Source organism: Agrobacterium sp. 5Ca39, from assembly GCF_055382365.1.
The window spans coordinates 2235172-2292842 of the sequence record NZ_AP026436.1; the positions used below are offsets into that span (position 1 = coordinate 2235172).

The 57671-nt window shown below is 59.1% G+C and carries 52 protein-coding genes (2 of these 52 only partly in view); 15 read left to right on the forward strand and 37 right to left on the reverse strand.

Translation table 11 applies throughout. From position 1 onward, the window contains the following. Positions 1-92 carry the final stretch of a hypothetical protein gene (locus ACZ47E_RS11070; protein ID WP_107340331.1) on the forward strand. The gene continues 394 nt to the left of window position 1, outside the view, so the window shows 92 of its 486 coding nt (coding positions 395-486); its start codon lies beyond the left edge, outside the window; the stop codon is at positions 90-92. A 149-nt stretch (positions 93-241) separates the two neighbouring features. On the opposite strand, the gene ACZ47E_RS11075 is transcribed toward ACZ47E_RS11070, so the two are convergent. The 5 genes from ACZ47E_RS11075 to ACZ47E_RS11095 form a co-directional block, all read right to left on the reverse strand. Continuing rightward, positions 242-1354 carry an ABC transporter ATP-binding protein gene (locus tag ACZ47E_RS11075; RefSeq protein ID WP_107340330.1) on the reverse strand — a complete coding sequence of 371 codons (1113 nt, stop codon included), beginning with the start codon at positions 1352-1354 and terminating at the stop codon, positions 242-244. Positions 1355-1541: 187 nt separating this feature from the next. Beyond that, entirely contained in the window at positions 1542-2774 is a 1233-nt protein-coding gene (locus ACZ47E_RS11080; protein ID WP_004443722.1) for an ABC transporter substrate-binding protein, read from the reverse strand. A 38-nt stretch (positions 2775-2812) separates the two neighbouring features. Next, a complete protein-coding gene (locus tag ACZ47E_RS11085; protein ID WP_004443724.1) occupies positions 2813-3670 on the reverse strand; it encodes a carbohydrate ABC transporter permease in 858 nt (285 codons plus the stop codon). Continuing rightward, the gene (locus ACZ47E_RS11090) at positions 3667-4551 is read right to left on the reverse strand and encodes a carbohydrate ABC transporter permease (protein ID WP_004443728.1); all 885 of its coding nucleotides are present in this window, start codon (positions 4549-4551) and stop codon (positions 3667-3669) included. The genes ACZ47E_RS11085 and ACZ47E_RS11090 overlap by 4 nt, the downstream gene beginning before the upstream one ends. Positions 4552-4562: 11 nt before the next feature. Continuing rightward, positions 4563-5744, reverse strand: a complete 1182-nt coding sequence (locus tag ACZ47E_RS11095) for a Gfo/Idh/MocA family protein (protein WP_004443731.1) — start codon at positions 5742-5744, stop codon at positions 4563-4565. Between the two features lie 439 nt (positions 5745-6183). Between ACZ47E_RS11095 and ACZ47E_RS11100 the strand changes: the two genes are divergently transcribed. Genes ACZ47E_RS11100 through ACZ47E_RS11115 form a run of 4 tightly spaced genes read left to right on the forward strand, consistent with a single transcriptional unit; the run spans position 6184 to position 10080 of the window. Next, the gene (locus ACZ47E_RS11100) at positions 6184-6936 is read left to right on the forward strand and encodes a GntR family transcriptional regulator (RefSeq protein ID WP_004443733.1); all 753 of its coding nucleotides are present in this window, start codon (positions 6184-6186) and stop codon (positions 6934-6936) included. 25 nt (positions 6937-6961) lie between these two features. Then, positions 6962-7984 (forward strand): SIS domain-containing protein, encoded by a 1023-nt coding sequence (locus tag ACZ47E_RS11105; RefSeq protein WP_004443735.1) that lies wholly within the window; start codon positions 6962-6964, stop codon positions 7982-7984. Then, positions 7981-9153, forward strand: a complete 1173-nt coding sequence (nagA, locus tag ACZ47E_RS11110) for an N-acetylglucosamine-6-phosphate deacetylase (protein WP_113382057.1) — start codon at positions 7981-7983, stop codon at positions 9151-9153. Before ACZ47E_RS11105 ends, nagA begins: the two co-directional genes overlap by 4 nt. A 3-nt stretch (positions 9154-9156) precedes the next feature. Then, the gene (locus ACZ47E_RS11115) at positions 9157-10080 is read left to right on the forward strand and encodes an ROK family protein (RefSeq protein ID WP_278067041.1); all 924 of its coding nucleotides are present in this window, start codon (positions 9157-9159) and stop codon (positions 10078-10080) included. A gap of 26 nt (positions 10081-10106) precedes the next feature. On the opposite strand, the gene ACZ47E_RS11120 is transcribed toward ACZ47E_RS11115, so the two are convergent. Further along, positions 10107-11351: an FAD-dependent oxidoreductase gene (locus tag ACZ47E_RS11120; protein ID WP_416359132.1), complete on the reverse strand. Its 1245-nt coding sequence runs from the start codon at positions 11349-11351 to the stop codon at positions 10107-10109. 17 nt (positions 11352-11368) lie between these two features. Next, complete coding sequence (locus ACZ47E_RS11125) at positions 11369-12067, reverse strand: phosphatase PAP2 family protein (RefSeq protein ID WP_113382054.1); 699 nt, start codon at positions 12065-12067, stop codon at positions 11369-11371. A gap of 187 nt (positions 12068-12254) precedes the next feature. On the opposite strand from ACZ47E_RS11125, the gene dxr reads away from it, so the two are divergent. Continuing rightward, a complete protein-coding gene (gene dxr / locus ACZ47E_RS11130) occupies positions 12255-13448 on the forward strand; it encodes a 1-deoxy-D-xylulose-5-phosphate reductoisomerase (protein ID WP_278067042.1) in 1194 nt (397 codons plus the stop codon). 33 nt (positions 13449-13481) lie between these two features. Here dxr and hemA read toward each other — a convergent pair whose 3' ends face one another. Continuing rightward, positions 13482-14699 (reverse strand): 5-aminolevulinate synthase, encoded by a 1218-nt coding sequence (gene hemA / locus ACZ47E_RS11135; RefSeq protein WP_278067043.1) that lies wholly within the window; start codon positions 14697-14699, stop codon positions 13482-13484. 369 nt (positions 14700-15068) lie between these two features. Between hemA and ACZ47E_RS11140 the strand changes: the two genes are divergently transcribed. The 5 genes from ACZ47E_RS11140 to ACZ47E_RS11160 all read left to right on the forward strand — a co-directional run bounded on the left by ACZ47E_RS11140 (position 15069) and on the right by ACZ47E_RS11160 (position 24361). Next, positions 15069-15320 carry a YMGG-like glycine zipper-containing protein gene (locus ACZ47E_RS11140; protein WP_004443753.1) on the forward strand — a complete coding sequence of 84 codons (252 nt, stop codon included), beginning with the start codon at positions 15069-15071 and terminating at the stop codon, positions 15318-15320. Positions 15321-15494: 174 nt separating this feature from the next. Continuing rightward, complete coding sequence (locus tag ACZ47E_RS11145) at positions 15495-17420, forward strand: autotransporter assembly complex protein TamA (RefSeq protein WP_278067044.1); 1926 nt, start codon at positions 15495-15497, stop codon at positions 17418-17420. A gap of 45 nt (positions 17421-17465) precedes the next feature. Continuing rightward, positions 17466-21626: a translocation/assembly module TamB domain-containing protein gene (locus tag ACZ47E_RS11150; protein ID WP_278067045.1), complete on the forward strand. Its 4161-nt coding sequence runs from the start codon at positions 17466-17468 to the stop codon at positions 21624-21626. Positions 21627-21792: 166 nt separating this feature from the next. Beyond that, a complete protein-coding gene (locus ACZ47E_RS11155) occupies positions 21793-22269 on the forward strand; it encodes a chemotaxis protein CheW (protein WP_003504949.1) in 477 nt (158 codons plus the stop codon). 322 nt (positions 22270-22591) lie between these two features. After that, positions 22592-24361, forward strand: a complete 1770-nt coding sequence (locus ACZ47E_RS11160) for a methyl-accepting chemotaxis protein (RefSeq protein WP_278067046.1) — start codon at positions 22592-22594, stop codon at positions 24359-24361. Positions 24362-24407: 46 nt separating this feature from the next. Here ACZ47E_RS11160 and fdhD read toward each other — a convergent pair whose 3' ends face one another. The 8 genes from fdhD to ACZ47E_RS11200 form a co-directional block, all read right to left on the reverse strand. Continuing rightward, positions 24408-25223: a formate dehydrogenase accessory sulfurtransferase FdhD gene (gene fdhD / locus ACZ47E_RS11165; protein ID WP_081950524.1), complete on the reverse strand. Its 816-nt coding sequence runs from the start codon at positions 25221-25223 to the stop codon at positions 24408-24410. 344 nt (positions 25224-25567) lie between these two features. Further along, positions 25568-25978, reverse strand: a complete 411-nt coding sequence (locus ACZ47E_RS11170) for a F0F1 ATP synthase subunit epsilon (protein ID WP_004443766.1) — start codon at positions 25976-25978, stop codon at positions 25568-25570. 129 nt (positions 25979-26107) lie between these two features. After that, on the reverse strand, positions 26108-27562 hold the full coding sequence (gene atpD / locus ACZ47E_RS11175; RefSeq protein ID WP_004443768.1) for a F0F1 ATP synthase subunit beta: 1455 nt from the start codon (positions 27560-27562) through the stop codon (positions 26108-26110). Between the two features lie 23 nt (positions 27563-27585). After that, entirely contained in the window at positions 27586-28464 is an 879-nt protein-coding gene (locus tag ACZ47E_RS11180; RefSeq protein ID WP_037090230.1) for a F0F1 ATP synthase subunit gamma, read from the reverse strand. Between the two features lie 31 nt (positions 28465-28495). Beyond that, positions 28496-30025 carry a F0F1 ATP synthase subunit alpha gene (gene atpA, locus ACZ47E_RS11185; protein ID WP_004443771.1) on the reverse strand — a complete coding sequence of 510 codons (1530 nt, stop codon included), beginning with the start codon at positions 30023-30025 and terminating at the stop codon, positions 28496-28498. Next, the gene (locus ACZ47E_RS11190) at positions 30025-30591 is read right to left on the reverse strand and encodes a F0F1 ATP synthase subunit delta (RefSeq protein WP_004443773.1); all 567 of its coding nucleotides are present in this window, start codon (positions 30589-30591) and stop codon (positions 30025-30027) included. Before ACZ47E_RS11190 ends, atpA begins: the two co-directional genes overlap by 1 nt. 260 nt (positions 30592-30851) lie before the next feature. Then, positions 30852-31238, reverse strand: coding sequence for an AGROH133_08824 family phage infection protein (locus tag ACZ47E_RS11195; RefSeq protein ID WP_035210277.1), 387 nt, complete (start codon positions 31236-31238; stop codon positions 30852-30854). 81 nt (positions 31239-31319) lie between these two features. Continuing rightward, positions 31320-33536, reverse strand: coding sequence for a primosomal protein N' (locus ACZ47E_RS11200; protein ID WP_022556933.1), 2217 nt, complete (start codon positions 33534-33536; stop codon positions 31320-31322). 121 nt (positions 33537-33657) lie between these two features. Between ACZ47E_RS11200 and ACZ47E_RS11205 the strand changes: the two genes are divergently transcribed. Continuing rightward, positions 33658-34605, forward strand: a complete 948-nt coding sequence (locus tag ACZ47E_RS11205; protein WP_278067047.1) for a tyrosine recombinase XerC — start codon at positions 33658-33660, stop codon at positions 34603-34605. 80 nt (positions 34606-34685) lie between these two features. Then, positions 34686-35780: a TraB/GumN family protein gene (locus tag ACZ47E_RS11210; protein WP_278067048.1), complete on the forward strand. Its 1095-nt coding sequence runs from the start codon at positions 34686-34688 to the stop codon at positions 35778-35780. Here the strand turns inward: ACZ47E_RS11210 and ACZ47E_RS11215 are convergent. The 16 genes from ACZ47E_RS11215 to sdhC form a co-directional block, all read right to left on the reverse strand. Beyond that, positions 35758-36252, reverse strand: a complete 495-nt coding sequence (locus ACZ47E_RS11215; RefSeq protein ID WP_006698225.1) for a DUF2867 domain-containing protein — start codon at positions 36250-36252, stop codon at positions 35758-35760. The genes ACZ47E_RS11210 and ACZ47E_RS11215 overlap by 23 nt on opposite strands. Before the next feature lie 79 nt (positions 36253-36331). Further along, the gene (locus ACZ47E_RS11220; RefSeq protein WP_006698226.1) at positions 36332-36832 is read right to left on the reverse strand and encodes a cytochrome b; all 501 of its coding nucleotides are present in this window, start codon (positions 36830-36832) and stop codon (positions 36332-36334) included. A gap of 127 nt (positions 36833-36959) precedes the next feature. Then, positions 36960-38366 (reverse strand): dihydrolipoyl dehydrogenase, encoded by a 1407-nt coding sequence (gene lpdA / locus ACZ47E_RS11225; RefSeq protein WP_107340320.1) that lies wholly within the window; start codon positions 38364-38366, stop codon positions 36960-36962. A gap of 66 nt (positions 38367-38432) precedes the next feature. Further along, on the reverse strand, positions 38433-39074 hold the full coding sequence (locus tag ACZ47E_RS11230; protein ID WP_006698228.1) for a LysE family translocator: 642 nt from the start codon (positions 39072-39074) through the stop codon (positions 38433-38435). A gap of 13 nt (positions 39075-39087) precedes the next feature. Then, positions 39088-39501, reverse strand: coding sequence for an MAPEG family protein (locus tag ACZ47E_RS11235; protein WP_107340319.1), 414 nt, complete (start codon positions 39499-39501; stop codon positions 39088-39090). 70 nt (positions 39502-39571) lie between these two features. Continuing rightward, entirely contained in the window at positions 39572-40798 is a 1227-nt protein-coding gene (gene odhB, locus ACZ47E_RS11240) for a 2-oxoglutarate dehydrogenase complex dihydrolipoyllysine-residue succinyltransferase (RefSeq protein WP_022556940.1), read from the reverse strand. A gap of 53 nt (positions 40799-40851) precedes the next feature. Continuing rightward, the gene (locus ACZ47E_RS11245; protein WP_004443801.1) at positions 40852-43848 is read right to left on the reverse strand and encodes a 2-oxoglutarate dehydrogenase E1 component; all 2997 of its coding nucleotides are present in this window, start codon (positions 43846-43848) and stop codon (positions 40852-40854) included. 176 nt (positions 43849-44024) lie between these two features. Beyond that, positions 44025-44927, reverse strand: a complete 903-nt coding sequence (sucD, locus tag ACZ47E_RS11250) for a succinate--CoA ligase subunit alpha (RefSeq protein ID WP_278067049.1) — start codon at positions 44925-44927, stop codon at positions 44025-44027. Between the two features lie 17 nt (positions 44928-44944). Then, a complete protein-coding gene (sucC, locus tag ACZ47E_RS11255) occupies positions 44945-46138 on the reverse strand; it encodes an ADP-forming succinate--CoA ligase subunit beta (RefSeq protein WP_004443803.1) in 1194 nt (397 codons plus the stop codon). Positions 46139-46171: 33 nt separating this feature from the next. Continuing rightward, positions 46172-47134: a malate dehydrogenase gene (gene mdh / locus ACZ47E_RS11260; protein WP_004443804.1), complete on the reverse strand. Its 963-nt coding sequence runs from the start codon at positions 47132-47134 to the stop codon at positions 46172-46174. 178 nt (positions 47135-47312) lie between these two features. After that, on the reverse strand, positions 47313-48476 hold the full coding sequence (zapE, locus tag ACZ47E_RS11265) for a cell division protein ZapE (RefSeq protein ID WP_004443806.1): 1164 nt from the start codon (positions 48474-48476) through the stop codon (positions 47313-47315). 92 nt (positions 48477-48568) lie between these two features. Continuing rightward, positions 48569-49111, reverse strand: a complete 543-nt coding sequence (locus ACZ47E_RS11270; protein WP_004443808.1) for a protease inhibitor Inh/omp19 family protein — start codon at positions 49109-49111, stop codon at positions 48569-48571. 204 nt (positions 49112-49315) lie between these two features. After that, positions 49316-50095 (reverse strand): succinate dehydrogenase iron-sulfur subunit, encoded by a 780-nt coding sequence (locus tag ACZ47E_RS11275; protein ID WP_004443810.1) that lies wholly within the window; start codon positions 50093-50095, stop codon positions 49316-49318. 15 nt (positions 50096-50110) lie between these two features. Beyond that, positions 50111-51952 carry a succinate dehydrogenase flavoprotein subunit gene (gene sdhA, locus ACZ47E_RS11280; protein WP_113382041.1) on the reverse strand — a complete coding sequence of 614 codons (1842 nt, stop codon included), beginning with the start codon at positions 51950-51952 and terminating at the stop codon, positions 50111-50113. A gap of 7 nt (positions 51953-51959) precedes the next feature. Next, positions 51960-52340: a succinate dehydrogenase, hydrophobic membrane anchor protein gene (gene sdhD, locus ACZ47E_RS11285; RefSeq protein ID WP_006698234.1), complete on the reverse strand. Its 381-nt coding sequence runs from the start codon at positions 52338-52340 to the stop codon at positions 51960-51962. A gap of 12 nt (positions 52341-52352) precedes the next feature. After that, positions 52353-52745, reverse strand: a complete 393-nt coding sequence (gene sdhC / locus ACZ47E_RS11290) for a succinate dehydrogenase, cytochrome b556 subunit (RefSeq protein WP_004443817.1) — start codon at positions 52743-52745, stop codon at positions 52353-52355. A gap of 305 nt (positions 52746-53050) precedes the next feature. On the opposite strand from sdhC, the gene ACZ47E_RS11295 reads away from it, so the two are divergent. Beyond that, complete coding sequence (locus ACZ47E_RS11295; RefSeq protein ID WP_184288545.1) at positions 53051-53419, forward strand: hypothetical protein; 369 nt, start codon at positions 53051-53053, stop codon at positions 53417-53419. Here ACZ47E_RS11295 and ACZ47E_RS11300 read toward each other — a convergent pair whose 3' ends face one another. The 5 genes from ACZ47E_RS11300 to tsaD are packed head-to-tail and all read right to left on the reverse strand — an operon-like array spanning position 53420 to position 56913. Beyond that, a complete protein-coding gene (locus ACZ47E_RS11300) occupies positions 53420-54064 on the reverse strand; it encodes a class I SAM-dependent methyltransferase (RefSeq protein ID WP_278067050.1) in 645 nt (214 codons plus the stop codon). A 7-nt stretch (positions 54065-54071) separates the two neighbouring features. Then, entirely contained in the window at positions 54072-54515 is a 444-nt protein-coding gene (locus ACZ47E_RS11305; RefSeq protein WP_004443825.1) for an EVE domain-containing protein, read from the reverse strand. A gap of 6 nt (positions 54516-54521) precedes the next feature. Next, positions 54522-54815, reverse strand: coding sequence for a YciI-like protein (locus ACZ47E_RS11310; RefSeq protein WP_153776808.1), 294 nt, complete (start codon positions 54813-54815; stop codon positions 54522-54524). Positions 54816-54832: 17 nt separating this feature from the next. After that, positions 54833-55816 carry an NAD(P)H-dependent glycerol-3-phosphate dehydrogenase gene (locus tag ACZ47E_RS11315; RefSeq protein ID WP_022556945.1) on the reverse strand — a complete coding sequence of 328 codons (984 nt, stop codon included), beginning with the start codon at positions 55814-55816 and terminating at the stop codon, positions 54833-54835. Continuing rightward, positions 55816-56913: a tRNA (adenosine(37)-N6)-threonylcarbamoyltransferase complex transferase subunit TsaD gene (gene tsaD, locus ACZ47E_RS11320; RefSeq protein WP_037090213.1), complete on the reverse strand. Its 1098-nt coding sequence runs from the start codon at positions 56911-56913 to the stop codon at positions 55816-55818. Before tsaD ends, ACZ47E_RS11315 begins: the two co-directional genes overlap by 1 nt. Positions 56914-56986: 73 nt before the next feature. Between tsaD and hemC the strand changes: the two genes are divergently transcribed. Next, positions 56987-57671: the 5' portion of a hydroxymethylbilane synthase gene (gene hemC / locus ACZ47E_RS11325; RefSeq protein ID WP_278067051.1), read on the forward strand. The gene runs 245 nt beyond the window's last position; the window shows 685 of its 930 coding nt (coding positions 1-685); its start codon is at positions 56987-56989; its stop codon lies off the right edge, out of view.

The window sequence follows — 57671 nt, forward strand, 5'->3', positions numbered from 1 at the left end:
TGAAGTGGCAGACGCTTTATTACTGCCGGCTGCATGAAGGACGCTGGAAGATCTGCGGCTTTACCGGCTACATGCCCAACCCCATGCCGTGATCCAACGGAGATGCTGGAGTTCAGTGAACGCCGGGCTAAAAGCCCGGCGTTATTTTTTCGCCCGGTGACGGGCAAAAATCGCCGGACACCGATCGCATCAGGAAAAGCCGGGCGCGTTAGGACAGAGTGCATGGCCCGACTCCCAGCCGTTATTGTATCAGCTTGAGGACGGAAAGATCGACGCGCCGCTCGAGAGCAATGCCGCTTTCGTCGAACAGGTGACAATCCGATGCCTTGATGCCGGTGACGATGGGCTCGTCCACAACCACGGGTGCGGAACCGGAAAGCAGCGCGCAATAATTTTCACCTGTCGGCGCGACGCCATAGGCAATCGTGTTCACACCGAGCCGCTCGATGACACTGGGAGCCACCTTGATGTTGAGGTCCGTCGGCTCGAGGCCGGTATGTTCGGGTCGAATGCCAAGCGTTAGCTGCGCGCCTTCCAGAGCAGCGCGAGGTTCCACCGGCACGGTGATCGTCTGGCCCTCATAAGCCACCGTTACACCCTCGGGACCGACGGATTTGCAGGTGACCTTCAGGAAGTTCATTTTCGGATTACCGATGAACCCCGCGACGAACAGATTCGCCGGCTTGTGATAAAGTTCGAGCGGCGCGCCCACTTGGGCGATTTCGCCGGCATTCAGCACCACGATGCGGTCCGCCATGGTCATGGCCTCCACCTGATCGTGTGTGACATAGATCATCGTTGCCTTGAGCGTCTTGTGAAGATTGGTGAGCTCGATGCGCATATCGGCGCGAAGGGCGGCATCAAGATTGGAAAGCGGTTCGTCGAACAGGAATATCTTCGGTTCACGAACGATGGCGCGACCGATGGCAACGCGCTGGCGCTGTCCGCCGGACAACATGCCGGGGCGCTGCTGCAGGCGCTGGTCGAGCTGAAGAATCTTCGCAACGCTCTCCACCTTGTCCTTGATCTTGCCCTCTTCCATCTTTTCGACGCGCAAAGGAAAAGCGATGTTTTCGAAAACAGTCATATGCGGATAGAGCGCATAGGACTGGAAGACCATGGCGATACCACGCTTGACCGGCGGCAGTTCATTGACCTTCACGCCGTTGATGACGACGTCGCCGCCGGAAATATCCTCAAGGCCGGCGATCATGCGCAGCAAAGTGGATTTGCCGCATCCCGAGGGGCCGACAAAAACGACGAACTCGCCATCCCTGATGTCGAGCTGAACGCCCTTGATGACTTCGAAATGTCCATAGTTCTTGCGGACGTTGTTGAGATAAAGCTGACCCAAGACTTGCCTCTCCCGTCAGCGGCCGAAATCTGGCCGCATTCAGAGACGTTCCGGACAATGATGCGGAAACCGCGTCAGACCGGAACCGTTGAAAAACACGAGAAAGAGCAGCCACAGGGGGCGGCGACCAATCTCACGGCGAAACGGACCGGTTGCGGGCATTACGCCCGCAACCGTCGCAATCGGATTATTTATATTGCTCGAGAGCGCCAGAAGCCTTCTTTGCCGCATCTTCCGGCGTTGCCTTGCCGGTAACGACAGACTGAACCATCTCGATCATCACGTCCTGGAAACCCTTGTAGTCCGTGAAGAGCGGCTCCGGCCCACCATAGGCGATACCGTCGATCAGCGGCTTCCAGAAGGGATCCTTCGCAACGAATTCGTCTACCTTGGCAGACGGACGCAGCGGGGTGAGGCCCGCGCCGCCCTGCAGCTCATATTCGCCCTGGGGGCCGGGCGACGTGATGAACTTCGCAAATTCGGTCGCCTTTTCTTCAACTCCGGTTCCCTTGAAGATCGCCAGGCTGTCTGTGATGAGCAGCGTGCCGGGACCCTTGGCTTCCGGGCCGAGCGGCAGGGTCGCGATACCCCAGTTGATCTTGGTTTCCTGCAGGCGTGTTGCGGCGCCCGAGCCGGCCTGGATCATGCCGACCTTACCATCGAGGAAGATGGCGCGGATTTCATTTTGCTCATAGGCCGTTGGGCCTTCCACGGAATAGGGCGTGATGTCCTTGTAGGCCTTCAGCGCCGCGACAACCTGCGGGCTGTCGACCGTGACCTTGTCGCCGTCGATCACCTTGCCGTTGTTGGTATAAACCCAATGCATGAACTGGTGCATGGTATTGTCGAAGGTCTTGGCGGGGAGGCCATAACCGGCAATACCCGTCTTTTCCTTGATCTGCTTGGCGAAGGCTATTTCTTCAGCCCATGTCTTCGGCGGCACTTCGGGATCGAGACCAGCCTGCTTGAACAGGTCCTTGTTCCAGTAGAGCGCCTTGGTCGAGAATGCGACGGGAACGCCCCACTGCGTGTCCTCGAACGTCACCGTGTCGACGATGTTGGGGTAATAGCTCTTCTTTTCGTCTTCGGTCATCGGCACCGGAACGATCAGATCGTTCTGCGCGAACTGCTTCAGCGTGCGCGAACCGACATAAGCCATGGCGACGGGCGTGCCGGCGGCGGCAAGCGTTGTCGCCTTGTCCTGGCACTGCGCCCAGCCGACGACCTCGGGCACAACCTTCCAGCCCTCGTTCTTGCCTTCCCATTCCTTGATGTATTTTTCGTGGATCGGGTCCATCTTGTCGCCGCAATAGATCCAGCTGATCTCCTTGTCGGCCGCGTGCGCCGTCACCGTGGTAAGGGCAGTGGAACCGGCAAATGCGAAAGCGCAGAGCGCCAATCCATAATGTTTCAGTGCCATAGGTAGTCTCCCGTTTTGGTGGTCGTTCCGGTTGTTGTTTATTTCACCGCGCCGGCGGTCAGCCCGCTGACGAGATATCGTTGCATGAAGAAGATCACGACCATGGCCGGCGCAATGCCGACGAAGCTGGCCGCCATCAACTCATTCCAGATGACTTCCTGACGACCGAAATAGGCGAAGAGGCCGATGGGCAGCGGCATATATTCGGTCTTGGAATTGAAGGTGAGCGCGAAGATAAACTGCTGCGCATAAGCGCCGATGAAGGTTGTGATGGAGACCACGGCGATACCCGGCATCGCAAGCGGCAGGATCACCCGACGGAAGGTGTAGAAGTAGCTTGCGCCATCCACATAGGCCGCCTCTTCCAGTTCCCGCGGGATACGCAGCATATAGGTGCGCAAAAGCCAGATCGCGGTCGGGATCAGGAAAGCGGCTCCGGGAATGATCATCGCCAGATAGGTGTTCAGCACACCCATATTGCGCATCAGCCGGTAAAGCGGGATCAGGAGCACGGCGCCGGAGAACATGTTGATCGCCAGAAATGCACCGAGCAATTGCCCGCGGCCGCGAAACTGGAACCGGGCGAAGGCATATGACGCCGGAACCACCAGAAGCAGAACGATGATCGTGGAGATCGTCGAAATGAAGAACGAGTTGAAGACGTAGCGGGCAAAGCCCGGAACGCTGACCCACATAGTGCGGTAGGCCTCGAAGGAACCGTTTGTCGGCCAGAACTTGTAAGGCGAGGAAAACAGCAGGCTGAGCGGTTTCAGCGAAACCAGGAATCCTTCGACGAAGGGCGCCAGCACGAAGGTCAGGAACACGGCGATACCGCAATAAATCCCGACAATTTCATACCACCTGTAGCGGTTGATCATCGCATTCTTGTCGGTCATCGGCTGGCCTCCTGCGAGATGCGGCTGGTAATGCGGAAGTAGAAATAGGTGAAGATCGACAGGAAGATGCAGATCAGCACGGCGCGCGCAGCACCCTCACCATATTTGTAAGAGCCGATCGCCGTCTTGTACGTGTCGATGATCATGGTCGTGGTCTGGCCGGTCGGTCCGCCCTGCGTCAGGATCCAGATGATATCGAAGGAATTAAAGGTCGAAATCAGCGAGATCATCGACATGGTAATCATCGCGGGCAGCATCAGCGGCAGCGTGATGCGGCGGAAGCGGTAGAGGCGGCTTGCCCCGTCTGTCCAAGCGGCCTCGTAGAGATCCTGCGGAATGGCCTGGATAGCCGCCAGCAGATAGAGCGTCACCATCGGCACGCCGATCCAGACGTCAGTGACGATCGTTGCCCAAAATGCCGTTCTGCCATAGGCGAGGAATGCGACCGGACCATCCACCAGACCGAGGTTCTGCAGCACGCCGGAAATCATGCCGAACTGGCCGTTATACATCCAGCCCCACATGAAGATGCCGATAGCCATCGGCACGATCCACGGCGGCATTGTCAGGATGCGAAACAGCGCCCGGCCGGGAACGGCGGAGTTCAGCAGCACTGCACCAAAGGTGCCGATGATCATCTTTATCGAGACGGAAAAGAACGTCCAGATAAAGGTCCGCGTGATGACATCGGCAAAAGTCGCGTTGAAGATCTTCTCGTAATTGATGAAGCCGACCCAATTTGTCGTTTTTCTGAGCGACGCATCGGTAAAGGACAGGATGAAGGTATCGACAAGCGGATAAGCAACGATAACCGTGATGTATAAAAGCGCCGGCAGAAGAAGGAGCCAGGCAAAGACGACAGCGCTGCGTTTCGCTTCCATCGCGCCGCCCCTCAAGCCGTTTTCACGGCGGGGGATTTCGGCTGCCCATGCAGGGCCAGATCGTATGCCTCCCAAACCGGCTTCAGATCGACCACCTTGCGGCCATGACGCGCTTCATCCATCGCAAGCGCCAGAATACCGGCCTCGATTGCGTCGAGCGCGGAAACCGGAAGCGGCGCGCCCTCGACGACATGGGCGATGACATCCTCCGCCATCTGCTCGTCCGCACCATAATGCTGCGAGAGCGTGGTTGCCGCCGAATAGGTCTTGGCCAGGGTCTTTTCATTGGTGCGGGCATTATGCACGTTGAGAAAACCGCGCACGAAATCGCCCTCCGCCATGCCCTTGGCGCCGATGACGCAGAAACGGCGGAAATCATCGGGAACGTTGAGATTGGTATGGAAAGCAAGCGAAGCGCCGTTTTCATATTCGACGATCGCCGTCTGGTAATCGATGATGTCGCCGTCGCTGTCGAAAACCTTGTCGGATCCCATCCAGCCGCTCGGCTTGCGATGGTAAACCTCCATGTCGTTGATGCCATCATTCTGCGGCGCATTGGCCGGCGTGAAGCTTTTGCGCCCGCCAAAGCTCGATACGAAACGGGGTCGCGCGCCGACAACACCATTGTAGAGATCGAGATCGTGGCAGCATTTTTCGAGCATGAAGGAGCCGGAATAGTGCTCATAACGCCGCCAGTCGCGCATGAAGAATGCGCCGTGATAGGGCGGAATATGCTCGGAAGCCTCGATGGAAACGACATCGCCAAGCTTACCTTCAGCCTGTGCGGCGCGCAGATCGCGGTAAAGCGGCGAATATCGCAGAACGAGTCCCACCAGCAACCGCTCGTGACCATGCTTGTTGAGGAGCCGGGCAAGTTCGAGGCTTTCCTCGATGCTGACGACGATCGGCTTTTCGGAGAAGATGGTGCAACCCGCCTCAAGACCGATGCGGATATGGTCGAGATGCATGTGGTTCGGCGAACCGATCATCAGGAGATCGAATTTTTCATTGGCGATCAAGGCCTCGGGGCTGTCGTAAGCCTTGCCGGCCGAGATCCCCTTTTCCTTGAGACCCGGCAAGCCCGCCGGCGCCGGATCGACATAACCGACGATCTCGAAATCCTTGTCGATCTCATGAAAAACGTAGCCCAGATAACCGAGACGGAATCCGAGTCCGATAATTCCCACCTTCATGAACTTTGTTCCCTGCTCATTAGTAAATAATTTTCGCAGATTCAGCCAATTCTCCGCTGGCTATTCAGTTATCTGCGATAATTTCCGACCATGATGAAATTAGTTTTCAAAACGGTCAAGCAAAATTCGATTTACTCTGGCAAGTCGCGGATATGAAACCGATTCTTCCAGGCCGGCAGGACGCGCAACAGCTATTCACCGACAACCGATGCCAAAACAATACCAAAAAAATGCCAATCGTCTAGAGCAATTACAATGATCAGAAAATTTTTTTGGTTAATGCGGAAATTTCGATCATAAGGCCTTAAATTGAGGCATTAGAACAAAAAAGCTCCGATTAATAATACGAGTTCGCCAATGGTTCTATTTTGGTATTGCTGATCGCGACTTGTGTGGTATAGCCAGAAGCAGCCATATCGGATTGTAACAGAGGTTATGGATGAACGGGGCAGCGCTTAATCTGGAGGATCTGCAATCGGGTGGCGGCCCGCTTTACCTAAAGCTGCGCCAGACGATTGAAGACGCCATCAATGGTGGCCGCCTGAAACATGGCGATGCCTTGCCGCCAGAGCGCGACATTGCGGAAAGTGCCTGCGTCAGCCGCGTCACGGTGCGCAAGGCTGTGGATGACCTCGTGCGCGACGGCCTCCTCGTCCGGCGGCACGGTTCCGGTACCTTTGTCGTCAAGCCGATCACCCGCATGCAACAGCCTCTGACCAAGCTCACTTCGTTTACGGAGGACATGCGCCGGCGTGGCATGACGGCGAGCACCCGCTGGCTGGACAGAGGCCTCTTTCACCCCACCGGCGACGAAATGATGGCGCTTGGCCTTTCACAATCGGCCATGGTGGCGCGGCTCACCCGTCTGCGCCTTGCCAATGACCAGCCGATCGCGCTTGAAGTCACGAGCCTGCCAGGCGATATTCTGCCCGACCCGCAAATGGTCGAAAATTCGCTCTATCTTGAGCTTGAGAAAAGTGGCATTCGCCCGGTGCGCGCCATCCAGCGCATCTCTGCCCGTAACCTTACCGATGAAGAAACCCTGCTGCTTGGCGTTCCGCCGGGCTCGGCAGCGCTTTCCGTTCAGCGAATGGCCTATCTGGAAAGCGGGCGCCTCATGGAAATATCCCGTGCGCTGTACCGCAGCGACGCCTATGACCTCGTCGCCGAACTGACGATGGGCCCCGAGTGACCACCAGTGATCAAGGACAGAAACAATGACAACCCTGATGCGCCAGGAAATCGATGAGATTCCCGATGCAGTCGCCCGCCTGCTCGACAATGCCAATTCGGACTTCCAGGAAGCCGGCGCCAAGCTGAAGGCCCGTGATCCGGCCGTTATCGTCACCATCGCCCGTGGATCTTCCGATCACGCCGCCCATTTCCTGAAATATGCCATCGAGCTGCAGACCGGGCTTCCGGTCGCCTCGCTCGGCCCGTCGCTCGCCTCGATCTACCAGACGAAGCTGCGGCTGGAACGGGCGGCGGCCATTGCCGTTTCGCAATCGGGCAAGAGCCCGGATATCGTCGCCTTGGCGCAAAGTGCGCGCGATGGCGGCGCGCTCACTTTCTCGCTCGTCAACACCCTGCCATCTGCGCTTGGCGATGCCGCCGATCACGCGATCGATATACAGGCTGGCCCGGAAAAAGCCGTGGCTGCCACCAAATCCTTCGTCAACTCCATCGTTGCCGGTCTCGCGATCCTTGCCGAATGGACGGAAGACAACCTGCTTGCCAAGGCGATCAGCGCCCTGCCGCAGAATTTCGCCCGGGCCGTCGCCCTTGACTGGAGCCACATCGGCGAGGCGGTCAAGGGTGAGGAATCGCTTTATATGCTTGGCCGTGGTCCTGCTCTCGCCATCGCCGCGGAAGCCGCGCTGAAATGCAAGGAAACCTGCGAACTGCACGCGGAAGCCTATTCGTCGGCGGAAGTCATGCATGGCCCGGTTTCGCTGGTCGCTCCGAGATTTCCGGTGATCGCCTTTGCCGCCCGTGACCGCGCCGAGACCTCCGTGACGGAAATTGCCGCAAATCTCTCCCGCAAGGGCGCCAATGTTTTCGTTACATCCTCAAAAGGCAGCCCCGCCAAGTCCCTGCCCTTCGTGGAAACAAACCATCCGCTGACCGATGCATTGTTGTTGATCGCGCCGTTTTACGGCTTCATCGAACAATTGTCGCGCCTGCGCGGCTTCAACCCGGATGCGCCGGTGGCGTTGAAGAAGGTGACGGAAACTCAATGAGCGGCATCAAGGCATTTGTCGGCGCCCGCATTTTCGATGGCGCCGCATGGCACGACGACAGGGTGCTCGTGACCGTGGATGGCCGTGTCGGCGACATCAGTGGCCGCATGTCCGCACCGGCAGAAGCCGAGATCATCGACGCGTCAGGATTGCTGATCACGCCTGGCTTCATTGACCTTCAGGTCAACGGCGGCGGTGGGGTGATGTTCAATAACCAGCCGGATGCGAAAGGAATAGCCCGGATCTGCTCCGCCCATGCGAAATTCGGCACCACGGCGCTGATGGTCACGCTCATCACCGACCGGCCGGATATCACATTGCGAGCCGCCGAAGCGGGCATTGACGCCCAAAGAGAAAGGGTGCCCGGTTTTCTCGGCCTGCATTTTGAGGGCCCGCATCTTTCGGTTGCCCGCAAGGGCACACATGATCCGGCACTGATCCGCAAAATGGAAGCGCCTGATCTGGCGGTGCTGACCGGATGCAAGGCAAAACTCCCCTTCGTGATGACGACCGTTGCTCCAGAGAATGTAACCTTGGAACAGGTCAAGGCGCTGGCAGAAGCCGGCATCGTCGTCAGTCTCGGCCACACGGACACAGGACTCGACATGGCGACTGCCTATGCCGAAGCAGGTGCTTCGATGGTCACACATCTTTTCAATGCCATGAGCCCGCTCGGTCATCGCGAGCCGGGGCTCGTGGGGGCGGCACTTTCAAACGGCAAGCTCGATTGTGGATTGATCGCCGACGGTTTCCATGTCGATCCGGCCGCGATGGGCATTGCGCTGCGCGCAAAGAATGGCCCGGCCCACATCTTCCTCGTCACGGATGCCATGTCGACTATCGGCACCGACGATGATGGTTTTGAACTGAATGGCAGGCGTGTCTATCGCAACGGCGGCCGGCTGACGCTTGAAGACGGTACGCTGGCGGGGGCGGATATCGATATGCTCTCCTGCATTCGCTTCATGCACGAAAAGCTGGACACGCCGCTGGAAGAGGCCTTGAGAATGGCTTCAGCCTATCCTGCCGAGGCAATCGGCGCTTCTGGCAAAGGCAGACTTCTGCCTGGTTTCGATGCGGATTTTGTCATGCTTACACCTGACCTTCAGATGCATTCGACATGGATCGGCGGAGATAAGATCCACGATGCCGCACGCTCCGGAGGCTGAATCATGATCGTTTGTTTCGATATAGGCGGAACGACCATCAAGGGCGCGATTGCTTACGCTCCTGACGATATTCGCCCCGTGCCGCGCATCCCGACTCCAAAGACCAGCTTTGAAGACTTTGCCGCTGGCCTGAAATCCGTCATCGACAACAGTGGCGGCACACCCGCCTGCGTGTCGCTGTCGATTGCCGGCGTCATCGATGCCGACACCGGCAGGGCCACTGTCGCCAATATTCCAAGTATTCATGGCTGCGCGCTGAAGGACGAACTGGAACAGGCGCTGGGCCTTCCTGTCATCGTCTCCAACGACGCCGACTGTTTCGTGATGGCCGAATCGGAGATCGGTTCCGGGCGGGGCCATCGCGTGGTTTTTGGCGTCATCCTCGGAACCGGTGTCGGCGGAGGTCTGGTGATCGACGGCCGGCTCATCAACAGCGAGGGTGGCTTCGCCGGCGAATGGGGCCACGGACCCGTGGCTGCAACGCGGGCCGGCAACCCGCCGGTCGAGTTGCCTCGGTTCGAATGCGGCTGTGGCCTCACGGGTTGTGTCGATGCCATTGGCAGCGCCCGCGGCATGGAAAAGCTTCATATGCATCTCCACCGGCAGGACATGACCAGCGAGGAGATCATCGCAGCCTGGTTGGGCGGCAACCCGGACGCCGCAAGAACCATCGATATCCTTGTCGATATTCTCGCTTCGCCGCTGGCGATGGTGATAAACGTCACCGGCGCAACCATCGTGCCGGTCGGCGGCGGCCTGTCAAACTCCAGGGAACTGCTTGCCACACTGGATGAAGCGGTCAGAGCCCGAATTCTCCGTCGCTTCGCCCGGCCGCTGGTCGTGCCTGCCATCTGCAGGATTGAACCGGGACTGATCGGCTCGGCCGTTCTCGGGCTGAAACATGCACGGGTGATCGAAGAGGCCTGAACGGACGCCTACACGCCACCGAAGGATCAACGGGTCAACTTCTCCCGTCGGAAACCGAGGCCGATCAAACGGCCGGCGAGATGGGCGAGAAGCGGAACGCGGGCAATGATGCGCACAAAAGCGGGGGGCCCTTTCGCCTTGCGGCTATCGCCCTGATCCTTCTTCCGGCTGCTGCGCATCATCAATTGCAGCTTTTGTGTCGCCTTTGTCGGAAATGAGCGCCGCGCTTCGATGGCCATCAATTCCCGCTCGCCTGGCTTTTCGCCCCGCGCAAGAACGGGAATGAGAATATTTGCGGCGGCAACGGCATCCTGAATAGCAAGATTGACACCGACGCCGCCAATGGGCGACATGGCGTGAGCCGCGTCACCGATGCAGATGAGGCCAGGCTTCCACCACCGCTTCAGCCGGTCGATCCTGACCGTCAGCAGATGCACATCCTCAAAGGTCTGAAGTTCGAGAAGCCGTTCCTGCGGCAGCGGGCACACTTTCGCCACCGCATCGCGGAACGCTGCGATACCCTGAACCTTCATCTCGGCGAAGGTTCCGCGGCGGACCACAAAACCGCACTGCCAATAATCGCCGCGATCTATCAGGACGAAACCCTGCTGTGGGCCGGCATGCCCCATGGTTTCCGCCGGATCGCCCGGCTGCCTGGATAGTTTCATCCAGAGAACCTCCGTCGGCTGCCCGAAGCTTTCCACCACCAGACCTGCCTTGTCCCGCACGATTGAATTGCGGCCATCCGCCCCGATCACGAGCTCGGCATCGATCTCCAGCGGCCCGTCGGACGTATCCACCACGAGACCCGCAACAACGCCATCGCGCTCGCGCAGACCGGAGACACCTGCATTCATGAGCAGCGTGAAATTCTCATATTGCCCTGCCTTGCCGGCAAGAAAGCTTAGGAAATCCCATTGCGGCATGAAGGCGATGAAACGGTTTCTCGCAGGCAGCCGGGAAAAATCGGCGATGGTGACCATCTGACCCGCAATCTCGGCATGAAGTTTCTGCGCTCTCGTATGCGGCAGCGCCAGAAACTCCCGAATGAAGCCTAGCTGCTCGACAATATCGAGAGTGGAAGGATGAATGGTATCGCCCCGAAAATCGCGCAGGAAATCGCCATGCTTTTCAACGATGGTGACATCGATACCTGCTCTCGCAAGGAGGAGCCCGAGCATGAGCCCGGCAGGGCCAGCTCCGGCAATGGCAACCCTTGTGATGATCCGCTTCCGCTCTGGCATTTCGGCGTCAAGGCCCCCGGCAACCATACGATCCCCCACCACCATCAAGTCTTTTGCGCAGGTAAGGCCACGTTTTTCGGTTGCGGCCACCCCTGTGCGTCGAACCGGAACAACATGTCGGACCTGGCGAAGATAAAGGCGAAGGCCATGGCCGTCCACATGCCGAGCAGCAGCCCGGCCGCCACATCGCTCGGATAATGCGCGCCGACAATGACACGTGAGACGCCGATCACAAGGGCAAGCAGAAGAAACGCCCAGCGAAAGCGCGGCATAAGCATGGCAAAGACACCGAAAAACGCTCCGGCAGCCGTGGAATGGCCGGAAGGAAAGCTTTCATAAAGATTGTTGCCGGTGAAGGGTGTGAGGCTATACGCCCCCATTTCCAGAAGGAGCTCCGGCCGCGCCCGGCCGATCAGGAACTTTAGCGTATGAACGAGAATGCTTGCGGTCCCGATTGTCAGAAAGAAATAGGAGAGAAGCCGCCACGCTGTCCGCAACCGGCCATGATAGGTCTGCGCGCTGAGAACCCGCGCCGCGACATAGGCGAGAATGGCCAGCGCGCCGGTGGAATAAAGCATCCAGCGGAAAGTTCCGAAATCGGTAATCGCACGATTAAAGGACACCACTGCACCGGGCAACGCCTGCGCGCTTTCCGAGAGGCGCGGATCAAAAGGGACAAAGGCCGCAACCAGCACAAGGCTCGCCGCAAAAATCCATCCGCTGGAAACGAGAAAACGCCGCATCAATATCCTCTCATCGTTTTTCTTGCATATGGCTTTGCCATCCGCAAAAACAATAGGCCGGCTTTGTCCTTGTTATGGCTTGTTTTCGCGGGTAGAGGCTAAAGCATATCACCCGAAAACGTGCAGTACCTTCGGGAGAACGGCACGCCCGAAGAATTGCGACCAGCAACGGACCGACGGACTGAAAATGACGAATGCCAGTGAAATGCCCCGCAAGCTGACGATCTTGGGTTCGACGGGTTCGATCGGCTCCAATACGCTGGATGTGGTCCGTCAACTGGGCGGCAGGGGCCAATTCGAGATCGTGGCTTTGACCGGCGCCGGGAATATCGCTCTTCTGGCGGAGCAGGCGCGACAATTCGGCGCGGAGCTCGCCGTCACCGCCGAGGACGACAAATACGAAGACCTCAAGTCCGCTCTCGCAGGAACGGGCATAAAGACCGCGGCAGGCAAATCCGGTCTTGAAGAGGCGGCTTCGATGGATGCCGGCTGGGTGATGGCGGCCATTGCCGGAACCCCCGGTCTGGCCCCCACGGTGACTGCGGCCAGGCGTGGCGCAGATATCGCCCTCGCCAACAAGGAGTGCCTCGTTTCGGCGGGCGATGTTTTTATACGCACGGTCAAGCAGGGTGGCGGCAGGCTGATCCCGGTCGACAGCGAGCACAGCGCAATCTTCCAGTGCCTCACGGGCGATCACAGAGAGGCTGTGGAACGCATCATCCTGACGGCTTCCGGCGGCCCGTTCCGCACATGGTCGCGCGAAGAAATGGCCAATGTCACGGCGGACGTCGCCCGCGCCCATCCCAACTGGTCAATGGGGTTGAAGGTTTCCATCGGCAGCGCCTCCATGTTCAACAAGGGACTGGAGATGATCGAGGCGAAATATCTCTTCGATCTCAGGCCCGATCAGGTTGAGGTAATAGTCCATCCGCAGTCGATCGTGCATTCGATGGTTGGCTACAGCGACGGCTCTTATATCGCGCAGCTCGGATCTCCCGATATGCGCACCGCCATTTCTTACGCCCTTACCTATCCTGAGCGCGGACAGCTGAACGTCGAACGGCTGGATTTCGCAAAACTGGCGAGGCTCGATTTCGAGGCGCCGGATGAAGCACGGTTCCCGGCACTTCGGCTGGCGCGAACCGCGCTGGAGCGCGGCGGCTTACAGGGTGCCGCCCTGAACGCCGCCGATGAGACCGCCTTTCACGCCTTCGTCGACGGCGCCATCGGTTTCCTCGATATGGCGGACATCGTGGAAACGGTCATGGACCGGATGGATGACGGCCGCAGCGCTGGCACGATCGAAGATGTATTCGCGGCAGATGAGGAAGCTCGCCGCCATGCCGGCGAACTCATCTCCACCAAAGAAAAGGCCGCGTAAACGCGGCCCGATTTCCCTATCCGAAGAGTTTCCTTACGCCACCGCACGCGCCAGCGCACAATGCGACCAGAGTTGATGCAGCGCGCCGACCAGATGCTCGATGTCCGCGTCGCTATGCAGCGGGGTCGGGGTGATGCGCAGACGCTCGGTCTTACGCGGCACCGTCGGATAATTGATCGGCTGTACATAGACGCCGTGACTGTCGAGCAGGATATCAGATATCCATTTGCACTTGGCAGCATCGCCCACCATCACCGGCACGATGTGGCTTGGATTGTCCATATGCGGAATGCCGCGCGCATCGAGAAGTCCACGCAGCTTCCGCACGCGGTCCTGATGACGGGCCCGCTCGAAAGGGCTTGCCTTCAGATGCTGGATCGAAGCAATAGCTCCGGCGGCGAGCGACGGCGGCAATGCCGTGGTGAAGATGAAACCGGAAGCGAAGGAGCGGATGAAATCGCAGACCACGGTGGAGCCGGTAATGTAACCGCCCATGACGCCGAAGGCCTTGCCGAGCGTTCCCTCGATGATCGTCAGGCGATCCATCAGGCCTTCGCGCTCGGCAATGCCGCCGCCGCGCGGGCCGTACATGCCCACAGCGTGGACTTCATCGAGATAGGTCATGGCGCCATAACGATCGGCAAGATCGCAGATTTCCCTGATCGGCGCGATATCGCCGTCCATGGAATAAACGGATTCGAAAGCGATGAGCTTCGGCGCGTTCGGATCAGCGGCCTGGAGCTTGGCCTCGAGGTCCTCGAGATCATTGTGCTTCCAGATCACCCGCTCACAACGGCCATAACGGATGCCCTCGATCATTGAGGCATGGTTGAGCGCGTCCGAAAAGATGATCAGGCCAGGTATCTTCTGGCCGAGCGTGCCGAGGGTAGCCCAGTTGGACACATAGCCTGAGGTGAAGATCAGCGCCGATTCCTTGCCATGGAGGTCAGCAAGTTCGCGCTCGAGCAGGACGTGATAGTGGTTGGTGCCAGAAATATTCCGGGTGCCTCCCGCACCCGCGCCACAGTGATCAATGGCGGCTTTCATGGCTTCGACAACCTTCGGGTTCTGGCCCATGCCGAGATAGTCGTTGGAACACCAGACAGTAACGTCCTTGCGTTCACCATTGGCGTTATACCGGGTCGCGCGGGGGAAATTGCCCTGCTGGCGTTCGATATCCGCAAAAACGCGATAGCGTCCCTCAGAATGCAGGCTTTGCAGTTCCGTCGTGAAAAATGCCTCGAAGTCCATGCCATGCTCCAGAATTGACCAGCTCGTTCTCTGCCTCGTTGCCGGGACCGTCAACCCTTCCGGGCTATTTTAGCCGCCACTGCGTCAATTCGCCGTTGTTTTGAACCATTCCAATAAACCGTTTATAGCCGCTCATGAAAAGCGCAAAATTGATTCACATCAAAAAAGCGGATTTTTGGAACCTTTTTTGCGCCGCGCCGTTGTTTGGGGCACAATCGATTTACGCTCGGAGGAATGCCTTAAGTGGAGGCTTCCCTAAACGACATCGAATTGTTAGTTATCTGTGGCGGTCGGAGGTAGCAGTCGCCGCAGATAAATATGGGACGCCTACCGAGCCAAAGAGCTCATTGTAACGTTGGAGAGAGTTTCATGAAAAAGGCAATCATATTTGCGCTGGTCGGCCTGTCGCTCGCAAGCTGCACGCAGACTGAAAAGGGTGCTTCGATTGGTGCCGTTTCCGGCGCCGTTATCGGTGGCGCGGTCACTGGCAACGTTCGTGGCGCAGCTGTTGGCGCAGCGATCGGTGGCGTCGGTGGTGCTTTGATTGGCAACGCTTCCGAGCCGGGCTATTGCTATTACCGCGACCAGTACGGCCAGCGTTACACGGCACGTTGCCGCTAATCGCTTCGCGAAATACCGTTGCACAGAAGCCCCGGTCATCCGGGGCTTTTTGCGTTATGGGCTGCAAAACAGATGCCGAGGGTCCTCAAAGCCGTTTATTTATGATTAAATTGCAATGTTAACGGAGAGGAAACGGGTTAGGGCGACAATAAAGGCTCAACCATAAAGCAGCTTATGCGAAGAACACGAACTAACCCGAAGACAGGTATTGCGTATCGGAAAGCTGGCACCGCGCTTGCGGTTGCTGTGACGTTCGCCCTGTATCCGGCTTTTACGCGTGATGCCTTCGCCTTCAAACTGTTCGGCATGCGCCTGTGGGGTTCGGAAGAACCGGAGGTCGAGGTTATCAACCCCGTCAAATATGCCGTCACGCTCAACGCTCCCGACGCCGACAAATCCCTGACGGACAGCCTCGAAAACAGTTCCCTTCTTTTGGCCGACAAGGACAAGCCTGCCTCAGGCGATCTCGGACTCCTGATAAAGGCAAGGGACGACAGGGACAGGCTGATTGCAGCGCTTTATGAAAACGCCCGCTATGGCGGTATTGTCAATGTCACCGTGGCCGGGAGGAATGTCGACGACCTGCCGCCCAACCCGGTTTTCGACCATAGCGCGCCCGTTCCCGTGGTCATAACCGTTACGCCCGGTCCCAAATTCACACTCGGCAATATCCGTCTCGAAGGCGACGTCACAGGCCGCAATCTCGAGGAATACGGCCTGACGACGGGCGGCGATGCCGGCTCCCTGGCGATCATCCGCGCCGGCAACAAGCTGATCGATGATCTGAAGGCCGAAGGCCGCCCGCTTGCCAAGCTGACGAAACGCGAGGCCGTTGCAAACCACGCGACAAACACTGTCGACATCACCATGGCGGCCGAAGGCGGCCCCGTCGCCCCACTCGGCACGGTCACCGTCACAGGTGAAAAAACCGTCGATGGGGATTTCATCCGCCGCTATTCGCGCCTCAATGGCGGCGAGCCCTATTCGCCGGAAAAACTGCGCAAGGCCGCCGATCGCCTGCGCCAGCTCGGTGTTTTTTCCAGCCTGACGATCAAGGAGGCAGGAACGCTCGCCCGCGACGGCACCATTCCGTTGACCATCGAAGTGTCCGAAGGCAAGCACCGCTATTTCGGCGTCGGCGCACAATATTCCACCACCGAAGGCATTGGTCTTCAGGGCTACTGGGGCCACAGAAACCTGTTCGGCCAGGCCGAATCGCTGCGCATCGAGGGCTCGGTCTCGCGCATTGCAGAGGCATCGAGCGTGGAAGGCATGGACTATTCGGCGGGCATTACCTTTACGAAGCCCGGAATGTTCAATCCCCGCACGACATTCAAGACCAGCCTGATTGCCAAGACCGAGCATCCGGACACCTACGAAGCCAAGACGCTGACTGGGACTGCCGGTTTCAGTTATGAACTAAACGATACCGACACGGCTGCCGCGGGCCTGGAGGTGCAGTGGGCCGATACAGACGACGCCTTCGGAAAGAACGAATATCTTACCACGTCCATTCCGCTGGAATTCGTTCGCGATACCCGCGACGACAAGCTCAACCCGACCGAAGGCTTTCGTGCATCGGTGGCCGCCAAGCCCAGCTATGAGGCCCTGAACGGGACCTTCTTCTCCTCTTTCGAAGGTTCGATTACCGGGTACAAGGGGCTGGGCGCGGAAGACAGGCTGATCATGGCCGGAAAACTGTCGGGCGGCGTACTCGTCGGCGGAAGCGACCTGCAGGACATCCCCACGACCCGCCGCTTTTATGCCGGGGGCGGCGGGTCCGTGCGTGGCTATAGCTATCAGGAAATATCGCCTTATAATGCGGCAGGCGACGCGACCGGCGGTCGCTCCTATGTCGTTGGCTCCATTGAAGCCCGCATCAAGGTCACCGACACGATCGGTATAGTGCCTTTTATCGATGCGGGTGTGGTCTCGGAAGACGTGACCCCGGACTTTTCCGACATTCGGGCTGGCGCCGGTATCGGGCTGCGTTACGCGACACCCTTCGGGCCTCTGCGTCTGGATGTCGCCACGCCGCTAGACAAATACGATGGCGGCAACAGTTTCGGCATTTATGCTGGCATCGGTCAGTCTTTTTAAACGCCGCAGTCGAACACCCTTGCAACAGAGTGTAGATTACCCTTTATGAAAACGTTGATTCGATTGCTGAAATGGCTGGGCTACGCTGCCTTGTGCGGCGTGGTACTTCTGTTGCTTGCAGCCTTTTTCGTCGGTTTTACGCCGATGGGCGCGAGAATAGCCGCAAAGCAGATTTCATCGCTTGTATCGACACCCGATCAGATAATCGAGATTTCTCCGCCCAGCGGGCTTTTGACGGGGCATCTGAGGCTCGACAACGTCACTCTTTCGGATCGGCAGGGCCCTTATGCCCGCGTGAACCAGATCGCCGTCGACTGGTCACCCTTCTCGCTTCTAGCCGGCACCTTCCATGCGGACCGGGTATCGGCGGGATCGATCGATGTCCAGCGCCAACCGGTTCCGGTGGAGGAAACGACGAGCAAAAGCTCCGGCAGTTCCTCTCTGCCGATTGAAATAGCGATCGACAATTTCAGCTTTCCCGATATTCGTCTCGGCCAGCCCCTTCTCGGCCGCCCCTTTGAACTGACGGCCGAAGGCAACCTCAAGGCCGCCAGCGACGATATCAGACTGTCGCTCACGGCCCACCGGCTGAATGCCCCGGATGCGGCCGTTAACGCCGACATCGCATTTCTTCCCAACGAAAATGTCCTGAAGCTGAAGGCGGAGATGCGGGAGCCTGAGGGCGGACTTCTTGCCACGCTGCTGTCTCTGCCCGGCACACCTGCGGTCGCCATCGACCTTAACGGCGAAGGACCGCTTTCAAACTGGACCGGCAGCATGCGCGGCAACGTCGCTGGTAACCCTGTTGTCAACGTCACCGGCCGGCACCTCCTCGCGGAGGATGGCACCCGCCGCATCGAAGTTGCGGGTGGCGGCCAGCCCGATCTGCTTCTGCCGCCCGCCTTCCGGCAGCTTTTTGCCGGTGAGACGAAGCTCGACGCAAACGCCACCCTTTCCCCACAGGGGCGCATCGAAATCGGCAGCAGTACACTGGAAACCGGCACCCTGCTGCTGACGGCCTCCGGCACCATTGATCCGAACGGCCAGAACGACCTTGCCGCCAACCTCATCGGTACAGCCGGGCCCGTCGATTTTCGCTGGCCGCTGAGCGATGGGGAGGTGCAGGCCCTCATCAACGGCCTCGATCTTTCGTTAAAGGGTGGGGCAGACGCCGCACATCTTGACACAACCGTTTCCCTGCGCAGCCTCTCTTTGCCGCAAGGCAGGCTGGACGACGTCAAACTGACGGCGCAAAGCGCTGATCTCAATATCGCTGACCGGAGCGGCACAATCGCCACCGCTCTCTCCGTGGCGCAATCGTCCTTTGTCAGCCCCGATATTGATCGGCTGGTGCGTGCGCCGCTCACCATCAATGCACCGCTCCGCCTGAGCCCATCCGCCATCGGCTTTGACAGCGCGACGCTTGAAAGCGCCAGCGTTGGCGGAACACTGAACGGCAGTTTTGACCTTACCGGCAACCGCCTCACCTCCAGCGTGCAGCTCTTCGCGCTGCCCGCCACCCTTCCACCGGCTCTCGCGGAAAAGTTCGACACCACCATCGCCCTCCAGGGTGATGTCGACGTGACCATCGGTGGACGCACCAGCGTTGAAAACCTCGTCGTCAAGTCGGGAACGATCGAGGCGACAGGCAATGCCGGTCTCGAAAACGATGCATTGAGCGCCAGCCTGACGGGTAAATTTCTCGCTCTTGAAAAGTTGACGCCACAGGCAAAGGGCGTCGCCGATTTTGCGATCGAGGCCACCGGCGCGCTGGCAGCGCCGGATTTCAACGTGACCCTGACTTCCGAGAGCGCAATCCTTGCCGGACGTACGCTTGAATCGTTGCAAGTCAATGCGACAGGCAAGGCCGATCCCGCCGCTCCTCAGGCGAAACTTACGGCCAGCGGCAGCCTTGACCGACAGAAGATCGATGCCAATGCCGAATTGGTGCAAACCGAAAACGGCACTGCGATTCCCGAGCTGCGCGTGGCGGTAGGCCGGAATATCTTGAACGGGCAACTGCAATTCTCGCAGCAGTTTCTGCCATCCGGCAATCTTTCCTTCAACTTTCCCGACCTTGCGCTACTCGCCGCTCTCGCTGCGCAGCAGGCGGATGGCGATATTGCCGGCGACATCGCCCTTAGCAACGCCAATGGCCGGATCGCCGCGACGATCAAAGCCAATGGCAGCAGCATCCGTCAGGGCACGACAACGATCTCCGGGTTGGCGGCCGATATTTCAATAGACGACCTTCAGGCAATCGCCATCAACGGCAAGGTCAACGCCGATACCGTCAATGCCGGCGCGGCTGCGATATCTGACCTGAAAGCCACAATCGGTCATTCCGGCACAACGACGCAGTTCGACGTCAACGCGCGTTACGACAACGCACCGCTGGTGGTGAATGGCAGCGCCGAGACGGGCGGATCGCCCATGACGGTAAGACTCGACGCCTTTTCCGCCGCGCCCAAGGGCATTGCCGTGCGCCTTGAAAAGCCCGCCACCATTGCCATCCAGAACGGTACGGCCCGGATCTCCGATTTGACCATCATCACGGGCGAAGGACGTGTCGAGGTCAACGGCACCGCCGGGTCGACGCTTGATATCAATGCCGATATCCGTTCGCTGCCCGCAAGTCTCGCAAATGCCTTTGCCACCGGACTGGATGCGGCGGGCAGCATCTCCGGCACGGTGAAGGCCAAGGGTGCGGCATCGAACCCTGCGGTCGACTATAATCTCAACTGGGTAAATGCCGAGGTCGCGCAGACGCGCGCGGCGGGTCTCGCCGCCCTCGGCATCAAGGCGAACGGTCAATTTTCCGGTGGTACCCTTCAGATCGACACGAATGTCTCCGGTCAGGGCGGCATGGCGCTTTCAGGCGGCGGCTCGCTCGGTATCGCCGGCAATCGTCCGCTTTTGATGGCGTTTTCCGGCAGACTGCCTTTCTCAGCCGTCGCCGCACAAACAGCAGCGCAGGGCCTCGATGTGAATGGCACCGCCGCCATCGACGTGAAGATTTCCGGCAGCGCTTCCGCACCTGTCATTAGCGGCAGCATCACCACTGATGGCACGCGCCTGACCGACGTGCGCCGAAACCTCACCATTAACGATCTGGGCGCCACCATCACCTTCGACCGTGATCGTGCCGTCATCTCCCGATTGACCGGCAGGCTGGCAGGCGGTGGAACGATCTCGGGAACCGGCAGCGTCGGCATAACCGGTGGTTCGGGTTTTCCTGCCGATATATCGATTACGCTTAATCGCGCCGGTTACAACGACGGCACGCTGGTAACGACAGTGGTGAGCGGCACGCTGACGCTGAAAGGCGCGTTGCTGAATTCCCCCGTGCTGGGCGGCAACCTGACGCTGGACAGAAGCGCCATCACCATTCCGGAGAAGCTGCCGGCTTCACTGACGGAGATCGACGTCAAGCACAAGAACGCACCACCCAAGGTACGCGCGCAGGCCAAGGCGCTTGGAGCCGATCAGGGCGGAAGCGGCAGCTCGTCCACCATCAATCTCGATCTGCAGGTCAATGCACCGAGCGGTATATTCGTGCGCGGTCGGGGTATCGATGCAGAACTGACCGGCAATCTGACGATCCGTGGCACCGCAGCGGTTCCGGTCATTTCAGGCGGCTTCGAAATGCGTCGGGGCAGGCTTGAAATCCTCACTCGCCGCCTTGATTTCACGACAGGAAATATCAGTTTCGGTGGCGGCCTCGTTCCGGTCCTCGACATGAAGGCGGACTCAACGGTTGGTTCAACGACCATCACCGTATCTGTTTCCGGTACTGCCAACGATCCGACCTTTGCGTTCTCCTCGGCTCCCGCCCTGCCACAGGATGAGGTGATGGCACAGCTGATCTTCGGCCAGTCCATGTCAAAACTATCCGCGCTGCAGATCGCGCGGTTGGCGGATGCCGCCGCTCAACTGGCCGGCGGGCGTTCCACATCGCTGTTCGACAAGCTCAGAAGCAATCTCGGCGTCGATGATCTTGATATTTCGACCGACTCCGAAGGACAGGCCCGTGTTTCCGCCGGTAAATACCTGAACGAAAGAACCTATCTGGAGCTGCAGCAAAGCGGCGAATCCGGCGCAAAAGCCATCATCAATCTCGACGTAGGACGCGGTGTGAAGCTGCGCGGGGAAGCGGGCGGCGATGGCGAAGGCGCAGCAGGCATATTTTACGAGAAAGAGTATTGAGATGGTTCGCATTTAGGTTTGCGAAACCATCTCGTGCTAGGAATCTTCCATTGAAGACGGAAATATTGTTTCCGGCTGTTCAGGCACCAGGCAGAACGCCAAATTCGCATTGCAAGTGTCGGTGCACTTGCGCCGGCCTCCACAGCGAGCATTGGGAAGAATTCTGATGGCAATGATTAACTCTACCAATTTTGGCGGTGAGACGCTCGAAATCATCGCATTCCGCCTGCATGATCAGGAATTCTGCGTGAAGACGACGACCATTCGCGAAATCCGCGGCTGGGCGCCTTCGACGCCCATTCCCCACGCACCGAAAGACGTCATCGGCGTCATGAACCTGCGCGGCTCTGTTATCCCGATCATAGATCTGGCTCACAAACTCGGCATGAAAAGCACCGTTGCCAATGAGCGCAGCGCAATCGTAGTGGCCGAAGTGCATAACATGGTCATCGGCATGCTGGTGGATCGCGTTTCAGACATTCTGACGATCCCGGCAAACCAGGTCCAGCCGGTTCCCGAAATTTCAGCCTCCTTCGACAAGTCCTATTCCGAAGGGATCATCGCCAACGAACATGGCATGATCTGCTTCCTGAACCTTGCGAAAATGTTCAAGGGCACTGAAGCGGAAGATCTCGCGGCCTGACAAGGTCTGCGCAGGCCTCGCTGAAGAATGATAAGGAACAATCCATACCGCCGGAGCACCTGCCGGCGGTTTTGTTTTTTCTTTCACGCATTTTATTAAATAAGAACATTTTAATATTATAGATATCTAATATTAACGCCATAGATCAGTACCGCGCCGGCAAGCCTATACGCGGGCCGATACCTGACCCAGGGCCAACATAGAGAAGTGCCTGCATTGCTGCCTTCGGCGGCAAAACCTGTTCGGTGTTCAACGTGATATGGCGTGGACCGCATCTTCTTTGCGGCTTGCCGCGCCGTGGGCTGACTTTGGGGGACTTGTAATGCTGGGGTTAGGAAAAAGCGTAGACAGTAGAAATATGCTCGATGCGATATCAAGATCGCAGGCGGTCATCGAATTCGATCTCAAAGGTAATATCCTCACCGCAAATAAGAATTTCTGCGCGGCACTGGGTTATGACCTCACCGAGATCGTCGGTAAGCACCACCGCATATTCTGCGACAGCGAGCTTGCCGCGTCTCGCGCCTATCAGGAATTCTGGGACTCTCTCGCCCGGGGCGAGTTTCAGGCCAGGGAATTTCGCCGTATCCGCAAGGACGGCTCGGTGATCTGGATCGAGGCATCCTACAACCCGGTTTTCCGTTCGGGCAAGCCCTATAAAGTGGTCAAGATCGCAACAGATATCACCGCAAAAAAGATCACGGCCGCGGAAGATGCGGGCAAACTGGAGGCGCTCTCCCGCTCGCAAGCCACCATTGAGTTCTTTCCTGACGGTACGATCATCACCGCCAATCCAAACTTCTGCGCTGCGGTGAACTATGACCTCAAGGAAATCGAGGGCAGGCACCACCGCATGTTCTGTGATCCTGCCTATGCCGCCTCGCCCGCCTATGCAAATTTCTGGCAACGACTGGCATCAGGCGAATTCATCTCGGACGAGTTTGTCCGCTACGGGAAGAACGGCAAGGAAATATGGATCCAGGCCGCCTATAATCCGGTTGTCGATGAAACCGGTAAAGTGGTGAAGGTGGTGAAATTTGCCACCGACGTCACACCGCGCATGAGCGCCATTCGCATGCTTGCAGATGCCCTGCGGGCGCTGGCCGAAGGCGACCTTGTACAACGCCTCGACAACAGCTTCGTGCCCAGCATGGAAAAACTGCGGGCAGATTTCAACGAGGTCGTCGCCAAGCTGCAGGCCACGATGCAGACAATCGCGCACAATGCCTCGACAATCGCATCCGGATCCGGCGAAATCCGCATCGCCGCCGATCAGCTCTCGCAACGCACCGAACAGCAAGCCGCCTCACTGGAGGAGACCGCTGCGGCGCTGGAGGAGATCACCACCACCGTAACCGATGCAAGCCACCGCGCAGGTGAGGCCGGTAAACTGGTGCTGCGGACAAGAGAACATGCCGAGCATTCCGGCGACATCGTTCAGCAGGCAATTTCCGCCATGGATGCGATTTCGAGGTCCTCAGGCGAGATCACCAATATCATTGGCGTTATAGACGACATCGCTTTCCAGACCAATCTCTTGGCCCTCAATGCGGGCGTCGAAGCAGCGCGCGCCGGGGAAGCGGGCAAGGGGTTCGCCGTCGTCGCACAGGAGGTCCGGGAGCTCGCACAGCGATCCGCCGTTGCCGCCAAGGAGATCAAATCCCTCATCAACACCTCTCGCGAGCAGGTCTCCAACGGCGTGGATCTGGTGGGCAGAACCGGCGACGCCCTGCGGGACATCCAGTCGCAGATGGGCGAGATCGACACTAATGTCTCGGCCATCGTTGAAGCATCCCGCGAACAGGCGAACGGTCTCAGGGAGATCAATCAGGCCGTCAACGTTATGGATCAGGCCACCCAGAAAAACGCCGCGATGGTAGAAGAAACCACCGCCGCCAGCCACGGGCTCGCTACAGAAGCGGAAAATCTGCATGAATTGCTGCGGCAGTTCAGAATCGCGCACGACACGTCACCCGCACGCCCCGTCGACAAGAAACCAGCCGTCCTCACCAGGCTGCCGGTGCCGCAACCGCGATATGCTGCTTTACCAAGGTCTCATGGAAACGCAGCAGCCGAATGGGCGGAGTTCTAAGGGTCTCTTTGAAGTCTGAAGGCCGTCGGGAACGGCGGCCTCTACGTCATAAAATGATACGATCCGCCCTGGTGAAGATCTCAAAATCTTCACCCCGCACGAGTGCGACAAGGGTGATACCCGAGCTTTCAGCGGTTTCGATGGCGAGCGCGGTGGGTGCGGAAATCGCCGCCAGAATGGGACTGCCAAGGATGGCGGTCTTTTGGACCATTTCTACCGACAGGCGGCTGGTCACAACCACAATGCCGGCATTCGGCGGCAGGCCTGCATTGACAACTGCACCTGCAAGCTTGTCGAGCGCATTATGGCGACCGACGTCTTCACGAACAGCAAGCAGCCCCTTTTGAGGATTGTAGAAACCCGCGCCGTGAACCGCTCTCGTTTGGCGATTAAGGCTTTGCGCTTCATTCAGTGCTTTCATCGCAGCAACAATATCATCCCCGTAGACGGAGAGTTCAGAGCCGCTCAGGACCGGGACCACTCGGACCGCCTGCTCTATCGACTCGATGCCACAAAGACCGCAGCCGACAGGGCCTGCCATATGCCGCCGTCTCGCCCTGAGCGCATCCGCATTGGCATCCTGCAAATCCACCTGAACGTCGAAGCCCTGCCCCGCCTCGATCACCTCGATTGACCGGATTTCCGCCCCTGTGGATATGATGCCTTCCGTCAGACTAAATCCGACTGCAAAATCGACAAGATCTGCGGGGCTGGCCATCATCACGGCATGGGTGCTGCCACCATAGGAAAAAGCAACCGGCACTTCCTCGGGCACCGCTCTATCGCCCTCGATCAGGGTCCCTGACCGCAACGCGGTTCTCGCGACCCCTCTGTAGCTCGCTTTTGCCGACACGCCGATCACTCCTCCATCACCAAATCTGCTTCGTGTTGCGCACCCGAGCAGCATTTCTTCGGGATATCACATCTAACCGAAAGCTCTGAAAATCGGAATCGGTTTCCGAGGCTGCCCGGTTGAAACGCAATCGTTGAAGCGCACCTTTGCTAGACTCATGTTCCGTAGGCGATAATTGATGCAACCCGGTCAACGTGATTTTGAAGCTTATGTGGGCAGGCTGAGGACGACGAAGGCAATCGTACCCGCTGACCCGTTAAGCAGCAGGTCAAAACAAAAAAAGCGACCGAGACGGCCGCTTTCTGGATCGGATTTTTTGTGGGCAGTCATTCTTTCGAACCCGCCCGGTGCTTTCAAGCAGCGACGAGAACCTCATGCAGGTTCGTCAGTTCGTAAAGGTGCTTTTCAAGCTTCGTCAGATGCTCGTGGTGATGATTGCCTTCTTCGATTTCGGCCTTGGCCGCATCGATGCGACGCTGCAACGTGTCGGGAGACATGTCATCGGCCGAAACCGCGGATTCGGCAAGAAGCGTGCAGCCCGTCGGGAGAATATCGGCGAAGCCACCGAAGACAACATATTTATGCGTTTCACCAGAAGCGAACTTCACCGTTACCAAACCCGGCTTGATCGTGGTCATCGTCGGCGCATGGTTGGCCAGAACGGTCATTTCACCCAGCGTGGCCGGGATGACGACTTCCGTAACCGTTTCGGAAACGAGCAGACGCTCCGGGGAAACGAGATCGAATTTGAAACTGTCAGCCATGGCTATTCACTTCTTTTCAATTACGCGGGCGTCACGGACTTGTCTGTTACAACGCTGACAAAGCCTTATCGGTTTCGCCACCATTGTCGGCAAGGCGCGCGGCTGAACCACGCGCCCGCCAATTCATGATCAGGCAGCTTCGGCAGCCAGCTTCTTGGCCTTTTCAATGGCTTCTTCCATCGAACCGACCATGTAGAAGGCAGCTTCCGGCAGGCTGTCATATTCACCGTTGACCAGGCCCTTGAAGCCCTTGATCGTGTCTTCGAGCGCAACGAGCTTGCCCGGCGAACCGGTGAAGACTTCGGCAACGAAGAACGGCTGCGACAGGAAGCGCTCGATCTTACGGGCGCGGGCAACCGTCAGCTTGTCTTCTTCCGACAGTTCGTCCATGCCGAGGATGGCGATGATGTCCTGAAGAGCCTTGTAGCGCTGCAGGGTTGACTGAACCTTACGAGCCACTTCATAGTGTTCTTCGCCGACGATCATCGGGTCGAGCATGCGCGAGGTGGAGTCGAGCGGGTCAACGGCCGGGTAGATACCCTTTTCAGCGATCGAGCGCGACAGAACCGTCGTGGCGTCCAGGTGGGCGAACGAGGTAGCAGGAGCCGGGTCGGTCAAGTCGTCGGCGGGGACGTAAATGGCCTGAACCGAGGTGATCGAACCCTTGGTCGTGGTGGTGATGCGTTCCTGCATCTGGCCCATGTCGGTTGCCAGCGTCGGCTGATAACCCACGGCCGAAGGAATACGGCCGAGCAGAGCCGACACTTCCGAACCAGCCTGAGTGAAGCGGAAGATGTTGTCCACGAAGAACAGAACGTCCTGGCCTTCGTCACGGAAGTTTTCAGCGATCGTCAGACCGGTCAGAGCGACGCGAGCGCGGGCGCCCGGCGGTTCGTTCATCTGGCCGTAAACCAGCGCAGCCTTGGAGCCTTCGCCACCACCGAGCTTGTTGACGTTCGATTCGATCATTTCGTGGTAGAGGTCGTTACCTTCACGGGTACGCTCACCAACGCCAGCGAATACCGAGTAACCGCCGTGTGCCTTGGCAACGTTGTTGATGAGTTCCATGATGAGAACGGTCTTGCCAACGCCGGCGCCGCCGAACAGGCCGATCTTACCACCCTTGGCGTAAGGAGCCAGAAGGTCGACGACCTTGATGCCGGTGACGAGGATCTGTGCTTCGGTCGACTGTTCGACGTAAGCAGGAGCGTCCTGATGGATGGCGCGCTTGGAAGCGGTCACGATCGGACCAGCTTCGTCAACCGGCTCGCCGATGACGTTCATGATACGGCCGAGCGTTTCCGGACCAACCGGAACGGAGATCGGAGCGCCGGTGTTCGAAACGCTCTGACCGCGAACGAGACCTTCGGTCGAGTCCATGGCGATCGTGCGAACGACGTTTTCACCGAGGTGCTGCGCGACTTCCAGAACCAGGCGGTTGCCGTTGTTCTCGGTTTCGAGCGCGTTCAGGATCGGAGGCAGTTCGCCTTCGAACGCCACGTCGACAACAGCGCCGATAACCTGGGTAACCTTGCCCGCGCCGTTCACCGCTGCGGTTTTCTTGGGGGTAGCTGCCTTAGCCATTATCCTTACCCTCTTTCCTTACCTCAGAGCGCTTCCGCGCCCGAAATGATTTCAATGAGTTCCTTGGTGATCTGAGCCTGACGCTGACGGTTGTAGGACAGCGTCAGCTTGTTGATCATCTCACCGGCATTGCGCGTTGCGTTATCCATCGCGCTCATCTTGGCGCCCATTTCACCGGCAACGTTTTCGAGCAGAGCCCGGAAAACCTGAACCGAAATGTTGCGCGGAATAAGGTCTTCCAGAATAGAAGCCGCATCCGGCTCATATTCATAGACGGCGCTCTGCGTCGCGGCATCCTCTTCCACAACGGGCGTTGCGGCCGGAATGAGCTGCAGGCCGGTCGGGATCTGGCTGATGACGGACTTGAATTCCGAATAAATCAGCGTGCAGACATCGAACTCACCGGCGTTGAAGAGCGAGATCACCTTCTTGGCGATCTGGTCGGCATTTTCGAAACCAACCTTCTTCACGTCGCGCAGCTCGATGCGCTCGATGATGTTGGCTGCAAATTCGCGACGCAGGGCGTCGTAACCCTTCTTGCCGACCGTGATGATCTTGACCGTCTTGCCTTCCGAAATCAGCTTGCGGGCGTGATCGCGGGCAAAACGGGCGATTTGCGAGTTGAAACCGCCGCAAAGACCACGCTCAGCCGTGCAGACGACGAGCAGATGCACGTCGTTCTTGCCGGTGCCGGTCATCAGCGCCGGAGCAACGTCCGCCTCGACCGCATTCGCGATGTTGGCAAGAACGGCGCTCATGCGCTGAGAATAAGGCCGGGCGGCCTCCGCAGCTTCCTGGGCGCGCCGAAGCTTCGCCGCGGCGACCATTTTCATCGCCTTGGTAATCTTCTGCGTCGCCTTTACGGAGGCAATGCGGTTTTTCAGATCCTTTAGTGAAGGCATCCGTTATCCGTCCGAGTAAAAGAGCCCTGATTTAAGAGAAAGACTTGGCGAAACTATCAAGAGCGCCCTTGAGCTTGCCCTTGGTATCGTCGCTGATAGCCTTTTCCGTGCGGATGGTGTCGAGGATCGCCTTGCCTTCCGACCGGAGGTAGGAGAGCAGACCCTGCTCGAACTTGCCGACCTGTGCGACCGGAACCTTGTCGAGGTAACCGTTGACGCCGGCGAAGATCACCGCAACCTGTTCTTCCGTCTTGAGCGGCGAGAACTGCGGCTGCTTCAGAAGTTCGGTCAGGCGTGCACCGCGGTTCAGCAGGCGCTGCGTCGAGGCATCGAGGTCCGAACCGAACTGGGCGAAGGCGGCCATTTCGCGATACTGGGCGAGTTCACCCTTGATCGAGCCGGCAACCTGCTTCATCGCCTTGATCTGGGCGGCAGAGCCAACGCGCGAAACCGACAGACCGACGTTAACAGCCGGACGGATACCCTGATAGAACAGGTCGGTTTCAAGGAAGATCTGGCCGTCGGTGATCGAGATCACGTTAGTCGGAATAAAGGCCGAAACGTCGTTACCCTGGGTTTCGATGACAGGCAGAGCTGTCAGCGAGCCGGCGCCCATTTCGTCGGAGAGCTTTGCAGCGCGCTCGAGAAGACGGGAGTGGAGGTAGAAAACGTCGCCCGGATAAGCTTCGCGGCCCGGAGGACGGCGCAGCAGAAGCGACATCTGACGGTAAGCAACGGCCTGCTTGGAAAGGTCGTCGTAACCGATGAGGGCGTGCTTGCCGTTGTCGCGGAAGTATTCGCCCATGGCGCAACCGGCAAACGGTGCCAGGTACTGCATCGGAGCCGGATCGGAAGCGGTCGCAGCAACGATGATCGAGTACTGCAGCGCGCCGCGCTCTTCCAGAACCTTCACGAACTGGGCGACGGTCGAACGCTTCTGACCGATAGCGACGTAGACGCAATAGAGCTTGTCGCCGTCAGGACCATTGTCGTGAATGGCCTTCTGGTTCAGGATCGTGTCGAGAATGATTGCGGTCTTGCCGGTCTGGCGGTCGCCGATGACAAGCTCGCGCTGGCCGCGACCAACCGGGATGAGCGCATCGATGGCCTTGAGGCCGGTCGACATCGGCTCGTGAACCGACTTGCGCGGAATGATGCCGGGAGCCTTGACGTCAACGCGCGAACGCTTGGCGGCGTTGATCGGGCCCTTGCCGTCGATCGGATTACCGAGCGCGTCAACGACGCGGCCCAGCAGTTCCGGACCAACGGGAACGTCAACGATAGCGCCAGTCCGCTTTACGGTGTCGCCTTCCTTGATGTCACGGTCGGAACCGAAGATAACCACACCGACATTGTCGGCTTCGAGGTTGAGCGCCATACCGCGGATGCCGCCCGGAAACTCGACCATTTCACCAGCCTGAACATTGTCGAGACCGTAAACGCGAGCAATACCGTCACCGACGGAAAGCACCTGGCCGACTTCCGAGACTTCCGCCTCGTTGCCGAAATTTTTGATTTGATCTTTCAGAATTGCGGAAATTTCCGCGGCGCGGATATCCATCAGCCAACCTCTTTCAGTGCAAGCTTAAGGGTGGAAAGTTTGGTGCGAAGAGACGTATCGATCTGGCGGGAGCCGACCTTGACGATCAGACCACCGAGGATCGAGGGATCGACGGTAACGGAAACCGCCACATCCTTGCCGGTAACGCTCTTCAGCGCCGCCTTCAGTTCAGTTTCCTGCGCCTCGTCGAGCGCATGTGCCGAGGTGACCTCGGCGGTAATTTCGCCGCGGTGGGCGGCAGCAATGGTGCGGTAGGCGCGGATCATGCCGGGAACGGCGAAGAGACGGCGGTTATTCGCAACAACCTTGAGGAAATTCAGGGCAAGACCGGTGATGCCGGCCTTTTCGCAAATAGCGGTGATTGCCTTGAACTGGTCCTCGGCGGAGAACACCGGGCTCGCAACCAGACGCTTCAAATCGTCACTTTCATCGAGAAGTGCGCCAAACTTGTCCAGTTCGGCCTGAACCGCTTCGACCGTACCCGCTTCCAAAGCAAGCTCGAAAAGCGACGACGCATACCTTTCCGCTACACCGGATGTTCCCTGGGAGGTCTCTGCCACGGGCACTTTTTCCCTGCTAATCGTCCAAGACCATCAGCGATGGGGCTCCACCGCATCAAATTCTTGAAATCGTTTCAATTTCCCCGAAAAAGACCGGAATTCCCCCCTGCCTTTTCCCAATTTCGCGGTCCGTCTAGCATAGGATGCCGGGACTCGCAACACGCGTAATAGCGGAAAGCGCCGTTTGGGCAAGGGGGAATGCGTTAAATTTTCCGATTTCGCTCAGGATGCGGTGCCTGTGCGGCACAAAAGGCAAAAACCCGGCTTCACACCAGCCCGAACACGTAGCTCAACGAGAGTGCGGCGAGCAGAAAATGCACAACCAGAAGTAAGAGATTCCGCATGCTTGCGCCACCATCCGAGAGGATGGAGAGTATCCCGCCGAACACGCTGAGGCCGAATGCCGCACCGAAGGCGAGATAGACCATGGGCTGGGCGAGAAGCAGGGCGGCGGCGCCGAGGCCCAGGTAAAAGCCGGCAAGCGACGAGCGCACCAGCGCATAGCCATCCCGGCGTTCGCCGGCGGGCAGCAAACCGAAAGCGCGAAGCGTCAAGCCGGGTGCGAACATGAAAAACAGCCCGATGATGGCTGATACCACCGCCGCGCCGAAGGCCAATTGTTCGCCGAACTCGGTCGGAAAATAAAACTCCATATCGTTCCCCAAATCATTCTGTTTCCCGCTGGCGTTATGACACGGTCATGACAGCAGGAAAAAGCCCTTCTTTGCTAAAGTTCAAAGGAAACTTTGCGGATCGATATCCAGCTGAACATGCACGCTGCCGCGCTCTTTAGGGCCATTTGCCAGAAGCGTTCGCAGGAACGATTGCATGTCGGAGTTGCGTCGCCCGTGCACCAGCAACCGGAAGCGATGGCGGCCGCGGATGAGCGCGAGCGGCGCTTCCGCCGGGCCAAGCAGCATGATGCCGGTTACCTGCGGGGCCGCAGCCCGCAATCCACGCGCATGTGTCTCCGCCTCTGCGCGCGTATCGGCTGAGACGATGATCGAGGCAAGCCGTCCGAAGGGCGGCAGGACAGCCTTTTCGCGCTCCACGATCTCCCTCTCGTAAAAGGCCGAGGCGTCACCGGAGACGATCGCCTGCATAACCGGATGCTGCGGCTGATAGGTCTGGAGCAGGCCATGACTCTTGCGCCCCGTCCGTCCGGCGCGACCCGTCACCTGCGAAAGCAGCTGGAAGGTTCGCTCCGCCGCACGCGGGTCGCCATTGGCAAGGCCGAGATCGGCATCGACGATGCCAACGAGCGTCATCAGCGGGAAGTTATGCCCCTTGGCGACGAGCTGCGTGCCGATGACGATATCCGCCTCGCCTTTGACGATCGCCTCCAGCTCCAACCGCAACCGCTTGACGCCCATGAGATCGGAAGAGAGCACGATGGTGCGGGCATCGGGGAAATGTTTCTCCACCTCTTCGGCGATGCGCTCAACCCCCGGCCCGCAGGCCACGAGATGATCGAAGGTGCCGCATTCCGGGCAATGGTCGGGCGTCGGCTCGTTATGGCCGCACTGATGGCACTGCAACTGATTGCGGAAACGATGCTCCACCAGCCAGCTGGAACATTGTGGGCACTGAAAACGATGGCCGCAGACGCGGCACAGCGTCAGCGGCGCATAACCGCGTCGATTGAGGAACAGCAGCGCCTGCTCGCCCTTCTCGATCGTCTTGCCGATTCCGCGCAGCAGAACGGGTGACAGAAACCCTCCCCTTTCCGGCGGATGGCGGCGCATATCGACAAGATGCAGATCGGGCATTGCCGCATCGCCGAAACGCGTATGCAGGTGAATGGTGTTGTAACGCCCCGAACTGCCGTTGACCTGGCTTTCCACCGAAGGCGTGGCCGAAACCAGCACGACGGGGAATTCGGCGATACGCGCCCTCACCACCGCCATGTCGCGGGCATTATAGAAGACACGATCTTCCTGCTTGTAAGCGGGGTCGTGCTCTTCATCGACAATGATGAGACCAAGATTGTCGAACGGCAGGAAAAGCGCCGAACGTGCCCCAGCCACCACCTTCACCTCGCCGGTCACCGCCTGCCGCCAGACCTTTTCGCGCATCCGCGGCGACAGGTCCGAATGCCATTCGGCCGGTTTCGCGCCGAAACGATCCTGGAAACGCTCCAGAAACGCCGCCGTCAACGCGATTTCGGGCAGCAGGATGAGGACCTGCTTGCCTTGCCTGAGCGTCTCGGCCACGGCCTCGAAATAGACCTCGGTCTTGCCGGAGCCGGTCACGCCATCGATGAGCGAGACGTGAAAACCGCCCTTGCGCACATCCTCGAGAATCTCCGATGCCGCCTGTCTCTGCGGGCCTTCCAGACGCGGCTCGACATAATCGGGGTCAGGCTCGGGCACCACTGGCGGCGCGGGCAGGAATATCGTCTCGAACACGCCCTGTTTGACAAGCCCGTCGATGACACTGGTCGAAACGCCTGCAGCGTGGGCAAGCCCGCTCTTCGTCCAGCCGTGCCCTTCGGCCGCCAGCTCCATCACCCGTTCGCGGGCGGGGGTCAGGCGCTCCGGCCTACCTTCGGTCAGCCGCAGCCCCTCGATCATCGGTTCGGGATCGAAAGCGGCGGGCGCACGCAACGCCATGCGTGCCACGAGGCCGGGCGGAGAAAGCGTATAGGCGGCGACCCAGTCCACGAAGCGGCGCATTTCCGTCTTCATGGGCGGGCACTCGAAACTCTTGGTAATGGGCCGCAACTTCTTCGGATCGACAGCTTTCTCTCCGGTTTCGTCCCACACCACGCCGAACACCTGCCGGGGGCCAAGCGGCACCTGAACGACGGAACCAGTTTCCACCACCATATCTTCAGGCACAGCGTAGCTATAGGGCCCGGGCGCCGGCATGGGCACAAGAACGGGCACCGTGCGCGTGGGCGACGGCGGGTCGAACAGAGCCCCAAACAGATCGGACGAATCTTTTGCCATGATGTGGCGACCATGCCCCGGCGACAGGAAAAAGGAAACCGCCCGGATGTAGTGGGCGCACCACGCAAAGTCCACCTCTTAACCAAATGCTGACCATAAGCGCATAGTTTCGAATTGTGGAATGGAGCGCCGCGTGACCGAAATCCTGACATTCGCCGAACCCGACCTGCTCGCCGAGCGCCAAGCCTGGCTGACGGCGCTTGCAGGCGAGCGCCGCCTCTCCGACAACACCGTCGAGGCCTATGAGCGCGATACGCGTCAGTTCCTGACGTTCCTGACCGGCTACATCGGCAAACCAGCCTCCATAAGCGATATTGCCGATCTGCGCCCCGTTGATCTTCGCGCCTTTCTGGCCAATAGACGCAAGGAGGGCGCCGGCGCGCGGTCGCTTGGGCGGCATCTGGCGGGCCTGCGCTCGCTACTGCAACACCTGCAGAAAAAGGGACTCGTCAATGCGGCCGGCGCCACCGCAATGCGCGCGCCAAAACAGCCGAAATCGCTGCCGAAGCCGCTGACCGACCGTCAGGCGCTGAAGATCACCACGGCCGAGGCACAGTTGAACGAAGAACCCTGGATTGCCGCCCGCAACGCTGCGGTCATGTCGCTGCTTTACGGCTGTGGCCTGCGCATTTCCGAGGCACTGGGTCTTACTCCCGCCGATTTCCCACCCGGCGTGCGCAGCCTGCGCATCACCGGCAAGGGCAACAAGACGCGGATCGTGCCGCTGCTCGCAGTGGTGACGGAAGCGGTCGATACATACAAAAAGCTCTGCCCCTATGCCATGTCGGCGGACGAACCGATGTTCCTCGGGGCACGCGGCGGCAAGCTTCAGCCTGCCATCATCCAGCGTGAAATGCAGAAGCTGCGCGGCGCTTTCGGCCTGCCGGAAAACGCCACCCCGCATGCGTTGCGCCATTCCTTCGCCACCCACCTTCTGGCCGGCGGTGGGGATCTGCGCACCATTCAGGAACTACTCGGCCATGCCAGCCTCTCCACCACACAGGTCTATACCGGCGTCGATACGGCGAGACTGTTGGAGATCTACGACAACGCTCACCCACGCGCATGATGCAGGAAATGGTTAACCATAGGCATTAACCAGACGTCCAAACCGCCGTTCTATAAGCGAAAAAGAACCGGATTGGACCGATGCACAGCCTGATAAAGCCTCAAAATCTCACCGCCACCCTGATGGGCAAGACCGGCGACGCGCTGCTCTGGCTGCTGGCCGCCCTGCATGTCACCGCCGTTGCCATCCTGCTCATGACCTTGCTGTCACTCAGTGAAGCGGGGGCCACAGAGCGGAAGATCACCTGCACGGGCAGCGATATTCTCGTAGAGATGCGCAAAACCGATCCGCAAGCCTTCGCCGAGATCGAACAGGAAGCGGCCGCGATCCCGAACGGCAAGGGCAATTTCTGGCGCATCGAAAAGGCAGATACGGCCCCATCCTATCTTCTCGGCACCATGCATGTGACCGATCCGCGCGTTCTGGAGATGCCGGCCGCCGCCAGCCCCGCCTTTGAGAAGGCAGCGACTGTCATCGTCGAATCGGACGAGATCCTTGATGACAAGAAAATAGCGGCATCCCTGCTGGGCAAGCCCGAACTCACCATGTTTCTGGACGGAAAATCGATCACCGACATCCTGCCGCCCGACAATGTCGCGCGCCTCGAAAAGGGCCTGAAGGAGCGCGGCATTCCACTCAATGCCGTGTCGCGCATGAAGCCCTGGATGCTCTCGAGCTTCGTTGCCCTTCCCGCCTGCGAGTTTGCCCGCAAGGCAACGGGCCTTTCCTTTCTCGACAAGAAGCTTGCCGAAGATGCGGTTGCGAACGGAAAGCGCCTCGTCGGGCTGGAGACAATGGTCGAACAACTGACCGCCATGTCCGAACTGCCGATGGAATTTCATCTGCAGGCGCTTATCGAAACGCTTGAGCTTGGCGACCGCATGGATGACGTGATGACGACCATGACCGATCTTTACGTCGCGGGCGACATCGGCATGACCATGCCGATGCTGAAAAGTCTGGATCCCAAGAAGGCCGCCGACAACGATAAGGGCTACGCCGCTTTCGAACAGCGCATCATCACCGATCGCAACCATGTGATGGCGGACCGCTCCACCAATGAGCTTGCCAAGGGTAATGTCTTCATGGCCGTCGGCGCGCTGCACCTGCCGGGCGAAGGAGGCCTCGTGGAACTGCTGCGCGCGAAAGGCTTCACGCTGACGCGGGTTGAGTGACCGGAACAGTTCCTGTTTCGACGGGCCGGATAGAGGCGCAGAACGGTCGCATCGTCGCAGGCACGATACGGCGGTGAAACGGACCAACGAGAAGAAGATAAAACCGACCGAACAGGTTCTTGCGCCTGACGATGGTGGTGACGCTCGCCAGCTGGCGGTCTGCCGCATCTTCGAGATCGATGACGATGCGAAAATCGAGGTGGTGGTCATCAAAGCCGAGGACTGTTCGCTCTGGCGTGGAGGTGATGACCGGGAACCCGCCCGCAGAACTGCCCGCCGCCAGCTCGACCGTTTTTAAACCGACCATCGAAACGATACCGTTTCGAAGCGACATCAGGCCGCTGATCCATGCCGGAGGATGCTCCAGAAAAAGCCTGCTCACATCGAGCGAGGACGTTACAGGCGTTGTCAATTCACCCTGAAAGCAATCGTACCAATCGGCACCTGGCAATATATCTTCAATATTTGGCATCTTTGATCCCCAGCCGCTCCTTTGCAGCAAGGGAAACATGCCGTTTTTACGCGGCAGGGGGAACGTGACAAACCGCCGCTCAGCCGTGTGTCATGCGCCGGAGGAGACTGGTGCGCCAATAGAACTGATGAACAAGGACAGCCGCGACATGGCCCGCGATCAAAACCCACATCAGCACCTTGAACGGGCCGGAGTGTAGCTCCCCTGCCGCGCCTACGCCCAAGTAATAGGCGGCGATGCCGGAGAGTGGCAGGATGAAGAACAGCGCGTAAAGCGTAAAATGCGCCACCTTGGCGGCAATCTGCGCGAAACGCGGCTCTTCAGGCGGATGTGGCGGAACGCCCTGGATCAGCCGCAGACAGAGGCGCAGTACCGCAAGAAACAGCACGGCGAAGCCGACATAGGCATGGATATTGGCAGAAGAAATCTGATCTGGCGTCACTGTTTCACCCCGCCGCATCAGCCGGTAGGCATGGGCCATGGCATCCGGAAACAAGAGGTTGAAGAAAATCAGAAGCGCCATTGTCCAATGGATGACACGCTGCGGAATGGAGAAGGAAACTTGAGTGGAATGCGCCATTTTATTGCCTTTTATCAAAAGGTTAGACAGGCTTTAGCGCGAGTATGAGAAACCCCGGCCTGCATGGCAAGCCGGGGTTCAGCAGATGACGGAAATTTAATATTCGAGCGTCGGGCTCAAACGCCGATCACATGTGGATCGGCTTGAAGAACGTTGCCAGCGCCGCTTCCTTCACGGCTTCCGACATGGTCGGGTGCGCATGGCAGGTGCGGCCGAGATCTTCCGAGGAACCGCCAAATTCCATCAGTACGGTGATCTCGTGGATCATTTCGCCAGCGCCGAAGCCGACAATGTGACCGCCGAGAACCCGGTCGGTTTCCTTGTCGGCAAGGATCTTCACGAAACCATCCGTCACCTGCATGGCGCGGGCGCGGCCATTGGCGGTGAAGGGGAACTTGCCAACCTTGTAAGCGACGCCGGCGGCCTTGAGTTCCTCTTCGGTCTTGCCGACGGAAGCCACTTCCGGCTGCGTGTAAACGACTGCCGGAATGACGTCGTAATTCACGTGACCGCGCTGGCCGGCAAGGATTTCCGCAAGCGCAACACCCTCGTCTTCCGCCTTGTGCGCCAGCATCGGGCCCTTCACCACGTCGCCAATCGCATAGATGCCATCGACATTGGTCTTGAAGTGTCCATCGATTTCGACACGGCCGCGGCTATCGAGCGCCACGCCGGCTTCGGCGAGGCCGAGACCTTCGGTGTAGGGCTTGCGGCCGGTGGAGATCAACACGACGTTTGCTTCCAGCGTCTCGGCAGCGCCGCCCTTGACCGGCTCGAACACGACCTTGGCGCCGGCAGCGGCCTTTTCAACAGCCGTTACCTTTGCGCCGAGCTTGAAATCGAGGCCCTGCTTGGCGAGCAGACGCTGCGCCTGCTTGGAAACTTCGGCATCCATGCCGCCGAGAATGTTGTCGAGATATTCGACGACGGTAACCTTGGCGCCGAGACGCGACCAGACCGAACCGAGTTCAAGGCCGATGACGCCGCCGCCGACAACGATCAGCTTTTCCGGAACCTTGGAGAGAGCGATTGCGCCGGTGGAGGACACGATGACGCTTTCATCGATATCAACCTGAACACCCGGAATGCCGGCAACGTCAGAACCCGTGGCAATGACGATATTCTTTGCTTCGATTTCCTGTGTCTCGCCCTTGTCGTTGGTGACGGAAACCTTGCCGGCCGACACAACCTTGCCGGTGCCCTGGAAAGCATCGATCTTGTTCTTCTTGAACAGGAAGGCAACGCCATCGACATTGGCCTTCACCACGCCGTCCTTGTGACCCATCATCTTTTCAAGGTTCAGCTTGGGCGCTGCAACTTCGATGCCGAGCGAGTCGACACCATGTGCAACATGCGCGAAGGTTTCGGACGCGTGCAGCAGCGCCTTGGAGGGAATGCAGCCGACATTGAGGCAGGTGCCGCCATAGGTCGCGCGCTTTTCGATGACAGCGACCTTGAGGCCCAGCTGCGCCGCCTTGACCGCGCAAACATAACCGCCGGGGCCGGTGCCGATTACAACTACATCATATGCCATGTTCTGGTTCCTGCTTTATAGGGGCAAGATATCGGATCATTGCCCAGCTTCCATTTGACCTGAAACTCAGGCCGCTTTTTCCGTTGCGAGTTTTATACCGAGGGCGATGAAAACCACCCCGCTGGTGCGGTCGATCCATTGGCTGGCGCGCTGAAACGCGGCGCGCATCCGTGGTGTCGTCATGAAGAGGCTGACGCCAACGAACCAAAGGATGAGGCAGCTTGCCATGACGAGACCGTATCCGAATTTGACGGCCACCGGCGTGTGGGCGTGAACCACCGTCGAAAAGATCGACAGAAAGAAAAACACCGGCTTGGGGTTGAGCGCGTTGGCCGCAAAACCGAGCGTAAACGCCTTCAGCGCCGTCTGACTGCTTTTCGCCTGAACGTCTTCACCTTCGGCAGCGGGCAATTCGGTCTTGCCAGCGCGCAGCGCCTTGATGCCGATATAGATCAGATAGGCGACACCCAGCCATTTGACGATGTTGAAGAGATAGATCGACTGGGAAATGATCAGGCCAAGGCCGAGGATCGTATAGGTGACATGGAACATAAGCGATGTCCCGACGCCGAAGCTGGTGATGATGGCCTGCTTGCGCCCATGCACCATCGCCTGACGCATGACCATGGCAAGATCGGCGCCAGGCGACACGATCGCGAAGGAGAAAATCGCCATCAGGGATGCAAGTTCGATGAGATATTGATGCATCGTAAAGCAGCCTTCAGAACATCAGCACGAAAAACATGAGTGCCAGGCCGAGCATCGACCCCAGCCAGACGAAAGACCGTATATAGGGGACGCCCGCCAGATAGAGCGGAATGTAGATCACCCGGCAGATCAGCCAGATCCAGGCGCCAGTGAGCGCCAGACCGGCAGGATCACCCGCCATGATGACCCCGAAAGCGAGCGCCAGAAAAGCCGGGTATGTTTCCCGGAAATTCGCAGACGCGCGTGAGGCACGACCGGAAAGCCTGCCCTTCGGCTCTCGGCTGCCATCCCTCGGGCCGGCATTCCATTCAAGCCCGAATTCCGTGGTCGCCGTCATCCCCTGCAACATGACGTGCACGACGAGGAGAAGAACGCTCAGACCGACAAGCGGCAAAAAAGGCGAAGCGGCTAGAAATGTCGGCTGCACGTCTGCTCTCCCTGTTAGTCTTTCAGCGGGGCTTCACTTGAAGCCCCGCTGAAACGAAAAGCAAGAGCGATTAGAGATCAAGAACCAGACGTTCCGGATCCTCGAGGCTTTCCTTGACGCGAACGAGGAAGGTCACGGCTTCCTTGCCGTCAACGATACGGTGATCGTAGGAGAGCGCCAGATACATCATCGGGCGAATGACGACCTGCCCGCCGATGGCGACCGGACGCTCCTGGATCTTGTGCATGCCGAGAATACCCGACTGCGGTGCGTTGAGGATCGGCGAAGACATCAGCGAGCCGTAAACGCCACCATTGGTGATGGTGAAGGTGCCGCCCTGCATGTCGGCCATGCCGAGCGAACCATCGCGCGCCGCCTTCGCAAGACGGCCGAGTTCCTTTTCGACGCCGGCGATGGAAAGCTGGTCGGCATCGCGGATGACCGGAACGACAAGACCCTTGTCCGTGCCGACAGCCATGCCGACGTGACAATAGTTCTTGTAGATGATGTCCGTGCCGTCGATTTCGGCGTTGACGGCAGGCAGTTCCTTCAGCGCGTGGGTCACGGCCTTGGTGAAGAAGCCCATGAAGCCGAGCTTGACGCCATGCTTTTTCTCGAACACGTCCTTGTAACGGTTACGCAGGTCCATAACCGCGCTCATGTCCACTTCGTTGTAAGTGGTGAGCATGGCGGCGGTGTTCTGCGCGTCCTTGAGGCGCTTGGCGATGGTCTGACGCAGGCGCGTCATCTTCACACGCTCTTCGCGAACCTGATCCTGTTCGGCGGAAACCGGACGCGGTGCAGCAGCAGGAGCCGGAGCGGCCGGAGCCGAAACGCCCTTGGCGACAGCAGCGAGCACATCACCCTTGAGCACCTGGCCACGCTTGCCGGAACCGTCGACCTGATCGGCAGACAAGTTGTTTTCAGCAAGCAGCTTGCCAGCGGCAGGTGCCGGCGGCATGGCGCTGGCGGCAGAAGCAGCGGGAGCCGGAGCGGCGGCCGCGGCAGCAGCAGGCTTTGCCGGTTCGGCAGCCGGTGCGGAGGTCGCAGCGCCGGCAGCACCTTCGGCGATCTGGCCGAGAAGCGCGTCGAGCCCAACGGTCTCGCCGTTCTGCGCAACGATTTCAGTCAGAACGCCAGAGGCAGGCGCCGGGACTTCGACGGTAACCTTGTCGGTTTCCAGTTCAACGAGAGGTTCGTCGGCCTTGACGGTGTCGCCGACCTTCTTGAACCAGGTGCCGACGGTCGCTTCGCTGACGGATTCGCCGAGGGTTGGTACGCGGATTTCAGTGGCCATGATCTAGTTCCGTTATTCAGGTGTCTTTTTTGCGGGGCGATGCGGGAGAGTTCTCACTCTCCCAGCGCGTCTTCCAGGAACGCAGCAAGCTGCGCCAGATGCTTGGACATCAGGCCGGTCGCCGGAGAGGCGGCAGCCGGACGGCCCGTGTAACGGACCTTCTGGTACTTGGCGTCGATATGCGCCAGGACCCATTCCAGGTAAGGGTCGATAAACGACCACGCACCCATGTTCTTCGGCTCTTCCTGGCACCAGACCATCTCCGCATTGCGGAAACGCGACAGTTCGTTGATGAGCGCCTTGGCCGGGAACGGATAGAGCTGTTCGATACGCAGCAGATAGATATCGTCGATGCCGCGCTTCTCACGTTCTTCCAGCAGATCATAATAGACCTTGCCCGTGCACATGACGACACGGCGGATTTTCGAATCCTTCTGCAGCTTGATCGGGCCGTCCTTGATGACTTCAGCATCGTCCCACAGCAGACGGTGGAAGGAGGACTCGCCTGCAAGCTCGGCCAGCGAAGAGGTGGCGCGCTTGTGACGCAGCAGCGACTTCGGCGTCATCAAGATCAGCGGCTTGCGGAAGTCGCGCTTCACCTGGCGGCGCAGGATGTGGAAGTAGTTTGCCGGCGTCGTGCAGTTGGCGACCTGCATGTTGTCTTCCGCGCACATCTGCAGCCAGCGCTCCAGACGGGCGGACGAATGTTCCGGACCCTGGCCTTCGTAACCATGCGGCAGCAGGCAGACCAGACCGGACATGCGCAGCCACTTGCGTTCACCCGACGAGATGAACTGGTCGAACACCACCTGTGCTCCGTTGGCGAAGTCGCCAAACTGGGCTTCCCAGAGCGTCAGCGCATTCGGACGGGCGAGCGAGTAACCATATTCGAAACCAAGGACGGCTTCTTCCGAAAGCATCGAGTTGATGACTTCGTAACGGGCCTGCGTCGGCGCGAGGTTCGCGAGCGGGATGTAACGCTCTTCAGTTTCCTGATCGTAGAGAACCGAATGGCGCTGCGAGAAGGTGCCGCGTTCGCAATCCTGACCGGAGAGGCGGATCTTGTGGCCTTCGACGGCGAGCGAACCGAAAGCAAGCGCTTCCGCCATCGCCCAATCGATGCCTTCGCCGGTCTCGACCATCTGCGAGCGGTTTTCCATGAAACGCTGGATCGTGCGGTGGGCGTTGAAACCCTCGGGAATGGTCGACAGTTTCTTGCCGATTTCCTTCAGCTGCTTCATCGGCACGCCGGTCTTGCCGCGACGCTGCTCATCCGCATTGTCGGCGGCACGCAGGCCGGACCACTGACCGTCCAGCCAGTCGGCCTTGTTCGGCTTGTAGGACTGCCCCGCCTCGAATTCCTGCTCGAGATGGGCGCGCCAGTCGGCCTTCATCTTTTCGAATTCGCCTTCGCTGAGCAGGCCTTCGGCGATCAGACGGTCGGCATAGATGCGCGCGACGGTCTTGTGGCCGCGGATGACCTTGTACATCTTCGGCTGCGTGAACGCCGGCTCATCGCCTTCGTTGTGGCCGAAGCGGCGGTAGCAGAACATGTCCACGACGACGGGCTTGTGGAACTTCATGCGGTATTCGGTGGCAACCTTGGCCGCATAGGTCACAGCTTCCGGATCGTCACCGTTGACGTGGAAGATCGGCGCTTCGATCATCTTGGCGACGTCGGACGGATAGGGCGACGAACGGGAGAAGGCCGGGTTCGTCGTAAAGCCGATCTGGTTGTTGATGATGAAGTGCATGGTACCGGCAACGCGGTGACCGCGCAGGCCGGAGAGGCCGAGAATTTCAGCAACCACGCCCTGACCCGCAAAAGCGGCATCGCCGTGCAGAAGCAGCGGCAGAACCTTGGCGCGCTCGGAAAGCGGAATGACATCGCCTTCCCACACCTTGGCCAGCTGGTCCTGCTTGGCACGGGCCTTGCCCATGACGACAGGGTTGACGATTTCAAGATGCGACGGGTTGGCCGTCAGCGACAGGTGAACCTTGTTGCCGTCGAACTCGCGGTCCGAGGAGGCACCGAGGTGATACTTCACGTCACCCGAACCTTCGACGTCGTCTGGCTTGAACGAACCACCCTTGAACTCGTGGAATACGGCGCGGTGCGGCTTGCCCATGACGTTGGTCAGAACGTTCAGGCGGCCGCGGTGAGCCATGCCGAGAACGACTTCTTCGAGCCCTTCCTGGCCGCCGCGCTTGATGATCTGCTCGAGCGCCGGGATCAGCGATTCACCGCCATCGAGGCCGAAACGCTTGGTGCCCTTGAAACGCACGTCGAGGAACTGCTCATAACCTTCGGCTTCGACCAGCTTTGACAGAATGGCCTTCTTGCCTTCGGCCGTGAAGGCAACGCCCTTGTCCGGACCTTCGATGCGCTCCTGAATCCAGGCCTTCTCTTCCGGGCTGGACATGTGCATGAATTCGACGCCGATAGTGGAGCAATAGGTGCGCTCCAGAATATCGATCATCTCGCGCACGGTCGCATATTCGAGGCCGAGCACGTTATCGATGAAAATCTTGCGGTCGTAATCGCTTTCTTCAAAGCCGTAGGACTTCGGCGAAAGCTCGTTATAGTCCTCGACGGCAACGGCAATACCGAGCGGATCGAGCTTGGCATGCAGGTGGCCGCGCATGCGGTAGGCGCGGATCATCATGATGGCGCGAACGCTGTCACGGGTCGCCTGCAGCACTTCGGCTTCGCTGACCGGCTTGCCGGTATCGGCGCTCTTGGCCTCAGCCTTTGCCTGAACCTTCTTTTCGATGGCCTTTTCGACCGTGGCCCAGTTGCCATCAAGTGCGGAAACCAAGTCGCCATTTGCCGGGATCGGCCAGTTGGCACGCTTCCAGGAGGCGCCCTTGGCCGCCTTCTTCACATCTTCCGGATTATCGGACAGTGCCTTGAAGAAGCTCTGCCACTCCGGCGACACGGAAGAGGGGTCCTCTTCGTACCGGGCATAGAGCTGCTCGATATAGGCTGCATTCGCGCCGTCCAGAAACGACGTGATCTGAAACTGCTCGTTCGCTTCTTGCCTTGCCATTGTGTTCTTGCGGACTTGTCCGTCCGCCTCCTCGATGCCGTTAGGGCCGTTCGACCGGCCTGCCGCTTTGATTATTGCTGTCTGCCGCCGGGGCGGTATGCCGTCTGTTTGTCTTCTTGCGGCATCGGGCAGCGCGAGCTTGAAGCCGCGCCGCCCGTTACCGGTTTCATGTGGTCTCAGCCCTTGAGGACTTCAACCAGCGTCTTGCCGAGGCGCGCCGGGGAAGGCGAAACCTTGATGCCCGCTGCTTCCATGGCAGCGATCTTGGATTCCGCATCGCCCTTGCCGCCGGAAACGACAGCACCGGCGTGGCCCATGGTGCGGCCCTTCGGAGCCGTACGACCCGCGATGAAGCCGGCCATCGGCTTCTTGCGGCCCTTCTTGGCTTCGTCGATCAGGAACTGCGCCGCATCTTCTTCAGCCGAACCGCCAATTTCGCCGATCATGATGATCGACTGCGTGGCGTCGTCAGCGAGGAACATTTCCAAGACGTCGATGAACTCGGTGCCCTTGACCGGGTCGCCGCCGATGCCGACAGCCGTCGTCTGGCCGAGGCCTTCGTTGGACGTCTGGAACACGGCTTCATAGGTCAGCGTGCCGGAGCGCGAAACGATACCGACCGAACCCTTGCGGAAGATAGAGCCCGGCATGATGCCGATCTTGCATTCTTCCGGCGTCAGGATGCCGGGGCAGTTCGGGCCGAGCAGGCGGGACTTCGAACGGTCGAGGCGAGCCTTGACGCGGACCATGTCCATGACCGGGATGCCTTCGGTGATGCAGGTGATGAACGGAATTTCCGCATCGATGGCTTCGATGATCGCGTCTGCTGCACCTGCCGGCGGAACATAGATCACGGATGCATCTGCACCGGTCTTTTCCTTGGCTTCGGCAACCGTTGCGAAGATCGGCAGGGTTTCGCCCTTGGAACCGGTCCAGGTTTCGCCACCCTTCTTCGGATGAATACCGCCGACCATCTCCGTGCCGTAATAGGCAAGCGCCTGTTCGGTGTGGAAGGTACCGGTCTTGCCGGTCAGACCCTGAACGAGGATCTTGGTGTCTTTATTAACGAGAATAGACATTATTTCCGGTCCCTCAATTAGCCGTTGATCGCCGCGACGATCTTCTTGGCTGCGTCGTCCAGATCGTCAGCAGCCGTAATCGCAAGGCCCGATTCGTTCAGAAGCTTCTTGCCAAGTTCGACATTGGTGCCTTCAAGGCGAACAACGAGCGGAACCTGCAGACCGACTTCCTTCACCGCGGCGATAACACCCTCGGCGATAACGTCGCACTTCATGATGCCACCGAAGATGTTGACGAGGATGCCCTCGACCTTCGGGTCGGCAGTGATGATCTTGAAAGCTGCCGCAACCTTCTCCTTGCCGGCGCCGCCGCCGACGTCGCAGAAGTTTGCCGGCTCCTTGCCGTAAAGCTTGATGATGTCCATGGTGGCCATCGCAAGACCTGCGCCGTTGACCATGCAGCCGATGTTGCCGTCGAGGGCGACGTAAGCGAGGTCCCACTTGGAGGCTTCGATTTCCTTGGCGTCTTCTTCGGTCTCGTCGCGCAGCGCCTTGACGTCGTCATGGCGGAACATGGCGTTGCCGTCGAAGGAAACTTTGGCGTCGAGAACGCGCAGATGGCCATTTTCCATGACGATCAGCGGGTTGATCTCGAGGAGAGCCATGTCCTTCTCGCTGAAGGCCTTGTAAAGGATCGGGAAGAGCGACTTGGCATCTTCGGCTGCAACGCCGTCAAGCTCAAGCGCCTTGGAGATCGCAGCAACGTCGGCATCGGAAACGCCCTTTTCAGGGTTGATGGCGATGGTGTGGATCTTTTCAGGCGTGTCGTGGGCGACGGCTTCGATGTCCATGCCGCCTTCAGTGGAAACCACGAAGGCAACCTGGCCGACCGAACGGTCTACCAACAGCGAGCAATAGAGTTCGCGAGCGATATCAGCGCCGTCTTCGATATAGAGACGGTTGACCTGCTTGCCGGCATCGCCCGTCTGCGCCGTTACCAGCGTGTTGCCGAGCATGTCCTTGGCGTGGGAAACGACTTCTTCAATGGACTTGGCCAGACGAACGCCGCCCTTGGCGTCCGGGCCGAGTTCCTTAAACTTGCCCTTGCCGCGGCCGCCAGCATGGATCTGGCTCTTGACGACATAGAGCGGGCCCGGAAGCTGCTTTGCGGCAGCTTCAGCTTCTTCGACCTTGAGAATGGCAACGCCTTCAGCAACCGGCGCGCCGTAGCCCTTCAGAAGAGCCTTGGCCTGATATTCGTGAATATTCATGGAATAATCCCTGTTTGGAACCGCTTGAAGTTGTTACTTCAGCGACGGAGCGATGTTGATGCAGGCTTCGCAGAGACCAGCGACAGCGCCGACGGACTTCTGGAAGGCAGCCTCTTCTTCCTTGTTGAGTTCGATCTCGATGATGCGCTCGATGCCGCCTGCACCGATGATGGTGGGAACGCCGACATACATGTCGTCTACGCCATACTGGCCCGAAAGGTGGGCAGCGGCGGGCAGAACGCGCTTCTTGTCCTTGAGGTAGGATTCAGCCATCTCGATTGCCGAGGCAGCCGGGGCGTAATAGGCCGAGCCGGTCTTCAAGAGACCAACGATTTCGGCGCCGCCGTCACGGGTGCGCTGGATGATCTCTTCGAGACGCTCGGCGGTCAGCCAACCCATCTTTACGAGATCGGTCAGCGGAACGCCGGCAACGGTGGAGTAACGGGCGAGCGGCACCATGGTGTCGCCGTGGCCGCCGAGAACGAAGGCGGTGACGTCTTCAACCGAAACGTTGAACTCTTCGGCGAGGAAGAGGCGGAAACGCGCGCTGTCGAGAACGCCGGCCATGCCGACGACCTTGTTCTTCGGCAGGCCGGAGAACTTCTGCAGCGCCCAGACCATGGCGTCGAGCGGATTGGTGATGCAGATGACGAAAGCGTTCGGCGCGTATTTTTTGATGCCGGCGCCGACCTGTTCCATGACCTTGAGGTTGATGCCGAGAAGATCGTCGCGGCTCATGCCGGGCTTGCGGGCAACACCAGCGGTGACGATGCAGACGTCTGCGCCTTCGATGGCAGCGTAATCGGATGCGCCGGTGAGCTTTGCATTGAAGCCTTCAACCGGGCCGGACTGGGCAATATCCAGGCCCTTGCCCTGCGGGATGCCGTCAGCAATATCGAAGAGGACGATATCGCCCAGTTCCTTCAGGCTGGCCAGATGCGCCAGCGTGCCGCCGATCATGCCAGAACCAATAAGTGCAATCTTTTTGCGAGCCATCGAATGCTTCCTCTTGAGCTTCAATTCAATTTCACCGCGCCAAACCGGCAGCCAAATTGTCGCACTCCGATTAGACCCATTGGCCAAAATAGGCAACAGATTCTTTTCTGCTGAGTATTTTCAATCGTTTAGATCAATATTTTCTTACGTAAACGTAAGAAAATGCGTCACGAAAGTGTCAAACTTTCTGCCGTTTTTCTTGATGAAGCGCCAGATAATCGGCGCTACGCATTTCAAACAGACGCGAGGCGGTGCGATCGAACTCGAAACCTTCCGTTCCCTTGCGTTTGCCGAGCAGATCTTCCGGCATCGCTGCCGCCGATGCGAACAGCCTGACGCTGTGATCATAAAGCGCGTCGATGAGGATGATGAAACGCTTGGTTTCGTTCCGTTTGTCCGCGTTCAAAAATGGAATGTGGTCGATGAAGACCGTGTCGAAACGATTGGCGATGGCAAGGAAGTCGGAAGCCCCGAGCGGCTTCTCGCAAAGGTCGGAAAAGGAAAAACGCGCCACACGGCCGCTGGCGCGCGGCACCAGGATGGAACGACCCTTCATGGGTATCTCGGTTGGTGCAACAAGGTGCCCGCCGGTCATGTGCCGCCACGCCATATCCATCGCCTGATCGGCCGCGCCATCAAGCGGCGTCACATAGACCGGCAGGCTTTCCAGCTTCTCCATCCGATAATCGGTGGGACTGTCCAGCGTCACCACCTCCACATGCTTCTTCAGCAGCTCGACAAAGGGCAGGAACAGGCCGCGATTGAGACCATCCTTGTAGAGATTGTCCGGAACGACATTGGAGGTCGTCACCAATGTGCAGCCATTGGCGAAGAGCTCGCTGAATAGCCGCGCGAGGATCATCGCATCAGCAATATCCGTCACGGTAAATTCATCGAAACACAGGAGTTCGGCCTCCGCCAGAAGCTGGGCGGCGACAGGCGGAATCGGATCGGCCTGTTTGGTCTCGCCATTCTTCAGCTTCTGCCGGTGCGCATGCACACGATTATGCACATCCGCCATGAATTCATGAAAATGGCAACGCCGCTTGGAAGAAACGGGCGCCATTTCGTAAAACATGTCCATCAGCATCGTCTTGCCGCGGCCGACACTGCCATAGACATAAAGCCCTTTCACCGTCGTTGCTGGACCGGCCTTGCGTGCGAACATCCAGCCGAGCGCGCTCTTCTTCTTGGCAGGCTTGCGGGCCTTCAGATCGGCGAGAATTCTGTCGAGATGGGCCGCCACACCAAGCTGGGCGGCATCGGCCTGCAAGGTGCCAGCTGCCGTCAATGCGTTGAGCTGTTCAACGACACTATGATTGTAATCAGGCAATGGCTTCATGAAAAGACGCCCCGGTCGCGGATGCAGCACGGAACCCGCGACGAATGGAATGGCTTAGAGCAGAATGAACGTTCCGGCTGCACCGGAACGACTCATCGGCTGAGGCTGAGCGGCTGCCCGCTATTGGTCGTGCCGTCGAAGCGTGCGTCTGCGCTCTTGTAGACGCGGCCGATAGTGTCACCCGAGCGATTCTTGAAGACGACCATCTTGCCGGATACTTCCCAGGACCCCATCGCCGTCAGCTCGCCGGAGCAACCACGCGTGCCGCCACGCGATCCGCTGCCCAGGTTGGTGAGCGTCAGGAACATATCGCAATTGGCCCCGCCATTAGAAACGCGCCAGTTGCCGACCATGGATTCCTTGGTCACGTCGAGAGCTGTTGCCGGTGGAGCAGCGGATGCAACATTGGTGCCGCCGGGTGTCGCCGAAGCAGGCGCCGACGGGAACTGGCTGCCATTGGCACCACCGGGCGGCGGCAGGGCGCCAGACTGAACGGAGGGCACCGGCTGCGCCTGCAGGGGCGGCGTATAACCGGGATTGTTGCTGGCGTTGTTGTTGTAATCGTAGGAGGTACGTTGGCAACCGGCAAGGCTCATCACAACCGCAAGGCCCGTCACCACATATCTGAATTGCATATCAAGCTCCCGATTCTCTCGCTTCCGGAAAGACGATGATCAAACAAGAAGGCTGAATTATTACCAAAGCCTTATCTTGCGCAAGCGATGGCCGGGATAATTACCATTTCGGTCAATTTTTACCGAATTTTCCCACGCCGGGTTGAAAAAAGGGCCACGGTCGAGACCGCGGCCCGATAAATCTCTGTGGTCGGCGATTCGTCCTCAGACGCGGCGCTCAACCATCATCTTCTTGATTTCCGCAATCGCCTTGGCCGGGTTCAAGCCCTTCGGGCAAGCCTGCGCGCAGTTCATGATCGTATGGCAGCGATAGAGACGGAACGGGTCCTCGAGATTGTCGAGACGCTCGCCGGTCGCCTCATCGCGGCTGTCGATCAGCCAGCGATAGGCCTGCAACAGAACGGCCGGACCCAGATAACGGTCGCCATTCCACCAGTAGCTGGGACAGGACGTGGAGCAGCAGGCGCAGAGAATGCACTCATAAAGACCGTCCAGCTTCAGGCGATCCTCATGGCTCTGCTTCCATTCCTTGGCGGGTGTGGGCGAAACCGTCTTCAGCCAGGGCTCGATCGAGCGGTGCTGGGCGTAGAAGTTCGACAGGTCAGGAACAAGGTCCTTCACGACAGGCATATGCGGCAGCGGATAAACCTTCACCGTGCCGTTGATCTCGTCCATGCCCTTGGTGCAGGCGAGCGTATTGGTGCCGTCGATGTTCATCGCGCAGGAACCGCAGATGCCTTCGCGGCAGGAGCGGCGTAGCGTCAGCGTCGGGTCGATGTTGTTCTTGATGTAAAGAAGCGCATCGAGAACCATCGGTCCGCAATCATCGACATCAATATAGAAAGTGTCGATGCGCGGGTTCTGGCCGTCATCCGGGTTCCAGCGATAGACGCGGTATTCGCGCACATTCTTGGCACCATCCGGCTTCGGCCAGACTTTGCCTTCGTTGATCTGGGAATTCTTGGGGAGAGCAAGTTCAACCATATCCAGTTCCTCAAATCAGTAGACACGCGCCTTCGGCTCGATCTTTTTCGGATCGATGCCGTCGGCGATCAGGTCGGTGTGAACCGGGCGATAGTCGAGCTTCACGTCGCCTTCGGGGCTGACCCAGGCAAGCGTATGCTTGCGCCAGTTCACGTCGTCGCGACCACCGAACGGACCGTCGACGAAATCCTCGCGGGCATGCGAACCGCGGCTTTCCTTGCGCGCTTCCGCGCCGTAGACCGTGGTGATGGCATTGGCCATGAGGTTATGCAACTCGAGCGTTTCGACCAGATCGGAATTCCAGACCATCGAACGGTCGGTGACCTTGACGTCGGGCAGTTCCTTCCAGATCGCCGAGAGACGGCGGCAGCCGCTTTCGAGCGATTCCTGCGTGCGGAACACGGCCGCATCGTCCTGCATGGCGCGCTGCATCTTGTCGCGCAGCACCGCCGTCGGCGTCGAGCCGTTGGCGTAACGCAGGCTGTCGAAACGTTCCATGATCTTGTCGCAGGCCGCAACGTCCAGCGCGGGAACCGGTGCATCGCGGTCAATGACCTGGGCAGCGCGGATGGCGGCGGCACGGCCGAAGACCACGAGGTCGATCAGCGAGTTCGAACCAAGACGGTTGGCGCCATGAACCGAGGCGCAACCGGCTTCACCCACAGCCATCAGGCCTGGCGCAATGCGTTCCGGGTTGTTGGCATCGGCGTTCAGCACTTCACCCCAATAGTTGGTCGGAATGCCGCCCATATTGTAGTGAACGGTCGGCAGGACCGGGATCGGCTCGCGCGTCACGTCAACGCCTGCAAAGATCTTCGCGCTTTCGGAGATGCCCGGAAGACGCTCATGCAGGATCGCCGGATCGAGATGATCGAGATGCAGGAAGATGTGATCCTTGTTCTTGCCGACGCCGCGGCCTTCACGGATTTCCATCGTCATGCAGCGCGAGACAACGTCGCGCGAGGCAAGGTCCTTCGCCGAAGGTGCGTAACGCTCCATGAAGCGCTCGCCTTCGGAGTTGACGAGATAACCGCCTTCGCCGCGCGCGCCCTCAGTGATGAGGCAGCCCGCGCCATAAATGCCGGTCGGATGGAACTGCACGAATTCCATGTCCTGGAGCGGCAGCCCGGCACGGGCGATCATGCCGCCGCCGTCACCGGTGCAGGTATGAGCCGAGGTCGCCGAGAAATAGGCACGGCCGTAACCGCCGGTCGCCAGAACCACCATCTTGGCGGAGAAGCGATGGATCGTGCCGTCATCGAGGTTCCACGCCACGACGCCGGTGCAGCGGCCATCCGGCGCCATAATGAGGTCGAGCGCGAAATATTCGATGAAGAATTCCGCATTGTTGCGCAACGACTGGCCATAAAGCGTGTGCAGAATGGCGTGGCCGGTACGGTCGGCGGCGGCGCAGGTGCGCTGCACCGGCGGGCCTTCACCGTAATTCTGCATGTGGCCGCCGAAGGGGCGCTGGTAGATCTTGCCTTCTTCGTTACGCGAGAAAGGCACGCCGTAATGCTCCAACTCATAGACCGCCTTCGGCGCTTCCATGGCGAGATATTGCATCGCATCGACGTCGCCCAGCCAGTCGGAGCCCTTTACGGTGTCGTAAAGGTGCCACTGCCAACAGTCGGGCGTCATGTTGGTGAGCGATGCGGCGATACCGCCCTGCGCTGCCACCGTGTGGGAACGCGTCGGGAAAACCTTGGTGATGCAGGCGGTCTTGAAACCCTGTTCGGCCATGCCGAGTGTAGCGCGCAGACCGGCGCCGCCGGCGCCCACCACGATCACGTCATAGGAGTGATCGACATAGGTGTAGGCCTTGCCATTCTGGGAAGGTGAACTGATCGAAGCCATGGCGAACTTATCCTACGAATGCGATTTTCAGGATGGCGAAGACAGACAGGCCACCGATGAGGATCGCGAAAAATGTGTTCAGCATCAGAAGAACGAGTTTCGAAACTTCGGCGTGAATGTAGTCTTCGATGATGACCTGCATGCCGAGCTTCATGTGGATGAGACCGGAGACCAGCACCAGAGCCATGATGACAGCGACAAGCGGGTTGGAAAGCGCAGCGACGACTTCCGGATAGGGCGCGCCGGCATATTTGATCAGGAAGACAACGAAAAAGGTCAGCAACGGAATGTTCGAAACGGCCGTCAGGCGCTGGCGCCAGAAATGGTCGGTGCCTTCCTTGGCGGAGCCGAGACCGCGAACCTTCCCGAGAGGTGTACGCATATCCATGTAAGTATCTCCTCAGCGCACGATCAGGACGATGACCCAGATCAGCGCGGTCAGACAGATAGACGCCACGAAGGAGGCCTTTGCCAGCTTGGTGGTGAAGTGCTTCTCGAAGCCGTGCCCGAGGTCCCACATCAGGTGGCGCAGGCCGCCGATCATGTGGTGAACCAGCGCCCAGGTGTAGCCGACGAGAACGATCTTGCCGATGATGGTGCCCATCGCCCAGCTGACCCAGTCATAATAAGCTGGACCGGATGCCAGCGCGATAAGCCACCAGGCGACCAGGAGCGTACCGAAATAGAGCGCGCCACCGGTCACGCGGTGGATGATGGAGGCCACCATCGTCGGAATCGGCTTGTAAATTTGAAGATGCGGCGACAGAGGCCGGTTATTTGTCACATTCGCCATCAGAACCTCGCGGCGTTTTCCCGTGCGTCCACAAGACAGGACGCCCCCAAGCAACAGCACATGACGAAAGAATGTGCATTGCACCAACCGCGACGTTTAATCACATGGGCGCATCACCACAAGCACATTTCATGGCGGATTCCAATTTAATCGATTGGTTCGCGAATTTTTTTTGGAATTTTTTTGCATAAAAATAAAAAATCGAGCGTTTCCAAGATTTACGCCCTCAAAATATTTACCTTTACGTAATTCCGAAAAGGTGTAATTTACGATTGGTTAACTCAAAAAACCGGAGCATGAAGCTCATGTTACAGCACCGAATCGTTGCCTTGGTCATGATCGTTTCAGGCGGGATTTCAACTTACGCGCTGCCCTCTTTGGCGGGCGATTTTCATAGTCAGAATTCCTATCGTCACAGTCAATCGCAAGTCAGCTTTTCAACTGACGGCCTGCCGTCCACGCTGCCTGGGGGCACCTATGTCGGAAGCATTTCCGCGCTAAGAGTTCGAGGGAACGGCAATTATTTCGCGACTGGCAGCGGAATATCGCCGCAGATTGCCACGACCGGACCCCGTTTATTGCCGGCGCCCAGAGCAAAAATCATTACCGTGAATACCGATAATGCGGATGATGCCTGCGTTTACCAGCACGGTGTCTGCATTATTCGCCCCTGATCAGAGGAAGCGCCAGACGGTGGTCTTCTTCACTTCGCTGTCTTCCAGTGCACGGCTGACGGTAACATGATAGGTCGCGAGGGCCTCAAGACGCTGTTTCGGCAGGTAGGCCCTGCCTGGATCTCCAACGAGAACGCTGACGCCCCGGTCAGTCAGGTTTATAAACCATGGCACGAGGAGATCCGCAAAGGCCCGGTCGTAAAAGACATCTCCTGCCAGCAGGACATCAGCCTCAATGGCCCGGCCGATCAGATCGGCGTGGGTAAAGCCGATATCAACCCCATTCAGGCCTGCATTCATACGAACAGCCGTTTCCGTCCACGGATCTATATCGGCGGCAAGCACGGTCGCAGCGCCGGCCTTTGCAGCAGCTATGGCAACCAACCCGGAGCCGCTGGCAAAATCCACCACACGCTTGCCGCTTACGCTTTCCGTGTGATCGAGCACATAACGGGCAAGACCCTGCCCGCCGGCCCAGGCAAAAGCCCAGAAAGGCGGCGGCAAGCCAATCTGCTCCAGTTCCTCTTCCGTCTTCAGCCAGAGCTCATGCGCTTCGGTCGCGAGATGAAGGGAGAGTTCCGGCACATGAGGCGGATGCATGATGCCGGTATTTTCGAGGATGAAGCGTTCGGGATCGGTCCTCACCGACGCTTCAATCCGGGGATTTCGGAGGATTTGCGAGCCCGCCCATGCGGCAGACTTCAAGATACTCCTCTTCCGTCACCGGCTGCACGGAAAGCCGCATGGAGGTGACAAGCGACATATTCGCGAGCTTCGGATTGGCCTTAACATCCTTTAGCGAAACCGGCTGCGGCATATCGCAGACGGCGCGGATGTCGACACAATCCCACTTCAGATCACCTTCGGCGGTCGAGTCCGGATGCGACAACGCACAGACTTCGACGATGCCGACAACATCCAGTCCCTCATTGGAGTGGTAAAAGAAGCCCTTGTCGCCAATCTTCATGGCGCGCATGTTGTTGCGCGCCTGATAATTGCGCACGCCGGTCCACTCTTCGCCAGCCTCGCCCTTGGCCTTCTGCATCTCCCACGACCATTTGAACGGCTCGGACTTGTAAAGCCAATAATTCGCCATGCCCGCTCAAGCTCCCGGATTGTTGAAGACCCAGTTATAGGGCTTCACGTCCACGCTTTCGAACAGGCCAGCCTTTGCATAGGGATCGGCTTCGGCAAGAGCCTTGGCCGCATCGATATCGGCGGCTTCCACGATGACGAGGCTGCCATTCGGCTTGCCTTCAGAGTCGAGAAAAGGCCCGGCGATCTTCAGCGTGCCCTCGGAATTGAGCCTGTTCAGATGCTCCAGATGCGCCGGGCGCGTTTCCATGCGCACGTTCAGGTGGCCGGGCTTGTCCTTGCAGATAAAAGCGAACAGCATTTTCGTCTCCTTATGCCTTATTCGGTTGTGATGGGCCGTGTCATCAATTGTTGCATGGCGCTCGCCACATCCAGATTTCCGTCGATGATAGCGGCCACCGCTTCGGTAACCGGCATGTCCACGGTGTGACTTTCTCCCAGCCGGGCGGCGACGGCAGCCGCAAAGGCACCCTCTACCAGCCCGCCGGACATGTCCTTGCCGTTACCGCGGCCAAGCGCGATGCCGAAACGCAGGTTGCGCGACTGGTGGCTGGTGGCGGTCAGCACCAGATCGCCAAGACCGGAGAGGCCGCGTACCGTATCGGCCTTGCCGCCCATGGCAACGATGAGACGCGACATTTCGGCAAGCCCGCGCGATATCAGCGCCGCCCGGGCGGAATCACCAAGGCCCGCGCCTTCAACGATGCCGGCGGCAATGGCGAGGATATTTTTGAGTGCGCCACCAAGCTGCACGCCGATGCGGTCTGTCGAGGCATAAAGCCGGAAGGTCTTGCCGGAAATCGTGGTCGCAAGCCGCTCGGCTATTGTTGCATCTTCCGCCGCAATCGCCATGGCTGTCGGTAGACCTCGCGCAATATCGGCCGCGAAGCCCGGACCGGAGAGAACCGCGATCGGATGACGGGGCAATTCCGCTTCCAGAAGTTCCGTGAGCAGCCGACCGGAACTCCGGTCGATACCCTTCGCGCAGGTAACGACGATCGAGTCATTAGCCAGATAAGGACGATAATGACGAGCCGCATCGGCATGAGCCTGCGAAGGCATCGCAAAGAGGACGATGCCGGCACTGGTCAGAACATCCGGCTCGGCGGAAAATTCAAGCACATCCGGCAGTTCGACGCCAGGCAGCGCCGCCTCATGTACGCGGTCGCTCCTGAGGTCGGCCATCAGGGATGGATCGCGGCCGAGCAGGATCACGTCGTGCCGGTTTTCCAGCGCGATGACGACGGCAAGCGCAGTTCCGAAGGCGCCGGCGCCGATGACGACGATTTTCTCCCGCTGCATCAGGCCTTGGCTCCCCTTTTACCGAAACCGATCAATGTCTCCGCACTGCCGTCGAGCGGCCAGCGCGAGCGCGGCGGGATTTCCAGCGGATCGGCTTCTCGGCCGTCGGCCATTCGCTCCAGCCCGGCCCATGCGATCATGGCCGCATTATCGGTGCAGAGCCGGTGCGGCGGCGCAACGAAACGAAAGCCATGGGTATCGCAAAGCGACTGCAGCGTCTGGCGGATTTGCTGATTGGCCGCAACGCCGCCTGCGACGACCAGGGCAGGCTGGGTTTCCATATGCGGAAACTCCTGCTTGAAACGGGCAAGACCACGGCCAATCCGGTCCTTGAGTGTGCGTGAGACCGCTTTCTGGAACGATGCGCAGATATCGGCAATGTCCTGCTCGGACAGCGGCGCGATCGCGGTCGCCGCCTGCCGTACCGCCGTTTTCAGGCCGGAAAAGGAAAAATCGAGCCTGGTCTCGCCGACCATCGGACGAGGAAGCGGAAAGCGGTCGGGATCGCCTTTTGCCGCCGCCTTCTCAACCGCAGGGCCCCCGGGATAGGGCAGGCCGAGAAGTTTCGCGGTCTTGTCGAAGGCCTCGCCGAGCGCATCATCGATGGTGGTGCCCCAGCGCTCATAATCGCCAACGCCACGCACCAGCACCAGCTGAGTATGGCCACCGGACACGAGCAGCATCAGATAGGGAAAAGATAGACCATCGGTGAGGCGCGCCGTCAGTGCATGTCCTTCCAGATGGTTGATCGCATAAAGCGGCTTGCCTGCTGCTTTTGCGATGGCCTTGCCCGTCATCAAGCCCACCAGCAGGCCGCCGATCAGCCCGGGGCCGGAGGTAGCAGCAACGGCATCGACGTCGGCAAGGGTCACGCCCGCCTGCTCCAGCGCTTCTTCCACGAGCGTATCCAGCGCCTCGACATGGGCCCGTGCGGCAATTTCCGGCACCACACCGCCATAGGCGCTGTGTTCCTCGAGCTGCGACAAAACGACGTCGGAGACGATCTCGCCGCGCCCATCCGCATGCCGAACCACAATGGATGCAGCGGTTTCGTCACAGCTTGTCTCTATGCCGAGGATACGAAGAAAGGGGGTCATCACATCTGTTCGTTCATTGCGATCATGCGCGGAGTTGGTCTAAGACAACTCCGGTAACAATGGATAGACGCGGATGCAAACAAAACCTTTCCGAATCGGCACGCGCGGCAGCCCGCTGGCGCTCGCACAGGCTTATGAGACGCGCAACCGGCTGATGGCGGCGCATGGTCTGCCGGAAGACATGTTCGAAATTGTCGTGCTATCCACCAAGGGCGACCGGATAACCGATCGCGCCTTGTCCGAAATCGGCGGCAAGGGCCTGTTTACCGAAGAGCTTGAAAGCCAGCTCCTGTCAGGCGAACTCGATATGGCCGTGCATTCCTCAAAGGACATGCCGACCGTTTTGCCGCAAGGCCTTTATCTGTCCGCCTTCCTGCCGCGTGAAGACATACGCGACGCCTTCATCGGCCGCACCGCGCCGAAGCTGCTCGAACTGCCGCATGGCGCCGTGGTCGGCTCCGCATCCCTGCGTCGCCAGGCGCTGATCCGTCGCCTGCGGCCGGATCTGAGCGTGATCATTTTTCGCGGTCAGGTCGATACAAGGCTGCGTAAGCTGGAGGAAGGCCAGGCGGATGCGACACTTCTTGCCCTTGCCGGCCTGAATCGGCTCGGAAAGGACAATGTTCCGACGGAAATTCTTGACCCGAAGGAGTTCCCTCCTGCTCCAGCCCAAGGCGCAATCGGCGTGGAAAGCCGCATCGGCGATACGCGCATGGACGAACTGCTCGCGCCCATAAACGACAGGCCCACTCATGATT

What these genes read in the sequence shown, in the direction of transcription:
- sdhA (WP_113382041.1), bottom strand. Translation starts at nt 51,952, where the DNA reads ATGGCTTCGATCAGTTCACCTTCCCAGAATGGCAAGGCCTACACCTAT.
- sdhC (WP_004443817.1), bottom strand. Translation starts at nt 52,745, where the DNA reads ATGGCGAATGTGACAAATAACCGGCCTCTGTCGCCGCATCTTCAAATT.
- ACZ47E_RS11210 (WP_278067048.1), top strand. Translation starts at nt 34,686, where the DNA reads ATGCACAGCCTGATAAAGCCTCAAAATCTCACCGCCACCCTGATGGGC.
- sdhD (WP_006698234.1), bottom strand. Translation starts at nt 52,340, where the DNA reads ATGGATATGCGTACACCTCTCGGGAAGGTTCGCGGTCTCGGCTCCGCC.
- ACZ47E_RS11140 (WP_004443753.1), top strand. Translation starts at nt 15,069, where the DNA reads ATGAAAAAGGCAATCATATTTGCGCTGGTCGGCCTGTCGCTCGCAAGC.
- dxr (WP_278067042.1), top strand. Translation starts at nt 12,255, where the DNA reads ATGACGAATGCCAGTGAAATGCCCCGCAAGCTGACGATCTTGGGTTCG.
- ACZ47E_RS11295 (WP_184288545.1), top strand. Translation starts at nt 53,051, where the DNA reads ATGTTACAGCACCGAATCGTTGCCTTGGTCATGATCGTTTCAGGCGGG.
- hemA (WP_278067043.1), bottom strand. Translation starts at nt 14,699, where the DNA reads ATGGACTTCGAGGCATTTTTCACGACGGAACTGCAAAGCCTGCATTCT.
- tsaD (WP_037090213.1), bottom strand. Translation starts at nt 56,913, where the DNA reads ATGACCCCCTTTCTTCGTATCCTCGGCATAGAGACAAGCTGTGACGAA.
- ACZ47E_RS11125 (WP_113382054.1), bottom strand. Translation starts at nt 12,067, where the DNA reads ATGCGGCGTTTTCTCGTTTCCAGCGGATGGATTTTTGCGGCGAGCCTT.
- sucD (WP_278067049.1), bottom strand. Translation starts at nt 44,927, where the DNA reads ATGTCTATTCTCGTTAATAAAGACACCAAGATCCTCGTTCAGGGTCTG.
- ACZ47E_RS11245 (WP_004443801.1), bottom strand. Translation starts at nt 43,848, where the DNA reads ATGGCAAGGCAAGAAGCGAACGAGCAGTTTCAGATCACGTCGTTTCTG.
- ACZ47E_RS11195 (WP_035210277.1), bottom strand. Translation starts at nt 31,238, where the DNA reads ATGGAGTTTTATTTTCCGACCGAGTTCGGCGAACAATTGGCCTTCGGC.
- mdh (WP_004443804.1), bottom strand. Translation starts at nt 47,134, where the DNA reads ATGGCTCGCAAAAAGATTGCACTTATTGGTTCTGGCATGATCGGCGGC.
- atpD (WP_004443768.1), bottom strand. Translation starts at nt 27,562, where the DNA reads ATGGCTAAGGCAGCTACCCCCAAGAAAACCGCAGCGGTGAACGGCGCG.
- ACZ47E_RS11100 (WP_004443733.1), top strand. Translation starts at nt 6,184, where the DNA reads ATGAACGGGGCAGCGCTTAATCTGGAGGATCTGCAATCGGGTGGCGGC.
- ACZ47E_RS11205 (WP_278067047.1), top strand. Translation starts at nt 33,658, where the DNA reads ATGGAGCGCCGCGTGACCGAAATCCTGACATTCGCCGAACCCGACCTG.
- odhB (WP_022556940.1), bottom strand. Translation starts at nt 40,798, where the DNA reads ATGGCCACTGAAATCCGCGTACCAACCCTCGGCGAATCCGTCAGCGAA.
- ACZ47E_RS11095 (WP_004443731.1), bottom strand. Translation starts at nt 5,744, where the DNA reads ATGAAGGTGGGAATTATCGGACTCGGATTCCGTCTCGGTTATCTGGGC.
- ACZ47E_RS11275 (WP_004443810.1), bottom strand. Translation starts at nt 50,095, where the DNA reads ATGGTTGAACTTGCTCTCCCCAAGAATTCCCAGATCAACGAAGGCAAA.
- ACZ47E_RS11150 (WP_278067045.1), top strand. Translation starts at nt 17,466, where the DNA reads ATGAAAACGTTGATTCGATTGCTGAAATGGCTGGGCTACGCTGCCTTG.
- ACZ47E_RS11200 (WP_022556933.1), bottom strand. Translation starts at nt 33,536, where the DNA reads ATGGCAAAAGATTCGTCCGATCTGTTTGGGGCTCTGTTCGACCCGCCG.
- atpA (WP_004443771.1), bottom strand. Translation starts at nt 30,025, where the DNA reads ATGGATATCCGCGCCGCGGAAATTTCCGCAATTCTGAAAGATCAAATC.
- ACZ47E_RS11230 (WP_006698228.1), bottom strand. Translation starts at nt 39,074, where the DNA reads ATGCATCAATATCTCATCGAACTTGCATCCCTGATGGCGATTTTCTCC.
- ACZ47E_RS11145 (WP_278067044.1), top strand. Translation starts at nt 15,495, where the DNA reads ATGCGAAGAACACGAACTAACCCGAAGACAGGTATTGCGTATCGGAAA.
- ACZ47E_RS11120 (WP_416359132.1), bottom strand. Translation starts at nt 11,351, where the DNA reads ATGGTTGCCGGGGGCCTTGACGCCGAAATGCCAGAGCGGAAGCGGATC.
- ACZ47E_RS11085 (WP_004443724.1), bottom strand. Translation starts at nt 3,670, where the DNA reads ATGACCGACAAGAATGCGATGATCAACCGCTACAGGTGGTATGAAATT.
- ACZ47E_RS11105 (WP_004443735.1), top strand. Translation starts at nt 6,962, where the DNA reads ATGACAACCCTGATGCGCCAGGAAATCGATGAGATTCCCGATGCAGTC.
- nagA (WP_113382057.1), top strand. Translation starts at nt 7,981, where the DNA reads ATGAGCGGCATCAAGGCATTTGTCGGCGCCCGCATTTTCGATGGCGCC.
- ACZ47E_RS11155 (WP_003504949.1), top strand. Translation starts at nt 21,793, where the DNA reads ATGGCAATGATTAACTCTACCAATTTTGGCGGTGAGACGCTCGAAATC.
- ACZ47E_RS11115 (WP_278067041.1), top strand. Translation starts at nt 9,157, where the DNA reads ATGATCGTTTGTTTCGATATAGGCGGAACGACCATCAAGGGCGCGATT.
- ACZ47E_RS11220 (WP_006698226.1), bottom strand. Translation starts at nt 36,832, where the DNA reads ATGGCGCATTCCACTCAAGTTTCCTTCTCCATTCCGCAGCGTGTCATC.
- ACZ47E_RS11305 (WP_004443825.1), bottom strand. Translation starts at nt 54,515, where the DNA reads ATGGCGAATTATTGGCTTTACAAGTCCGAGCCGTTCAAATGGTCGTGG.
- lpdA (WP_107340320.1), bottom strand. Translation starts at nt 38,366, where the DNA reads ATGGCATATGATGTAGTTGTAATCGGCACCGGCCCCGGCGGTTATGTT.
- ACZ47E_RS11310 (WP_153776808.1), bottom strand. Translation starts at nt 54,815, where the DNA reads ATGCTGTTCGCTTTTATCTGCAAGGACAAGCCCGGCCACCTGAACGTG.
- sucC (WP_004443803.1), bottom strand. Translation starts at nt 46,138, where the DNA reads ATGAATATTCACGAATATCAGGCCAAGGCTCTTCTGAAGGGCTACGGC.
- ACZ47E_RS11170 (WP_004443766.1), bottom strand. Translation starts at nt 25,978, where the DNA reads ATGGCTGACAGTTTCAAATTCGATCTCGTTTCCCCGGAGCGTCTGCTC.
- ACZ47E_RS11080 (WP_004443722.1), bottom strand. Translation starts at nt 2,774, where the DNA reads ATGGCACTGAAACATTATGGATTGGCGCTCTGCGCTTTCGCATTTGCC.
- ACZ47E_RS11180 (WP_037090230.1), bottom strand. Translation starts at nt 28,464, where the DNA reads ATGCCTTCACTAAAGGATCTGAAAAACCGCATTGCCTCCGTAAAGGCG.
- ACZ47E_RS11160 (WP_278067046.1), top strand. Translation starts at nt 22,592, where the DNA reads ATGCTGGGGTTAGGAAAAAGCGTAGACAGTAGAAATATGCTCGATGCG.
- zapE (WP_004443806.1), bottom strand. Translation starts at nt 48,476, where the DNA reads ATGAAGCCATTGCCTGATTACAATCATAGTGTCGTTGAACAGCTCAAC.
- ACZ47E_RS11215 (WP_006698225.1), bottom strand. Translation starts at nt 36,252, where the DNA reads ATGCCAAATATTGAAGATATATTGCCAGGTGCCGATTGGTACGATTGC.
- ACZ47E_RS11315 (WP_022556945.1), bottom strand. Translation starts at nt 55,816, where the DNA reads ATGCAGCGGGAGAAAATCGTCGTCATCGGCGCCGGCGCCTTCGGAACT.
- ACZ47E_RS11090 (WP_004443728.1), bottom strand. Translation starts at nt 4,551, where the DNA reads ATGGAAGCGAAACGCAGCGCTGTCGTCTTTGCCTGGCTCCTTCTTCTG.
- ACZ47E_RS11270 (WP_004443808.1), bottom strand. Translation starts at nt 49,111, where the DNA reads ATGCAATTCAGATATGTGGTGACGGGCCTTGCGGTTGTGATGAGCCTT.